46 protein-coding genes (2 of these 46 running past the window's edge) are annotated in these 56,930 nt (G+C 70.9%); 23 read left to right on the top strand and 23 right to left on the bottom strand.

Annotated features, from left to right (window positions below):
* A protein-coding gene (locus tag ACLVWQ_RS35090; RefSeq protein WP_414113285.1) for a glycosyltransferase family 4 protein crosses the window boundary here: on the top strand, positions 1-955 show its 3' portion. Its footprint begins 314 nt before the window's first position; only the last 955 of its 1,269 coding nucleotides appear in the window; its start codon lies off the left edge, out of view; it ends in the stop codon at positions 953-955.
* Positions 952-1,800 carry a hypothetical protein gene (locus ACLVWQ_RS35085; protein WP_414113284.1) on the top strand — a complete coding sequence of 283 codons (849 nt, stop codon included), beginning with the start codon at positions 952-954 and terminating at the stop codon, positions 1,798-1,800. The genes ACLVWQ_RS35090 and ACLVWQ_RS35085 overlap by 4 nt, the downstream gene beginning before the upstream one ends.
* Here ACLVWQ_RS35085 and ctaD read toward each other — a convergent pair.
* Positions 1,781-3,532 (bottom strand): cytochrome c oxidase subunit I, encoded by a 1,752-nt coding sequence (gene ctaD / locus ACLVWQ_RS35080; protein WP_414113283.1) that lies wholly within the window; start codon positions 3,530-3,532, stop codon positions 1,781-1,783. The two genes, ACLVWQ_RS35085 and ctaD, sit on opposite strands and share 20 nt — an antisense overlap.
* A gap of 433 nt (positions 3,533-3,965) precedes the next feature.
* On the opposite strand from ctaD, the gene ACLVWQ_RS35075 reads away from it, so the two are divergent.
* On the top strand, positions 3,966-4,181 hold the full coding sequence (locus ACLVWQ_RS35075; protein WP_414113282.1) for an I78 family peptidase inhibitor: 216 nt from the start codon (positions 3,966-3,968) through the stop codon (positions 4,179-4,181).
* Between the two features lie 167 nt (positions 4,182-4,348).
* Here ACLVWQ_RS35075 and ACLVWQ_RS35070 read toward each other — a convergent pair whose 3' ends face one another.
* Both ACLVWQ_RS35070 and ACLVWQ_RS35065 read right to left on the bottom strand, forming a co-directional pair.
* Positions 4,349-5,362 (bottom strand): phosphatase PAP2 family protein, encoded by a 1,014-nt coding sequence (locus ACLVWQ_RS35070; protein ID WP_414113281.1) that lies wholly within the window; start codon positions 5,360-5,362, stop codon positions 4,349-4,351.
* A gap of 237 nt (positions 5,363-5,599) precedes the next feature.
* Positions 5,600-6,769 carry a glycosyltransferase family 39 protein gene (locus ACLVWQ_RS35065; RefSeq protein ID WP_414113280.1) on the bottom strand — a complete coding sequence of 390 codons (1,170 nt, stop codon included), beginning with the start codon at positions 6,767-6,769 and terminating at the stop codon, positions 5,600-5,602.
* Between the two features lie 270 nt (positions 6,770-7,039).
* Here ACLVWQ_RS35065 and ACLVWQ_RS35060 point away from each other — a divergent pair, with 270 nt between their 5' ends.
* Positions 7,040-8,659: an MFS transporter gene (locus ACLVWQ_RS35060; RefSeq protein ID WP_414113279.1), complete on the top strand. Its 1,620-nt coding sequence runs from the start codon at positions 7,040-7,042 to the stop codon at positions 8,657-8,659.
* A 232-nt stretch (positions 8,660-8,891) separates the two neighbouring features.
* Positions 8,892-10,082, top strand: coding sequence for an acyl-CoA dehydrogenase family protein (locus ACLVWQ_RS35055; RefSeq protein ID WP_414113278.1), 1,191 nt, complete (start codon positions 8,892-8,894; stop codon positions 10,080-10,082).
* A gap of 12 nt (positions 10,083-10,094) precedes the next feature.
* On the opposite strand, the gene ACLVWQ_RS35050 is transcribed toward ACLVWQ_RS35055, so the two are convergent.
* Positions 10,095-10,538, bottom strand: a complete 444-nt coding sequence (locus tag ACLVWQ_RS35050) for a cell division protein SepF (protein ID WP_414113277.1) — start codon at positions 10,536-10,538, stop codon at positions 10,095-10,097.
* A 313-nt stretch (positions 10,539-10,851) separates the two neighbouring features.
* On the opposite strand from ACLVWQ_RS35050, the gene ACLVWQ_RS35045 reads away from it, so the two are divergent.
* The 7 genes from ACLVWQ_RS35045 (at position 10,852) to ACLVWQ_RS35015 (ending at position 19,653) form a co-directional block, all read left to right on the top strand.
* Positions 10,852-12,066, top strand: a complete 1,215-nt coding sequence (locus tag ACLVWQ_RS35045) for a DUF5685 family protein (RefSeq protein ID WP_414113276.1) — start codon at positions 10,852-10,854, stop codon at positions 12,064-12,066.
* A 557-nt stretch (positions 12,067-12,623) separates the two neighbouring features.
* Complete coding sequence (locus ACLVWQ_RS35040; RefSeq protein WP_414113275.1) at positions 12,624-14,414, top strand: FAD/NAD(P)-binding protein; 1,791 nt, start codon at positions 12,624-12,626, stop codon at positions 14,412-14,414.
* Positions 14,415-14,542: 128 nt separating this feature from the next.
* Positions 14,543-15,424 (top strand): amino acid ABC transporter permease, encoded by an 882-nt coding sequence (locus ACLVWQ_RS35035; protein WP_414113274.1) that lies wholly within the window; start codon positions 14,543-14,545, stop codon positions 15,422-15,424.
* 8 nt (positions 15,425-15,432) lie between these two features.
* Complete coding sequence (locus ACLVWQ_RS35030; protein WP_414113348.1) at positions 15,433-16,185, top strand: amino acid ABC transporter ATP-binding protein; 753 nt, start codon at positions 15,433-15,435, stop codon at positions 16,183-16,185.
* A 26-nt stretch (positions 16,186-16,211) separates the two neighbouring features.
* Complete coding sequence (locus ACLVWQ_RS35025) at positions 16,212-17,183, top strand: ABC transporter substrate-binding protein (RefSeq protein ID WP_414113273.1); 972 nt, start codon at positions 16,212-16,214, stop codon at positions 17,181-17,183.
* 99 nt (positions 17,184-17,282) lie between these two features.
* Positions 17,283-18,254, top strand: a complete 972-nt coding sequence (locus ACLVWQ_RS35020) for an LLM class flavin-dependent oxidoreductase (RefSeq protein WP_414113272.1) — start codon at positions 17,283-17,285, stop codon at positions 18,252-18,254.
* A 496-nt stretch (positions 18,255-18,750) separates the two neighbouring features.
* Complete coding sequence (locus tag ACLVWQ_RS35015; protein WP_414113271.1) at positions 18,751-19,653, top strand: S1 family peptidase; 903 nt, start codon at positions 18,751-18,753, stop codon at positions 19,651-19,653.
* A gap of 284 nt (positions 19,654-19,937) precedes the next feature.
* Here the strand turns inward: ACLVWQ_RS35015 and ACLVWQ_RS35010 are convergent, their stop codons facing one another.
* The gene (locus ACLVWQ_RS35010; protein ID WP_414113347.1) at positions 19,938-20,801 is read right to left on the bottom strand and encodes an alpha/beta fold hydrolase; all 864 of its coding nucleotides are present in this window, start codon (positions 20,799-20,801) and stop codon (positions 19,938-19,940) included.
* A gap of 107 nt (positions 20,802-20,908) precedes the next feature.
* Between ACLVWQ_RS35010 and ACLVWQ_RS35005 the strand changes: the two genes are divergently transcribed.
* Both ACLVWQ_RS35005 and ACLVWQ_RS35000 read left to right on the top strand, forming a co-directional pair.
* A complete protein-coding gene (locus tag ACLVWQ_RS35005; protein WP_414113270.1) occupies positions 20,909-21,955 on the top strand; it encodes a slipin family protein in 1,047 nt (348 codons plus the stop codon).
* Between the two features lie 286 nt (positions 21,956-22,241).
* Positions 22,242-23,324 carry a S1 family peptidase gene (locus ACLVWQ_RS35000; RefSeq protein WP_414113269.1) on the top strand — a complete coding sequence of 361 codons (1,083 nt, stop codon included), beginning with the start codon at positions 22,242-22,244 and terminating at the stop codon, positions 23,322-23,324.
* Positions 23,325-23,604: 280 nt separating this feature from the next.
* Here ACLVWQ_RS35000 and ACLVWQ_RS34995 read toward each other — a convergent pair whose 3' ends face one another.
* Entirely contained in the window at positions 23,605-24,624 is a 1,020-nt protein-coding gene (locus ACLVWQ_RS34995; RefSeq protein ID WP_414113268.1) for a DUF3533 domain-containing protein, read from the bottom strand.
* Between the two features lie 158 nt (positions 24,625-24,782).
* Here ACLVWQ_RS34995 and ACLVWQ_RS34990 point away from each other — a divergent pair, with 158 nt between their 5' ends.
* The 3 genes from ACLVWQ_RS34990 to ACLVWQ_RS34980 all read left to right on the top strand — a co-directional run bounded on the left by ACLVWQ_RS34990 (position 24,783) and on the right by ACLVWQ_RS34980 (position 30,427).
* The gene (locus ACLVWQ_RS34990; RefSeq protein WP_414113267.1) at positions 24,783-28,373 is read left to right on the top strand and encodes a DNA polymerase III subunit alpha; all 3,591 of its coding nucleotides are present in this window, start codon (positions 24,783-24,785) and stop codon (positions 28,371-28,373) included.
* Entirely contained in the window at positions 28,370-29,344 is a 975-nt protein-coding gene (locus tag ACLVWQ_RS34985; protein ID WP_414113266.1) for a DNA polymerase Y family protein, read from the top strand. The genes ACLVWQ_RS34990 and ACLVWQ_RS34985 overlap by 4 nt, the downstream gene beginning before the upstream one ends.
* Before the next feature lie 186 nt (positions 29,345-29,530).
* On the top strand, positions 29,531-30,427 hold the full coding sequence (locus tag ACLVWQ_RS34980; RefSeq protein ID WP_414113265.1) for an esterase/lipase family protein: 897 nt from the start codon (positions 29,531-29,533) through the stop codon (positions 30,425-30,427).
* Between the two features lie 29 nt (positions 30,428-30,456).
* On the opposite strand, the gene ACLVWQ_RS34975 is transcribed toward ACLVWQ_RS34980, so the two are convergent.
* The gene (locus ACLVWQ_RS34975; protein WP_414113264.1) at positions 30,457-31,518 is read right to left on the bottom strand and encodes a lytic polysaccharide monooxygenase; all 1,062 of its coding nucleotides are present in this window, start codon (positions 31,516-31,518) and stop codon (positions 30,457-30,459) included.
* A 332-nt stretch (positions 31,519-31,850) separates the two neighbouring features.
* Positions 31,851-32,321, bottom strand: coding sequence for a MarR family winged helix-turn-helix transcriptional regulator (locus ACLVWQ_RS34970; protein WP_414113263.1), 471 nt, complete (start codon positions 32,319-32,321; stop codon positions 31,851-31,853).
* 65 nt (positions 32,322-32,386) lie between these two features.
* Here ACLVWQ_RS34970 and ACLVWQ_RS34965 point away from each other — a divergent pair, with 65 nt between their 5' ends.
* Positions 32,387-32,755 carry a VOC family protein gene (locus tag ACLVWQ_RS34965; protein WP_414113262.1) on the top strand — a complete coding sequence of 123 codons (369 nt, stop codon included), beginning with the start codon at positions 32,387-32,389 and terminating at the stop codon, positions 32,753-32,755.
* An 18-nt stretch (positions 32,756-32,773) separates the two neighbouring features.
* Here the strand turns inward: ACLVWQ_RS34965 and ACLVWQ_RS34960 are convergent, their stop codons facing one another.
* Complete coding sequence (locus ACLVWQ_RS34960) at positions 32,774-32,908, bottom strand: hypothetical protein (RefSeq protein WP_414113261.1); 135 nt, start codon at positions 32,906-32,908, stop codon at positions 32,774-32,776.
* A gap of 190 nt (positions 32,909-33,098) precedes the next feature.
* On the opposite strand from ACLVWQ_RS34960, the gene ACLVWQ_RS34955 reads away from it, so the two are divergent.
* Positions 33,099-33,713, top strand: coding sequence for a class I SAM-dependent methyltransferase (locus tag ACLVWQ_RS34955; protein WP_414113260.1), 615 nt, complete (start codon positions 33,099-33,101; stop codon positions 33,711-33,713).
* Here ACLVWQ_RS34955 and ACLVWQ_RS34950 read toward each other — a convergent pair.
* Positions 33,710-34,255: a DUF402 domain-containing protein gene (locus ACLVWQ_RS34950; RefSeq protein ID WP_414113259.1), complete on the bottom strand. Its 546-nt coding sequence runs from the start codon at positions 34,253-34,255 to the stop codon at positions 33,710-33,712. The genes ACLVWQ_RS34955 and ACLVWQ_RS34950 overlap by 4 nt on opposite strands.
* Complete coding sequence (locus ACLVWQ_RS34945; RefSeq protein WP_414113258.1) at positions 34,236-35,156, bottom strand: N-acetyltransferase family protein; 921 nt, start codon at positions 35,154-35,156, stop codon at positions 34,236-34,238. Before ACLVWQ_RS34945 ends, ACLVWQ_RS34950 begins: the two co-directional genes overlap by 20 nt.
* Positions 35,157-35,251: 95 nt before the next feature.
* Between ACLVWQ_RS34945 and ACLVWQ_RS34940 the strand changes: the two genes are divergently transcribed.
* Complete coding sequence (locus tag ACLVWQ_RS34940) at positions 35,252-35,632, top strand: GntR family transcriptional regulator (RefSeq protein WP_414113257.1); 381 nt, start codon at positions 35,252-35,254, stop codon at positions 35,630-35,632.
* A 41-nt stretch (positions 35,633-35,673) separates the two neighbouring features.
* Here the strand turns inward: ACLVWQ_RS34940 and ACLVWQ_RS34935 are convergent, their stop codons facing one another.
* Positions 35,674-36,768 carry a DUF5925 domain-containing protein gene (locus ACLVWQ_RS34935; RefSeq protein WP_414113256.1) on the bottom strand — a complete coding sequence of 365 codons (1,095 nt, stop codon included), beginning with the start codon at positions 36,766-36,768 and terminating at the stop codon, positions 35,674-35,676.
* A gap of 202 nt (positions 36,769-36,970) precedes the next feature.
* On the opposite strand from ACLVWQ_RS34935, the gene ACLVWQ_RS34930 reads away from it, so the two are divergent.
* Positions 36,971-38,407, top strand: a complete 1,437-nt coding sequence (locus ACLVWQ_RS34930; RefSeq protein ID WP_414113346.1) for a GH39 family glycosyl hydrolase — start codon at positions 36,971-36,973, stop codon at positions 38,405-38,407.
* Positions 38,408-38,749: 342 nt separating this feature from the next.
* On the opposite strand, the gene ACLVWQ_RS34925 is transcribed toward ACLVWQ_RS34930, so the two are convergent.
* The 7 genes from ACLVWQ_RS34925 to ACLVWQ_RS34895 all read right to left on the bottom strand — a co-directional run bounded on the left by ACLVWQ_RS34925 (position 38,750) and on the right by ACLVWQ_RS34895 (position 48,694).
* On the bottom strand, positions 38,750-42,628 hold the full coding sequence (locus ACLVWQ_RS34925) for a lipopolysaccharide biosynthesis protein (RefSeq protein WP_414113255.1): 3,879 nt from the start codon (positions 42,626-42,628) through the stop codon (positions 38,750-38,752).
* Positions 42,621-43,430, bottom strand: a complete 810-nt coding sequence (locus ACLVWQ_RS34920; protein ID WP_414113254.1) for a polysaccharide deacetylase family protein — start codon at positions 43,428-43,430, stop codon at positions 42,621-42,623. The genes ACLVWQ_RS34925 and ACLVWQ_RS34920 overlap by 8 nt, the downstream gene beginning before the upstream one ends.
* Positions 43,427-44,422 (bottom strand): glycosyltransferase family 2 protein, encoded by a 996-nt coding sequence (locus ACLVWQ_RS34915; RefSeq protein ID WP_414113253.1) that lies wholly within the window; start codon positions 44,420-44,422, stop codon positions 43,427-43,429. The genes ACLVWQ_RS34920 and ACLVWQ_RS34915 overlap by 4 nt, the downstream gene beginning before the upstream one ends.
* The gene (locus tag ACLVWQ_RS34910) at positions 44,419-45,237 is read right to left on the bottom strand and encodes a glycosyltransferase family 2 protein (protein ID WP_414113252.1); all 819 of its coding nucleotides are present in this window, start codon (positions 45,235-45,237) and stop codon (positions 44,419-44,421) included. The genes ACLVWQ_RS34915 and ACLVWQ_RS34910 overlap by 4 nt, the downstream gene beginning before the upstream one ends.
* Before the next feature lie 366 nt (positions 45,238-45,603).
* The gene (locus ACLVWQ_RS34905) at positions 45,604-46,698 is read right to left on the bottom strand and encodes a GNAT family N-acetyltransferase (protein ID WP_414113345.1); all 1,095 of its coding nucleotides are present in this window, start codon (positions 46,696-46,698) and stop codon (positions 45,604-45,606) included.
* Between the two features lie 13 nt (positions 46,699-46,711).
* Positions 46,712-47,152 carry a hypothetical protein gene (locus tag ACLVWQ_RS34900; protein ID WP_414113251.1) on the bottom strand — a complete coding sequence of 147 codons (441 nt, stop codon included), beginning with the start codon at positions 47,150-47,152 and terminating at the stop codon, positions 46,712-46,714.
* Positions 47,153-47,485: 333 nt separating this feature from the next.
* The gene (locus tag ACLVWQ_RS34895; RefSeq protein ID WP_414113250.1) at positions 47,486-48,694 is read right to left on the bottom strand and encodes a S8 family peptidase; all 1,209 of its coding nucleotides are present in this window, start codon (positions 48,692-48,694) and stop codon (positions 47,486-47,488) included.
* Between the two features lie 316 nt (positions 48,695-49,010).
* On the opposite strand from ACLVWQ_RS34895, the gene ACLVWQ_RS34890 reads away from it, so the two are divergent.
* Positions 49,011-49,820, top strand: coding sequence for an SGNH/GDSL hydrolase family protein (locus tag ACLVWQ_RS34890; RefSeq protein WP_414113249.1), 810 nt, complete (start codon positions 49,011-49,013; stop codon positions 49,818-49,820).
* Here the strand turns inward: ACLVWQ_RS34890 and ACLVWQ_RS34885 are convergent, their stop codons facing one another.
* The 4 genes from ACLVWQ_RS34885 to ACLVWQ_RS34870 form a co-directional block, all read right to left on the bottom strand.
* Entirely contained in the window at positions 49,821-51,524 is a 1,704-nt protein-coding gene (locus ACLVWQ_RS34885) for a serine/threonine-protein kinase (RefSeq protein WP_414113248.1), read from the bottom strand.
* Between the two features lie 44 nt (positions 51,525-51,568).
* Complete coding sequence (locus ACLVWQ_RS34880; protein WP_414113344.1) at positions 51,569-53,080, bottom strand: sulfite exporter TauE/SafE family protein; 1,512 nt, start codon at positions 53,078-53,080, stop codon at positions 51,569-51,571.
* Positions 53,081-53,130: 50 nt separating this feature from the next.
* Complete coding sequence (locus tag ACLVWQ_RS34875; protein ID WP_414113247.1) at positions 53,131-54,768, bottom strand: tetratricopeptide repeat protein; 1,638 nt, start codon at positions 54,766-54,768, stop codon at positions 53,131-53,133.
* A 121-nt stretch (positions 54,769-54,889) separates the two neighbouring features.
* Positions 54,890-56,428 carry a DUF4331 domain-containing protein gene (locus ACLVWQ_RS34870; RefSeq protein ID WP_414113246.1) on the bottom strand — a complete coding sequence of 513 codons (1,539 nt, stop codon included), beginning with the start codon at positions 56,426-56,428 and terminating at the stop codon, positions 54,890-54,892.
* A gap of 233 nt (positions 56,429-56,661) precedes the next feature.
* On the opposite strand from ACLVWQ_RS34870, the gene ACLVWQ_RS34865 reads away from it, so the two are divergent.
* Positions 56,662-56,930 carry the beginning of a sigma-70 family RNA polymerase sigma factor gene (locus ACLVWQ_RS34865; protein ID WP_414113343.1) on the top strand. Its footprint extends 331 nt past the window's final position, so 269 of the gene's 600 nt are visible here — the first part of the coding sequence; its start codon is at positions 56,662-56,664; its stop codon lies beyond the right edge, outside the window.

The raw sequence follows: 56,930 nt of genomic DNA, 5'->3' as shown, positions 1-56,930 counted from the left end.
GACGGTCGACGCGGACGTCGTCGTGGGCACCCGTCCCGGTCTGAACGTGCATCTGGCCCGCGAGACCAGGCGCGGCCCGGTCCGGGTCGGCCAGGAGCACCTCACCCTGGACAGCCACTCGGTCGGGCTGCGCACGGAACTGCGCGGCGCCTACCCCCGGCTCGACGCGGTCACCACGACCACGGAGGCGGACGCCCGCGCCTACCGCACGAAGATGCGGCTGCCCGGTGTGCAGGTCGACGCCGTGCCCAACTCGGTGCCGGCGCCCGGTATAGAGCCGGCGGACGGCTCCGGCAAATGGGTCGTCGCGGCCGGCCGGCTCGCCCCGGTCAAGCGCTACGACCTGCTGATCAAGGCCTTCGACCTGGTGCGCGCCCAGCGGCCCGACTGGCGCCTGAGGATCTACGGCAGCGGGAAGCAGAAGGACAAGCTGCGGCACCTCATCGACGACCTCGGCCTCTACAACCACGTCCTGCTGATGGGATCGGCCAACCCCATCGAGCCGGAGTGGGCCAAGGGCTCCATCGCCGCCGTCACCTCCAGCCTGGAGTCCTTCGGCATGACCATCGTCGAGGCCATGCGCTGCGGCCTGCCCGTCGTCTCCACCGACTGCCCGCACGGCCCGGGGGAGATCATCGACAACGGCGTGGACGGACGCCTCGTACAGGTCGGGAACGTCCAGGCCATCGCGGACGGCCTGCTCGAACTCATCAACGACGACGCGCTGCGCCGGCAGATGGCGAGCGCGGCGCTCAAGGACTCCGAGCGCTTCGACCCGTCACGGATCGCCGAGCGCTACGAGTCGATCTTCAGCGGTCTCGCCTCGCGCGGCGGCGCCTCGGGGATCGGCCGGGTGCGCGGCTCGCTGCACCGCACCAGGGGAGCGCTGCTCGGTGGCGCGTATGCCGTTCGGGATGCCGGACTGTCCGTCTTCGGTAAGGAGCGTTCCGCATGATGACACTGGCTCCGACGCCCGCGCCCCAGCCCCTCGACGAGGAAGGCGCCGCACCGCTGCGAGCCGACTGCGTCGCCGACTCCGCGGGCGGGCTCACCTTCGACATGATCGAGCCGGCCGAGGCAGGCGAGACCCACCTCGTGCTGCGGCACCGCGACGGCGTCCAGGAGGTCCGGCTGCCGCTCGCCCCGGCCGCCGACGGCCGGCTGCGTGCCGCGCTGCCCAGCGGGGTCGAACTGCCCGAGGGCCGCTGGGACGCCTTCGTGCGGAGCGCCGACGGGGAGCCGCAGCGCCTGGCGCCCGGCCTCAACGACCTGCGCTCGCTCGTCGACCGGGCGCCGAGCGGAGCCCGCGGCCAGGTCGCCGTCCGCATCCCGTACGCGACCAAGCACGGCAACCTCTCCGTCCGCAGCTGGCTGCGCGCCCCGCACGCGGAGGCGGGCGAACTGCGTATAGGAGAGGGCGAACTGGGCGTCCAGGGCCAGGTGTACGGGGTCACGCTCACCCCGGACGCGTACGTCGAACTGGCGGGCCGCGTACCGGCGGGCCGCGCGGAGGCCGGGCCCGTGGTGCGGGCCGAGGTGCACCGGGACGAGGCGAGGTTCCGCTTCACCGTGGACTGCGCCGGACTGTCCGACGGGGTGTGGGACCTGTGGCTGCGCCCGGCGGGGGAGAGCGGGCCGCGGGTGCGGATCGCACGGCTGCTCGACGACATCGCCGACAAGAAGGCCATCTTCACGTACCCGAAGGTCACGCTGGAGACGGAGCAGGGGCCGCGGGTGGCCGGGCCGTACTACACGGGTGACAACGACCTGTCGGTGACCGTCACGGCGGTGGCTCGGTAGCGGGCCGGTGGTGACCCGGGCCCTCCTCCTGGCCGGACTGACCGGATGGACCGGACTCACCGGACTGACCGGAGGGGGGCAGGGGCGCCGCGACGGCCGCGAACCGCGGATGGTGCAGGTCGAACGCCGGTGACTCGGAGCGGATCCGGGGCAGCGTGGTGAAGTTGTGGCGGGGCGGCGGGCAGGAGGTCGCCCACTCCAGCGAGCGGCCGAAGCCCCAGGGGTCGTCGACGTCGACCCGCTCGCCGTACCGGGACGTCTTCCAGACGTTGTAGAGGAACGGCAGCGTCGACATGCCGAGCAGGAACGCGCCGATCGACGAGATCGTGTTGAGCGCGGTGAACCCGTCGGCCGCCAGGTAGTCCGCGTAGCGCCGCGGCATGCCCTCCGCGCCCAGCCAGTGCTGCACCAGGAACGTGGTGTGGAAGCCGACGAAGAGCGTCCAGAAGTGGAGCTTGCCGAGGCGTTCGTCGAGCATCTTGCCCGTGAACTTCGGCCACCAGAAGTAGAAGCCGCCGAAGGTCGCGAAGACGACGGTGCCGAACACCACGTAGTGGAAGTGCGCCACCACGAAGTACGTGTCCGTGACGTGGAAGTCCAGCGGCGGCGAGGCCAGGATCACTCCGGTCAGACCGCCGAACAGGAACGACACCAGGAAGCCCGTCGCCCAGAGCATCGGGGTCTCGAAGGACAGCGACCCCTTGAGCATCGTGCCGGTCCAGTTGAAGAACTTCACCCCCGTGGGCACCGCGATCAGGAACGACACGAACGAGAAGAACGGCAGCAGCACCGCGCCCGTCGCGAACATGTGGTGGGCCCACACGACGACGGACAGACCGGTGATGGCCATCGTGGCGCCGACCAGCGTCAGATAGCCGAAGATCGGCTTCCGGCTGAAGACCGGGATGATCTCCGTGATGATCCCGAAGAACGGCAGCGCGATGATGTAGACCTCGGGATGCCCGAAGAACCAGAAGAGGTGCTGCCACAGCAGCGCCCCGCCGTTGGCCGAGGCGAAGACCTGGGAGCCGAAGCGCCGGTCCGCCTCCAGGACCAGGAGCGCCGCCGCGAGCACCGGGAACGCCAGCAGGATCAGGATCGACGTGAACAGCGTGTTCCACGTGAAGATCGGCATCCGGAACATCGTCATGCCGGGCGCGCGCATCCCGATGATGGTCGTCAGGAAGTTCACCGCGCCGAGGATCGTGCCGAAGCCGGCCAGCGCCAGACCCATGATCCACATGTCGGCGCCGATCCCGGGGGAGCGCTCCATGCTGTTCAGCGGCGCGTACGCGAACCAGCCGAAGTTCGCGGGCCCCTCGGGCACCAGCAGCGACCCCAGCACGATCAGCCCGCCGAACAGGAACAGCCAGTACGACAGCATGTTCAGCCGGGGGAAGGCGACGTCGGGCGCCCCGATCTGCAGCGGCATGATCTCGTTGGCGAAACCGGCGAAGGTCGGTGTCGCGAAGAGCAGCAGCATGATCGTGCCGTGCATCGTGAACATCTGGTTGAACTGGTTGTTGTCCATGAGCTGCAGGCCGGGCCGGGCCAGCTCGGCCCGCATCAGCAGCGCCATCAGACCGCCGGCCAGGAAGAACGCGAACGACGTGATCAGGTAGAGGTGCCCGATCTTCTTGTGGTCGGTCGTGGTCAGCCAGTCCACGACCAGCCGCCCCGGCCGCCTCACCGGTGCGGGTCGTACCGCCGCCCGCGCGGTGTCCGTCCCCATCGCCGCCCCCTCGCTGTCGCGCCTGGGCCTCCTGAAGCTGACGCCATGATGCTCGCGGACACCGTGCTCCGACAGGGGGCGTACGCGGGTTCTGTGCTCGGCCCATGTTTTTCCTGTGGCGGGTCAACTTCCGTGAGCGGCCGAGGAATCGGAATGGAAAGGCACGGAAGAGGGTTCGGCGCCCTGATTTACACCCGGGTATTTCCGGCCGTGGCGGAGATAGTTCGAGGGGCTCCAGAATTACGTTCGAAGGAGGGCGTAACGCGTACGGAACCGCCCATACGTGTGACGGTCCACTGCGCGGCAGTTGATGTGAGGGCGGCCGAAACGAGTGTCGTTGTCCTGTGACAGAAGTGTGACCGGAGAGGTACCGGTGACTGATGGTGGCGGGCCCGGGGTTTCCCGTCCGCGGCGCGGCGCCTAACGTGGCGGCATGGCACCGATTCCCACTCCTCCCGCAGAGCCCTCCGACACTCCGGACGCGTACGTCGGACTGGAGGCGAGCGGCGCCGAGCGGCAGGCGCGTGAGCGCGGCTGGTCCGCCGTGCGGTCGCTGCCGCCGGGCGCCATCATCACCATGGAGTACCGCGTGGGGCGGCTGAACTTCGAGGTCACGGACGGCCGTGTGACGCGCTGCTGGAAGGGCTGACGCACGGCGGTCGAGGGCGGGTGCCGGTCCGTGGTGGCCGGTCGCGCAGCTCCCCGCGCCCCTGAGAGGTGTGGCTTGGCGCGCGGTTCCCCGAGCCTCTGAAGCGGGGCCGCGCCCCTGCTTTCAGAGGCCCGGCGGTGGCCGTCCGCGCCGCGTGCCGGGGTGGTTCAGCCGCCTGCCACCGGGCGGGGGGACGGCGTCGCGCGCGTCACCCGGTCCGTCTGCGGCGGCCGACGGCTGCCGGCCGGTGTCACCGGCGTGCGCTCCGAGCGGCTCAGATGCGGGCCCGGGGCCAGATGACCCGGCGTCCTGGGCGGCCGGGAGGCGGCCACCGGCTCGCGCACCACAGGCTCCTGCTCACCGGCCGGAGTGAGCGTCGCGGGGACCCCCACCGGGGCGGCCGGCGCCGGGACCGCGCCACGACGGCGGTCGCGCCAGGCGTCGCGCAGATCGAAGATGCCGGCCTCGGCACGGGCGATCAGCGGCTCGACCCACGGCAGCGCGAGCAGGATCAGCAGTCCCGCGGCCCAGCCGAGGACCACATCGCTCAGCCAGTGCGTACCGAGGTAGACGGTGGTCAGGCCGACACCGAGGGAGACCACGGCGGACAGCGCCGACAGCCAGCGGCGGGCCCACGGCGTCGAGGCCAGATAGGCGAGGATGCCCCAGGTCACCACGGCGTTGGCGGTGTGACCCGAAGGAAATATGTCGCCGCCCAGCCACATCTCGTTCGAGCCGACGCCGGTCGCGTAGTGCGGACCGAGCCGGCCCATGGCGATCTTGGCGGCGCCCACGGTGACGTTCAGCAGCAGGAGCGAGGCGCCCAGCGTGAGCAGCGGGCGCAGGGTGTGCTGCCGCCAGGAGCGCCAGCCCAGCCAGGCCGCGATCATCACGGCGGTGGGGCCCCGCTGGCCCAGCACCACGTAGTAGTCGAGGAACGCGTGGATCTCCGGCCACTGCTGGTACGGCCGGAAGAACATGACCTGCCAGTCGAGCCGGACCAGCCACGAAGTGATCACGACGGCCCACACGATGGCCGCGTAGAAGGCGAGCGTGGACGCGAAGAGGACCACTCGGTGCCGGCTCATCCTGGGCACGTCGATGTGGGCCGGTCGTTCCGGCTCACGGTCCAGCCGGGCGAAGACCCGGTCCAGACGAGTCAGCTTTCGTTCGGTACGCACTCAATCGACGTTACAGCGAGTGAGGTGTGTTCCAGGCCGAAGCACCCTCTTTGTGATGACGATGTGATGTGGGATTGCTCTCAGAAGGGGGTTTATTGCCGTCGATTATGGAATCCGTCGTCCGCTCTTCCTTCAATTCGATTGATCATTCCGGAGCGGAGTTTTATGGCGCTTTCAAATTCGTTCACCGAATGCTTGCACGCCATTCTCCCGGCGCTCATCGACCACCCTGTGTGATCACGGCGGCCCCGAGCCGTTCAGCCAGAACGCGCCGTACGCCGCCGACGCCGCGGCCACGACGCCCAGCACCCACGCCGACCTGGACGTTCGTGCCCTGGCGAGGGCCAGGGCGAGGGGCAGCAGAAGGGGGAAGGCGGGCATCAGAAGGCGTGGTTTCGAGCCGAAGTAGCTCGACGCGCACAGCGCGAGCGCCATGACCACCCCCGTGTACACCAGCAGCGGCACCGGCTGCCGCTGCCGCACGCCGACCACGTACAGCCGGAGCAGCAGGCCGACCCCGGCGATCAGGGCGAGCCCGGCCAGGGCCGACGGGAACGTGGTGAACTTGTCGGCGACGAACCGGGCGAACGCGTAACCGCCGTCGAAGCCGTTGCGCCAGCCCGCCTGGACGTCGAGGTAGCCCAGCGGACCGCCGCCCGTGCGACGGCCGACCCACAGGACGTAACCGGCGGCGCCCAGGGGCGCGACGAGCATCGCCAGGGCGCGCCGCCACCGGAGCGCGCCGTCCTTCGCCGGAGCGCTCCGCTCTCGTACGAAAGAGGCGAGGGCCGTCACCCACACGGCCGCAACGACCGCCGCGCCGACGGGGCGGGTCAGGCCGGCCAGCGAGGCGAGCAGCCCCGCGGTCAGCCAGCGATCGGTCAGCACCGCGTACAGCGACCAGGCCGCGAGCGCGGTGAACAGCGACTCGCTGTACGCCATCGACTGCACGATCCCGACGGGCAGGACGGCCCACACCAGTACGGCGCAGACACCGGCCCGCCGCCCGTACGCGTGGTCCGCGACCGCGAAGATCCCCCAGGCCGCCGCGAGCGAGGCGACCGTGCTCACCACCAGACCCGCGTCCGCGTACGACAGAGGGGACACCGCCGCCACCGCCCGCTCCAGCCAGGGCAGCAACGGGAAGAAGGCCAGGTTCGCGTGCACGTCGCCGTTCGGCAGGCGCACCTCGTAGCCGTAACCGAGCTCGGCCACCCGGGTGTACCAGAGGGAGTCCCAGCGGGCCGAGAGCAGCCGGCGCGCGCTCGTGCCCTCGGCGGCGCTCCACACCGCGAGCACCACGAGACCCAGCGCGCGCACCCCCGCGTACCCGAGCAGAGCGGGCGCGGCGCGGCGCCAGGACGGTCCCGGGCGGGGCGCTGCGACGGGCGTTTCGAGGTCGGTCACGGGCCCGATTATCGAGGGCGCCCGGAACCGTCCGTCCGGGCGGGGGCCGCCGGGAGTGTGCTCGGACACCCGGGGAGCGTGGCGCACGCCACACGCGTCACAGGAGAACGTGAGAGGCCCGCCACTCGGCGCCGTGGCGAACTCGCGTACTCTGTCGACTCACTCGCCTTTGTTGCGTGGGCCGGGACACCGCCTCCCGAGCCGCAGCCGCAGGGAGTCCCCACCCAGCGGATCCGCCGAACGGCGAGGGAACATCTGGGAGGTACGTACATGTCCGGGACGACCACGGCCGCCGCGCGTCGCCGTCGGGAGACCGGGGCCGGTGCAAACCGCTGGGTCGTCCTTGTGGTCCTGTGTGTCAGCCTGCTCCTGGTCGCCGTCGACGCCACCGTGCTCCACGTCGCCGTGCCCGCCGTCACCGAGGACCTCACGCCCGGCGCGATGGAGCTCCTCTGGATCGTCGACATCTACCCGCTGGTCTGCGCCTCGCTGCTGATCCTCTTCGGCACGCTGGGCGACCGGATCGGCCGCAGACGCGTCCTCCTCCTCGGCTACGCCCTCTTCGGTGTCGCGTCCGCGGCCGCGGCCCTCGCCGACAGCGCGCAGGTGCTGATCGCGGCCCGCGCCCTGCTCGGCGTCGGCGGCGCGATGATCATGCCCGCGACGCTGTCCATCCTGCGGCAGGTCTTTCCCGACCGGCGCGAGCGCGCCCTGGCGGTCGGCGTCTGGAGCGCCGTCGCCGCGGTGGGCGCGGCCGTCGGACCGCTGCTCGGCGGGTTCCTCCTCGAACACTTCTGGTGGGGTTCGGTCTTCCTCATCAACATCCCGCTGATGCTCGTCAGCCTCCCCGTCGGACGGCTCCTGCTGCCCGAGTCGACGGGCGAGCGTGACGGGCCGTGGGACGTCGTCGGCGCGCTGATGGCCGCGGCCGGGCTCTTCGGCGTCGTCTTCGGTGTGAAGCGGCTCGGCGGCGGAGAGGCCCCGCTGAGCGTCCTCACGCTGGTGTCGCTGCTGGCCGGGGCCGGGCTGCTGGTCTCCTTCGTCCGGCGGCAGCGGCGGCGCCGGCATCCGCTGGTCGATCTGACGATGTTCTCGCGGCCCGCCTTCAGTACGTCCGTCGGGTGCATCGTGCTGGCGATGCTCGCGCTGGTCGGGCTCGAACTGATCGCCGCGCAGTACCTCCAGCTCGTACTGGACTTCTCCCCGCTGGAGACCGGGCTGCGCCTGCTGCCGCTCACCGTCGCCGCGATGGCCGCGGGGCTGGTCGGGGCGAAGCTGCTGCACCGCTTCGGGCCGCGGGCCATGGTGTGCTCGGGGTTCTGTCTCACCGCCGCCGCGGTCGTCACGCTCACCGCGATGGGGACCGAGGACAACGCTCCGCTGCTGCTGACCGGGTTCATGATGCTCGGCTTCGGCCTGGAGGTGACGCTCTTCGGCGCGTACGAGTCGATGCTGAGCGAGGCGCCGCCGGAGCAGGCCGGCGGGGCGGCGGCGATCGGCGAGACGTCGTACCAGCTCGGGGCGGGGATCGGGATCGCGCTCCTCGGGAGTGTGATGAACGCGGCGTACGCGCCCGGACTCACGTCCGTTCCGGGGGTGCCGGCCGAGGATTCCGCGGCGGCGGGGCATTCGCTGGGCGAGGCGTACGAGGTCGCTGCGCGGCTCGGCGGGGGGTCGGGGGAGGCCCTGCGGGAGGCGGCTCGGCACGCGTTCGTGCACGGGCTGCATGTGACGTTGCTGGTGAGTACGGGGTTGTTGCTGCTGGGGGCGGTGATGGCGCTGCGGTTGCCTCGGGGGATGGAGTGCGAGGCGGCGGAGCCCTTGGGGGGTGTGCCGGGGCCTCGGGAGGCGGGGGTGGCGGCGCCGGTGCGGGTGGAGTCTGTTCGGTGACGGTTCGTCGTGGCTCGGGTCCCTGCCTTTCCCGCCCGCACCGCCCGTGACGGCCGATCGTCCCGTGCGGGTTTCCCGTGGGGCGTCCCGTCCGTCGGCGCCCGCGGGGCCGTGGGGACGGAGCGCCGCGTCCGTGGCCGGTGGAGCGACTGCTGGACGTGTGTCACGCGGCGTCGTAGCGTCGGGCACTGTCCCTGGTTATCACTGCTAGTTTTCTGGTCCGGAGGCCCGCATGTCCGCTCCCTCGAAGCTTCCCCCCTTCGATCCCGCCGATCCCCTCGGTGTCGACGACCTGCTGAGCGTGGAGGATCTGGACGTCCGGAGCACCGTGCGGGCCTGGGCGGCGGACCGGGTGCTGCCGTATGTCGCCGAGTGGTACGAGAAGGGCGAGCTGCCGGGGATCCGGGAGCTGGCGCGCGAGCTGGGCGGCCTCGGCGCCCTCGGGATGTCGCTCGACGGGTACGGGTGTGCCGGTGCCTCCGCCGTGCAGTACGGCCTCGCCTGTCTGGAGCTGGAAGCCGCCGACTCCGGGATCCGCTCGCTCGTCTCCGTGCAGGGCTCGCTCGCGATGTACGCCATCCACCGGTTCGGCAGCGAGGAGCAGAAGCAGGAGTGGCTGCCGCGGATGGCCTCGGGCGAGGTCATCGGCTGCTTCGGGCTGACCGAGCCCGACCACGGGTCCGACCCCGGCGCCATGCGGACCCGTGCCGAGCGGGACGGAGCGGACTGGGTCCTCACCGGGCGCAAGATGTGGATCACCAACGGGTCCGTGGCGGGCGTGGCCGTCGTGTGGGCCCGGACCGACGACGGGATCCGTGGGTTTGTCGTGCCCACCGACCGCCCCGGGTTCTCCGCGCCCGAGATCAAGCACAAGTGGTCGCTGCGGGCGTCGGTCACCAGCGAGCTGGTGCTCGACGAGGTGCGGCTGCCCGCCGACGCCGTCCTGCCCGAGGTCACCGGGCTCAAGGGCCCGCTCAGCTGTCTGTCGCACGCCCGGTACGGGATCGTGTGGGGCGCGATGGGCGCCGCGCGGTCGAGTTTCGAGGCGGCGGTGGAGTACGCGAAGACGCGTGAGCAGTTCGGGCGGCCCATCGGCGGATTCCAGCTCACCCAGGCCAAGCTCGCCGACATGGCGGTCGAACTGCACAAGGGGATCCTGCTGGCCCACCACCTGGGCCGGCGCATGGACGCGGGGCGGCTCCGCCCCGAGCAGGTCAGCTTCGGCAAGCTCAACAACGTACGAGAAGCCATCGACATCTGCCGCACCGCGCGGACGATCCTCGGCGCCAACGGGATCTCGCTCGAATACCCCGTGATGCGCCACGCGACGAACCTGGAGTCGGTGCTGACCTACGAAGGCACCGTCGAGATGCACCAGTTGGTACTGGGCAAGGCGCTCACCGGTCTCGACGCGTTCCGGTGAGCGGGCCTTGCCTCAGCTCTGGTTGAAGAAGCCGTCCGTGCGACGGGCGGCGGGCTCCCCGCTGACGATCTCCGTGTCGGCGGGGGTCAGCAGGAAGACCCGGTTCGACACGCGCTCGATCGAGCCGCGCAGGCCGAAGATCAGGCCGGCCGCGAAGTCGACGACGCGCTTGGCGTCGGCCGCCTCCATGGCCGTGAGGTTCATGATGACGGGAACCCCGTCACGGAAGAGCTCGCCGATGCCACGGGCGTCCCGGAAGCTGTCCGGGGTGACCGTGCCGATCCGGCGGCCCTTCTCCTCGGCCGCTTCCGACGCCACCTTGACCCGCGGGTCCGTGACCCAGGCCTCCCGGGATCCGGTCTCGGATCCTTCGGCGTAGTCGTCGTCGTAGTAACGCTCGTCATCGTTGTCGTCGACGAGGCCAAGCCAGGCACTCGCCTTGCGCACCGATCCCATGGACGCCTCCTCTCACAGCGGTCATTCTTCTTTCCGCATCCCCATGGTCGTCCATGATGCGGATGTCGCGCCAAGGGGATAGACGCCGCGCGGGGGTTTCGTGACGGTACTGGTGCACAGCGAATTCGTCGAGAGGCCGCCTACCCCAAGGGTCCTGCGGTACACCGCTGCTGACTGTGAGTGAAATATGATTCTTTCCGGCGGACGGGTGACGACTGGGACGTACGGGTGAACGCGGCGGCGACCGAGAGGGCGAACGCGGCGGCCGATACGATGCCGCAGCTCAACGTCGTACAGCGCACGGGGGACAGTCATGTTCGGAATCGTCAGGCCCTGCCAACACCGGCTGGGAGAAGATCTCAAGGCCCAGTGGATGGCCCATCTGTGCGGGCTGTGCCTCGCGCTGCGCGGGGACCACGGGCAGTTCGCACGCGTCGTCACGAACTACGACGGCTTGCTGATATCGGTTCTGACGGAGGCTCAGGCCGCACCGGGAGCAGAGGGGCGGCGCACGGCGGGGCCCTGTCCGCTCCGCGGGATGCGCAGCGCGTCGGTCGCCCAGGGTGAGGGAGCGCGGCTCGCCGCCGCCGTCTCGCTGGTGCTCGCCTCGGCGAAGATGCGCGATCACATGGCCGACGGGGACGGACTGCTGGCGCGCAAGCCGGTGGCGCTCGCCGCCCGCCGGGTCGCCACGAACTGGGGCAGAGCGGGCGCCCGGACCGGCTCCGACGTCGGATTCGACACCGCGGTGCTGGTCGACGCCGTGGACCGGCAGGTGGGCATCGAGACGCTCGCCGGGCTCGGCACGCCCCTGCTGACCGTCACCGAACCGACCGAGACCGCGACCGCCGCGGCCTTCGCGCACACCGCGGTCCTCGCCGGGCGGCCCGGCAACGCGGAACCGCTCGCCGAGGCCGGCCGGCTCTTCGGGCGCCTCGCCCACCTGCTGGACGCCGTGGAGGACCGGGAGGCCGACGCCGCCTCAGGGGCCTGGAATCCGCTGACCGCCACCGGGGCGACCCTGCCGGAGGCCCGGCGGCTCGCCGACGACGCGCTGCACGGCATCCGGCTCGCGCTGCGCGACGTGGAGTTCACGGACGCCAGGCTGGCGCACGTCCTGCTCGCGCACGAGCTGCGGAACTCGGTGGACCGGGTGTTCGGCACCACGTCCTGCTCGCACGGCACCGGCTCGCTCGGTACTCACTCGCACGGCGCCGAGCTGTACGGGCCGCCGCCGGGCAACCCGTACGCGCCGCCTGGGCCGGGCGGACCGCCGGCGCCGCCCGAGCCGCCGCGCCGCAACCGGCGTGGACTCCTCGCGGGGTGCGCCGTGTGGCTGGGCCTGGCCTGTACGTGCCAGGTGTGCTGCGGCGAGTACACCGACCCGTGGTCCGGGGAGCGCAAGCCGGCGTTCTGCCAGAGCTGCGGGGACTGCTGTGAGTGCTGTGACTGCTGCGGGCAGTGCGGCGACTGCTGTGGGAACTGCTGTGATGGGTGCGACGGATGTGGCTGCGACTGCAGCTGCTGAGGAGCGGGAGCGGAGCGCGAGGGGAGGGGTGCGCGTGTGAAGGCCTGGAGACAGGCGGGAGAACACGGAAGGCGCCCGCCGCGAAGGGCTCGGGCGCGCAGGGGGTCAGCTCAACAGGACGAGGACCACACTCGACCGAAGTCGATGTGGGAGCGCGTGACCAGCCACTGCCGCAAATGCATGCGCATAAGTGGAACAGGCATTCGGGAGCGCGTCAACTGGCCTGAGACGCCCCGCTCACAGTGTGGACAGCCTTGACAGGCGGGGGAAACACCCCCGTACTCTCGACGGACGGTCCTGCTGAGGGGCTCGGCCGTGCACGTCGTACGACGCCCCCGGGCGTCCGGCGTGAGCTGCGTGATCCGCGTGCCGTGTGCCGCGTGATCTGTGTGAAGGCGCCACCGTGTTCGACACGACGACGCATCACGGAGCTTCCGCATGTCCTCGCACACTCTCACCCAGGTGACCCCGCCGGCCGCACCGCAGGACGCGGCGTCCGCAGCGGCGCCCCCACGCGTCGTCGGGCGGCCCCGCGGGCGCACCGTCGGGGCCACCCGATGAGCGGGGTGCGCCCGTCCCTCGTGATCGTGGGAGCCGGGCCGCGGGGAACCGGGCTGCTGGAGCGGATCGCCGCCAACGCGCCCGAGCTGTACGCCGGTTCGGGCCTCGACGTGCATCTCGTCGACCCGTTCCCGCCGGGCGGCGGACGCATCTGGCGTACGGAACAGCCGCCGTTGCTCTGGATGAACTCGCAGGCCCAGGACGTCACCATGTTCACCGACGAGACGGTGGACATGGCCGGACCGGTCCGGCAGGGCCCCACCCTGCACGAGTGGGCCGGACTCGACGGACGTGTCTTCGCGGACCGGCGGCGGCAGGGCGACTATCTGGGCTGGGTGTACGAGCGGACCGTCGCCGCACTTCCTGACGGCATCCGGGTCCAGCACCACCCCCACCGCGCCGTCCGGGTCGGAGGGCCGCGCGCCGGGCGTCAGCAGGTGTGGCTGGCGGGCCGGACCCGCCCGCTCCTCGCCGACCTCGTCGTCCTCGCGCTCGGCCATCTCGACGCCGAACTCGACGAGGAACAGCTCCGGTTGGCGGAGTACGCCCGTGCTCACGGACTCGTCCACCTGCCGCCGGACTTCACCGCCGACAGCGACCTGTCCGCCCTCGAACCCGGTGCGCCGGTGCTCGTACGCGGCTTCGGGCTCGCCTTCGTCGACCTGATGGTCCTCCTCACCGAGGGGCGCGGCGGCCGCTACGAGACCGACGCCGACGGGGAGTTGGCCTACCGCGCGTCGGGGCGCGAGCCCGTGCTGCACGTCGGGTCGCGGCGCGGAGTCCCGTACCACTCGAAGATCGGCTACGACTGGACCGGTGAACGTCCGCCGCTGCCACGGTTCTTCGGGCCGGGCGAGGTGGACGCACTGCTGGCGCGCCCCGGTGGCTTCGACTTCCGGCGGGACGTGTGGCCGCTCGTCGAGAAGGAGCTGGGCTTCGCCCACTACCACCGGCTCTTCGCGGCGCACCCCGACCGCACGGCCATGGCGTGGCCGGACTTCGAGGAGCGGTACGCGAAGTACGCCGCCGTGGACAGCGCCGAGAGCCGGGCCCTGGTCGTCGCCGCCGTGCCGGACCCCGCCGACCGGCTGGACCTGGCGGCGCTCGACCATCCGCTGGACGGCGTGCGCCACCCTTCGTACGGCGCGTTCCAGGACAACCTGCGGGAGTACGTCGAGGGGGACCTGACCCGGCGTCATGATGCCGGGCAGAGCCAGGACCTGGCGGTCTTCCTCGGACTCCTCTCCGTCTACGGGCAGTTGGTGCGGCTCGGCGACATCGGGCCCTGGTGGCACGGCTTCTTCAGCTACCTCGCGTCGGGGCCGCCAGGACCGCGGCTGCGGCAGATGCTCGCCCTGTCACGGGCGGGAGTGCTGAACTTCCTGGGCGCCGGCATGACCGTGTCGGCCTCGGACGGAGTCTTCCGGGCCACGAGCGCCACCGTGCCCGGCGCGTTCGTCGAGGCCCGCGCGCTCGTCGAGGCCCGGCTGCCGCACCCCACCGTCGAGCGCACCCGGGACACCCTGCTGCGCGAGCTGTACGGGGAGGGGGCCGCCGCGACGCCCGAGGGTCTGCTCGCCGTGGACCCCGCCGACGGGCGTGTCCTGGACCGGTCGGGCGTCCCGCATCCGCGGCGTTTCGCGCTCGGCCCGTACACCGACGCCCGGGGGTCGGGCGCCTTCACCCGGCCGCGTACCGGAGGGCCCGCCTTCCGGCAGAACGACGCCACCGCGCGGGCCGCGCTGGCCTTCCTGCGCGACCTCTCCTGTCGCGCCACAGCCGCCTGACCGTCGCCGCGCGCCCCCGCCGCCGCACGCGCGCTTCCCGCATCCGCGGCCGCACCCACCGCGCACCCACCGCGCGTCCGGCGCCCGCACCGCACATCCGCCCCTCTCTTCTCCCGCCCGAGGACCCCATGTCACTCACCAGTGATCCACCCCTCGCCGAAGCGCCGGCCGAACCCGAGGACTACGGCGCGCTCAAGGTGGTGCCCGTGCGGCACCCCTGGCGCTGGGCCGCCGTGATCGTGACCGCCGTGCTGCTCGCCCAGTTCGTCCACGGACTTGCCACCAACCCCGGCTGGGAGTGGGAGGTGTTCGCCGAGTTCTTCACCGCCGAAGTGATCCTCAAAGCGGTCTGGGTAACCCTTCAACTCACCGTTTACGGAACGGCGTTGGGCTTCGCCCTGGGGATCGTGCTCGCCTTCATGCGGCTGTCCGACAGCCCGTTCCTGAAGGCAGTCTCCTTCGCCTACATCTGGGCGTTCCGGTCCATCCCGCTGATCGTGCAGCTGCTCTTCTGGTTCAACCTCGCCTATCTCTACAAGGAGTTGGAGTTCGGCATCCCGTTCGGGCCCGGCTTCTACAGCTTCGACACGATGGGCCTGGTCGGCGCGATGAGCGCGGCCGTCCTGGGCCTCGCCCTGCACCAGGCCGCGTACGCCGCGGAGATCGTGCGCGGCGGCGTACTGTCCGTCGACAGCGGGCAGTTGGAGGCGGCGGCCGCGCTCGGCATCCCCCGGCTGCGGCAGATCCGGCGGATCGTGCTGCCGCAGGCGATGCGCTCCATCCTGCCGAACGCCGCCAACGAGGTGATCTCCCTCTTCAAGGGCACCTCGATCGTCTCGGTCATGGCGATCGGCGAACTCTTCTACCAGGTCCAGGTCATCTACGGACGCAACGGCCGTGTCGTACCGCTGCTCATGGTCGCGACGGCCTGGTACATCCTCCTGACCACCGTGCTCTCCGTCCTCCAGCACTACGTGGAACGGCACTTCGCGAAGGGAAGCACCCGATGAGCGCGCTCATGGTCGACGTCAGGTCCGTCCACAAGAGCTTCGGTTCGCTGGAGGTGCTCAAGGGCGTCGACCTGGAGGTACGCACCGGCGAGGTCACCGTCGTCCTCGGCCCCTCGGGCTCAGGCAAGTCCACCCTGCTGCGCACCATCAACCACCTGGAGAAGGTCGACCAGGGCTGGATCAGTGTGGACGGCTCCCTGGTCGGCTACCGGCGCTCGGGCGACAAGCTCTACGAACTGCGTGAGCGCGAGATCCTCAGACAGCGCACCCGGATCGGGTTCGTCTTCCAGAACTTCAACCTCTTTCCGCACCTCACGGTGCTGGAGAACGTCGTCGAGGCCCCGGTGTCCGCGCTGAAACGGCCCCGCAAGGACGCCACCGCGGCCGCCCGCGGGCTGCTCGACAGGGTCGGGCTCGCCGACAAGACCGACGCCTACCCGAAGCAGCTGTCCGGCGGGCAGCAGCAGCGCGTGGCCATCGCGCGGGCGCTCGCCCTGGAGCCCAGACTGCTCCTCTTCGACGAACCGACGTCCGCGCTCGACCCCGAGCTGGTCGGCGAAGTCCTCGACGTCATCAAGGACTTGGCCCATCAGGGCACCACGATGATCGTCGTCACACACGAGATCGGCTTCGCCCGGGAGGTCGCCGACACCGTCGTCTTCATGGACGACGGCCGCGTCGTCGAGCGGGGTGCCCCCGGCGACGTACTCGACACACCACGGCACGAGCGCACCCGCGCCTTTCTCTCCAAGGTTCTCTGAGCCCCACGTCATTCAAGGAGTTCACCGTGATATCCCGACGCATCCTCGCCGCCTCCGTCGCCGCCCTCGTCGTCGCCCCGCTGCTCAGCGCCTGCGGCGGTGACAGCGACGCGGCGACCGGGACGGGCTCGGCGGGGACCAAGAAGGTCGGCGACGTCAACATCGGCCCGGACCAGAACCGGATCCGCGGCAAGAAGGCCGCCGAGATCGCCGCGCTCGTCCCGGCGGCGATCCGCGAGCGCGGCACGCTGAAACTCGGCCAGAGCGCCGAGGCGGCGCCACCGCTCGGCTTCTACGCGACCGACGACAAGACGAGAATCGGCTCCGAGATCGACCTCGCGACCCTCGTCGCCGACACCCTCGGCCTGAAGCTCGACAACGACGAGGTCTCCTGGGAGAACCTCTTCGTCGGCCTGGACAGCGGCAAGTTCGACGCCGTCTTCTCGAACGTCACGGTCACCGAGGAGCGCAAGGAGAAGTACGACTTCGCGACCTACCGCCTCGACAACATCGCGTTCGAGGCGAAGAAGGGCAGCGGCCTGAAGGTCGACAGCCCCGACGACGTCGCGGGCCGGACGATCGCCGTCGCCTCCGGCACCAACCAGGAGAAGATCCTCGTCGACTGGAGCAAGCAGAACGAGAAGGCGGGCCGCAAGGCCATCACCATCAAGTACTTCCAGAAGGACACGGACTACTACCTGGCGCTCCAGTCGGGCCGGATCGACGCCTATCTGGGCCCGAGCCCGTCCGCCGCCTACCACGTGGCCTCCGCGGGGCAGTCGGAGGTCGTCGGCACGCTCTCCGGCGCCGGGGACGACCTCCAGGGCAAGATCGCCGCGACCACGAAGAAGGGCAGCGGCCTGGTCGACGCGTACGCGGCCGCCGTCAATCACGTGATAGAGGACGGCAGTTACGCGCGCGTGCTCAAGCGGTGGGGCCTGTCGACCGAGGCCGTGCCGAAGTCGGAGATCAACCCGCCGGGCCTGCCGAAGATCTGACACCGGCCCGGCCCCGCTGATTCCACCGAGTCCACCTCTGAACCGAGTCCACCTAGTCCATCGAGTCCACCGAGTTCACCTCTGAAAGGTTCCCCACCCATGACTGCACCGCACGGCCGGGGGCTTCTGCACCTGGCCACAGCCATCGATCAGGAGGAGGCTCACGACGCATCGGTCCACGTCGAACTGGCGCGGCTCGCGGAGGGCGGCAAGTTCGACTTCGTGACCCTGGGCGACACCTTCACGCGACCCGGCCTCGACGCGCTCGCCGTGCTGGCGCAGGTCGCGCCCGCCACGACCCGCATCGGTCTGGTGCCGGCCGTCGTCGGCACGCACGGCGATCCGTTCCACGTACAGGCCGCCGTGACGACCCTCGACCGGGCGAGCCGAGGCCGGGCCGGCTGGTGTATCGACGTGTCGACGGCCGAGGGCGTGACCCGCCGCTCGGGCCGTCGGCACACCGGGCCCGCCGGATCGTGGGGCGACGCCTTTCCCGTGCACGACACCCTGCGGGAGCCCCGGCACGGCGCGGGGGCCGTGCACGGGAACGGCGTGGGGCACCCGGTGCGGGTCGTCGACGCCACGGACCGGCAGGCCCGCGCGACCGCGGCCCGGTACGCGGACGTGGCCCTGGTCCACGGCGTGAACCCGGCGCAAGTCGGCACGATACGGGCCGAGTTGCACGCCGGGGCGCTCACGCACGGCCGTGAGCCGGACGAGTTGTGTGTGCTGGCCGCCCTCACCGTCGACCTCGGCGACGGTGAGCGCGCGGCCGAGCGGGGTCACGGCGGGGGAGGCCCCCGGCAGAGCGCGCGAGGCCCGCTGTACCGCGGCGGCCCCGTCGACCTCGCCGAACTGATGGCCGGCTGGCACGAGACCGGTGCCGCCGACGGTTTCCACCTCATCCCCGTGGAACCCCGCCGAGACCTGGAGCGTCTCGTCAACGGTACGATCGCGCTGCTTCAGCACCGCGGGCTCTTCCGGACCTTCTATCCGGGCAGCACACTCCGCGAGCACCTGGGCCTGGCCCGGCCTGCCGACCGGCGGCGGGTGGCGGGGGGAATGTCCTGACTTCGTCACCCTCGTGAGCGAGGGGAATCCCTATGGCTCGCGCCGTGGGGATTCAGCCGGAGGGGCGAATTCCGGACACGCCCCGGCCGGTGGGCCGTAGACGGCGGCGCTCGATGCGCAGGGGCGCACGAGGGCGGACTCCGAGAGGCCCTCTGCTTCCGCCGCGCGCATTCGCGGCCCACTCCATCTGCCCATTCCCGTCGTGGGGGAATACCCTGAGCGCGGAGACCGCGGAGGGGGAATGCTAGCTGTTCCGGCGGCGCGCACGAAATTGGTACCTCGATGCCGGTGAGATCAACTCCTCCGAGGCGTGCGTAAGTTGAACGCCGTACGGCCGAAAGGCGCCCTTGCGTCCTTCGGGCGCACAGCCAAATACTCCCCCCAGCGCTTGTCAGGGGCACGGCGAATCCGGAACCCGGACTCTCTGTTTCTGGCGTGCGCCTCACGGGCCCCGACCCCACGCGGGCCCCCGACTTCCCTTTGGAGGGAACGAACAGTGAGGACCAAGCGCACCACCCCCCGTAGTGGCATAGCGAGACGGACCCGGCTGATCGCCGTGACCACCGGACTCGTGGCCGCGGCCGCGTTCACCGTCCCCGCGGCGAACGCGAGCGACGCATCGACGTTCAGCACGTCCCAGCTGAAGAGCGCCAACTCCTCGGTGCTCAAGGCCGATGTACCGGGTACGGCCTGGGCGACCGACGCGAAGACCGGCAAGGTCGTCGTCACGGTCGACAGCACCGTCTCCGACGCGGAGATCGCGAAGATCAAGCAGACGGCCGGCGCCAACGCCGGTGCTCTGGAGATCAAGCAGACCCCAGGGAAGATCAACAAGCTGATCAAGGGTGGCGACGCCATCTATGCGAGTAGCTGGCGCTGTTCGCTCGGCTTCAACGTCCGCAGCGGCAGCACGAACTACTTCGTGACCGCCGGTCACTGCACCGACGGCGCCGGCACCTGGTGGTCGAACTCCGGGCACACCACCACCCTCGGCACCACGGCCGGTTCCAGCTTCCCGACCAACGACTACGGACTGGTGCGCTACACCAACACCACGGTCGCCAAGGACGGCACCGCGGGCAGCACCGACATCACCAGCGCGGCCACCCCGAGCGTGGGCACCAACGTCATCCGTACGGGTTCCACCACCGGCACCCACACCGGACGGGTCACCGCTCTCAACGCGACCGTCAACTACGGCGGCGGCGACGTCGTCTACGGCATGATCCAGACCACGGTCTGCGCCGAGCCCGGCGACTCCGGCGGTCCGCTCTACGGCAGCAACGGTGTCGCCTACGGTCTGACCTCCGGCGGCAGCGGCAACTGCACCTCCGGCGGCACCACGTTCTTCCAGCCGGTCACCGAGGCCCTGAGCGCCTACGGCGTCAGCGTCTTCTGATCCGTCCGCTCGATCCGTCCGTTTGATCCGTTCGCTAGGCCTGTTCGCTCGGGCCGTCCGTCCGTCGGTCCGTGCGTCGATCGGTGCGCTGACCGGTCTTCCGGCCGGTGAGCGACCGCGCGGCAGCCGCGCGGTCTGATCTGCAGCCAGCAGCAGACGAGCCCCCGCACACCGTTCGCGGTGCGGGGGCTCGTCCCTGTGTCGTTTCACCTGCGACCTGCGACCTGCGACCTGCGACCTGCGACCTGCGACATGTGCTGTGTGCTGTGTGCTGTGTGCGGGGTTCAGCCGTCGGTCCGCGGTGTCGCGCACAGCCAGTCCAGTACGTCCGGCAGGGCCTCCAGCGCCGAGAAGTGGCCCCCTTCCGGCTCCAGGACGGGGCGGGCGCGGGGGATGTGCCGGGCCAGCCACTCGAAGTGGCCCACCGGGGAGAAGGTGTCCTCGGCGCCGTGCCACAGCAGCACAGGGCGGGTGATGCGCGCCGGGTCGAAGCCCCAGTGGCTCAGCAGCGCGAGGTTGTCGTCGAGCCAGCCGTACGCCGAAGTGCGCAGCGCCTCACGGTAGTTGCGCAACAGCATGTCGCTCACGGCCGGGGTGGAGACGATCCGCCGGTCGGAGTCGGTGAGGCCGTCCCGGATCGACGCGAGGAGCTGGGCCGGGTCCGCCCGGATCTCGGCGGCCCGTGAGGCCAGCCGGTCCGCGAAGTCCACGGGTTCGGTCAGCGCCCGCGTGAACTCCTCGACGTTGGACTCCGCCATCCCCTCGAACCAGTTCAGCCCCTCACTGGCGGGCGGCGCGAGGCTCGCCAGCGCGGCGGCCCGCCGTACCCGGGTCGGCAGCAGCGCCGCACAGGCCAGCGCGTGCGGGGCGCCGCCCGACCGGCCGAGCACCGCGAACCGGCCGAGCCCGAGGGCGTCGGCCAGCGCGGCCACGTCCCGGGCGGCCTGCGCCACCCGGCGGCCGGGGCCGCGGTCGGAGTCCCCGTACCCGGGGCGGTCGTACGCGATGAACCGCACCCCGGGCCGTGCCTCGATCATGGCGTGCGGCACCACTCCGTGGCGGCAGCCAGGTGTGCCGTGCAGCAGCACCACCGGCGTGCCGTCAGGGTCGCCCCACTCCTCGAACGCCAGCCGTCGTCCGTCCCGCATCCGTATCCCGCTCGGCACCTCTGCCCTCCATCTCCCCATCGCCCGCGCCCCGGAGTTACCGTCGAAGTACACACCTTGCGCGCCCGATACGGACCCTGGGGGTCGTCATGATCGAGGAGCTGGTGACGGCGGGAGTGACACTCGCGTCCGTCGGAGCGGTGTACGCGGCGGCCGCTGCCCGAGTCGTCAAACAATACGAGCGGGGAGTGGTGCTCCGGCTCGGAAGGCTGCGATCCGGGGTGCGCGGTCCGGGGTTCACCATGATCGTGCCCTTCGTGGACCGGCTCCAGAAGGTCAACATGCAGATCGTGACGATGCCGGTGCCCGGACAGGACGGCATCACGCGGGACAACGTCACGGTGCGCGTGGACGCTGTCATCTACTTCAAGGTGGTGTCCGCCGCCGACGCGGTCATCAAGGTCGAGGACTACCGGTTCGCGGTCTCGCAGATGGCGCAGACGTCACTGCGTTCGATCATCGGCAAGAGCGAGCTGGACGATCTGCTCTCCAACCGGGAGAAGCTGAACCAGGGCCTGGAGCTGATGATCGACAGCCCGGCCGTGGAGTGGGGTGTCTCCATCGACCGGGTCGAGATCAAGGACGTGTCGCTGCCGGAGACGATGAAGCGGTCCATGGCGCGTCAGGCGGAGGCCGACCGGGAGCGGCGGGCCCGGGTCATCAACGCGGACGCCGAACTGCAGGCCTCCAAGAAGCTGGCGGAGGCCGCCGGGGTGATGTCGGACCAGCCGGCCGCGCTCCAGCTGCGGCTGCTGCAGACCGTGGTGGCGGTCGCGGCCGAGAAGAACTCCACGCTCGTACTGCCCTTCCCGGTCGAGCTTCTGAGGTTCCTGGAGCGGGCGCAGCAGCCGTCGCCCCAGCCGTCGTCCCAGCCGCCGCCTCAGGCGGCGGCTTCCGCGTCCCCGGTAGCGGCCTCCGTGTCTCAGGGGCAACAGGAGCAACAGGAGCATCGGTCGTCGGTCGAGAACCAGCCGTCACTGGCCGGATCTCAACAGCCGTCGGTCCGGCCGCAGGAGCTGTCGGCGCAGACGCAGCAACTGCTGGCTCAGTGGCAGCAATCGGTGCAGGAGCAACTCCCGCCCGTCGAGGCACCGCTGGATCCGGACTTCCGAGGGTCGAATTCAGGACAGGACTAGACCTCACAGAATGACGTTGGTTACTCGCTCGTAGTATTTGCGATGGGGATCGACGCCGTGTGACAAGGGTCTTGTCAACGCGCGTCAACCATGCGGGGGCGCGCGTCGCTTGTGGCGCGCGCGTCCTGAAGTCGACCTTGTGTGCTCCCGTGCGGCCTAGGGATAGTGGGCGGCGTCCGTTGACATGGACGCGGCTTTTTTTACGAGTCGTCTCCCATGTCATGCCTTTTCGGTCGCGATGGTCCCCACAACCGCCGCGGTCCGACCCCCCACAGGAGGACACAAGTTGAAGCACCGACGTATACCCAAGCGGCGGGCCGCAGCGGCAGGTGCGGGCATCGCCGCACTCGTCGTGGGCGGAGTGACCTTGCAGAGTGCGAACGCGAGTGAGAACTCGTCCGCTCCCGAGGTCAAGACCCTCTCGGTCGCGGCGGCCGGAAAGCTCGCCTCGACGCTCGGCAAGGACCTCGGCGCGGACGCGGCGGGAACGTATTACGACGCGAAGGCCAAGAGCCTCGTCGTGAACGTCCTCGACCGGACCGCGGCCGACACCGTCGAGGCGGCCGGCGCCAAGGCCAGAATCGTCGAGAACTCCCTCGCCGAGCTGAAGAGCGCCCGTACGACGCTGAAGCAGGACGCGACGATCCCCGGCACCTCGTGGGCCCTGGACCCGTCGACCAACAAGGTCGTCGTCACCGCGGACCGTACGGTCACCGGTGCCGAGCTGACCAAGCTGTCCAAGGTCGTGGACGGGCTCGGTGGCACGACCGAACTCAAGCGGACGAAGGGGGAGTTCAAGACCTTCGTGGCCGGCGGTGACGCCATCACCGGTGCCGGCGGCCGCTGCTCGCTCGGCTTCAACGTGGTGAAGGGCGGCGAGCCGTTCTTCCTCACCGCCGGGCACTGCACCGAGGGGATCACCAACTGGTCCGACTCCTCGGGCACCGAGATCGGCGAGAACGCGGACTCCAGCTTCCCCGACAACGACTACGGCCTGGTGAAGTACACCGCGGACGTGGACCACCCGAGCGAGGTGAACCTCTACAACGGTTCCGCTCAGGAGATCTCGGGCGCGGCGGAGGCCACGGTCGGGATGGAGGTCTCGCGCAGCGGGTCCACCACGCAGGTCCACGACGGGACGGTCACCGGTCTTGACGCCACCGTGAACTACGGCAGCGGTGACATCGTCAACGGGCTCATCCAGACCGACGTCTGCGCGGAGCCGGGTGACAGTGGTGGTTCGCTGTTCTCGGGGAGCAGCGCGGTGGGACTCACGTCCGGTGGCAGCGGTGACTGCACCTCCGGTGGGGAGACGTTCTTCCAGCCGGTGACCGAGGCGTTGTCTGCGACGGGTACCGAGATCGGCTGATCGGTTTCGCCGCGGGTTGTTTTGTGAAGGCCCCGCTTCCGCTTTGTGCGGGGGCGGGGTCTTCGTGTTGTGGTGTGGCTGCGGGTGGGTGGGGGCTGGTCGCGCAGTTCCCCGCGCCCCTGGAAGATTGCGCCGTTCCCCGCGCCCCTGGGAGGGGGCTTTCGCGTGTTGGACAGCTGCGGGGTCGCTGTGGCTGGTCGCGCAGTTCCTCGCGCCCCTGGAAGATTGCGCCGTTCCCTGCGCCCCTGGAAGGCGAAGGCCGGGGGGTTTTCTGTGTTTCTCAGGGGTGTTTTCTGGTGCCCGCTGCCAGTGTGATCGCGGTTCCCAGGGCTGCCCAGGCTGTCAGTACCAGTAGGGCGGCGGTTACGTCGTTGGACTTGAAGTAGGCGATCGAGCGGGCCGCCCAGGTGCCGGCGCCCGGGGGCAGGGCGGGGCCGATCGCCTGCCAGAACGGGGGCAGCATCGGTGGCGGGAGGGCGCCGCCCGCGCTCGGATTGCCCAGGATCACCACCAGCAGTACGGCCACTCCGATGCCGACGATCCCGAAGAGGCACTGGAGCGCGAGGGTGGCGGCTCCCACCGCGAAGGTGATGAGCGCGCCGAGCCCCCAGAGCGCGGCCACGCTCCCCGGCAGGGCCCCCAGGACCGGTCCGACGACGACCGCCCCGCCGAGCCCGCCGACGATCGAGACCAGAGCCATGGCGGCGAGCCGGATCACCGCGCGCCGGAGGTTGGCCGGCCGGGCACCCGAGCTGATCGCCAGCGCCGACGCGCACAGATAGCCGCCCACGCACCAGCCGACGACCAGGTAGAAGGGGGTGAGCCCGTTGGCGTCCTGGGCGTCGGCCGGGACCACGTCGACGGTCCGTACCGTGCGCCCCTCGTCCTTCTCCACCTCGGTGATGAGCGTGACCAGGGCGTTGGACAGGCTCTTGCCGCCGCCGGAGGCGACCAGCAGGGTGTCCGTGGTGCCGCCCGGGTCGACCAGCAGGGCGCCGTCGAGGTCACGGTCCGTGATCCGTTCGCGCGCCGTCGCCTCGTCGGCGAGCGTCCGGGGATCCAGGGGCTCGCCGGGCAGCCGCTCCAGCCGGGCCACCGTCCGGTCGGCGCCGCCGCCCGGCGCGACCACGCCGAACGCCACGTCCGTCGGCTTCGGATGGTGCAGCGCGCCCACGTAGGAGGCGATGAAGAGCAGCTGCAGGGCGACCACGCCGATGACGAGCAGCGTGGCCCGCGGGGTGACCGCTTCCCTGACCTCGTCGAAGAAGGACTTGGGCGGGGCCTCCGCTGTCCGTGACATGCCCCCACGGTCTGGTTCCCGTGGTGTTTTCGCAGGTGGGAGGGGCCTGAACGGGTGTCGTACAGATGTTCGAGAATTGGTCTATGGTGGGGGTGAGGCAGTAGGGAACAAACGTTCGAGGGCTGGCATGGGAGCCCCTGGTGGGTGAGGAGGTGCGTGTGCCCGGCTTCGCGCATCTGCACACCGCTTCCGGGTTCTCCCTGCGGTACGGGGCCTCCCATCCGGAGCGTCTCGCCGAGCGCGCCTCCGAGCGGGACATGGACGCGCTGGCGCTCACCGACCGGGACACCCTCGCGGGCGCGGTCCGCTTCGCCAAGGCCTGCGCCGCGCAGGGGGTGCGCCCGCTGTTCGGGGTCGACCTCGCGGTCGGAGAGCCGGTACGGGGTGAGCGGCGCCGGACTCCCGTGCGGGGCGGTGCCTTCATCGACGAGTCGACACCCCGGGTGGCCTTCCTCGCCCGGGACGGCGCGAAGGGCTGGGCCGATCTCTGCAGAATCGTCACTGCGGCGCATGCGACGGGCGAGGGGCAGCCGCTGTTGTCCTGGGCGGAGAACCACGCCGAGGGGCTGACCGTACTGCTCGGACCGGCCTCCGACGTCGGCCGCGCGCTCGCCGCCGGCCGGCCCGACCGGGCCGTGAAACTGCTCGCGCCCTGGCGTGAGGTGTACGGCGACGCGCTGCGCCTCGAAGCGGTCTGGCACGGCCGCAAGGGCACAGGCCCCGGCTCGCTGCGACTGGCCGCCCGTACCGTCGGCTTTGCCGCCGAGCAGCGGGTGCGTCCGGTGCTCACCAACGCCGTCCGGTACGCCGACCCCGGCATGGGCCCGGTCGCCGACGTACTGGACGCCGCCCGCCGGCTGGTCCCCGTGGACCCCCGCAAGGAACTGGACAGCGGCGAGACCTGGCTCAAGGGCGCGGACGCCATGTTCGCCGCCGCCGAACGCGTCGTCGAGGCCGCCGGCTACCGCCGCGACACCGCGTACCGGCTGCTCGAACAGACCCGGGACACCGCCGCCGAGTGCCTGGTCGACCCGGAGGACGACCTCGGGATCGGTGCCGTGCACTTCCCCGAGCCGCACCTCGTCGGCGCGGGGCGCCGCACCGCGCAGCGCGTACTGGCCTCACGGGCGGCGGCGGGGATGGTGCGGCGCGGTTACGACCGGTCCTCCCAGGCGCGTGAGTACTGGGAGCGGATGCACCGCGAGCTGGACATCATCGACCACCACCACTTCGCCTCCTACTTCCTGACGGTCGCTCAAGTCGTGGACGACGTACGAGGGATGGGCATCCGGGTCGCCGCGCGTGGTTCCGGCGCGGGCTCGCTCGTCAACCACCTCCTCGGCATCGCGCACGCCGACCCCGTCGAACACGGACTGCTGATGGAGCGCTTCCTGTCCAAACGTCGCCCGGTGCTGCCCGACATCGACATCGACGTGGAGTCCGCACGCCGGCTGGAGGTCTACCGCGCGATCATCGGCCGGTTCGGCACCGAGCGCGTCGCGACCGTGGCGATGCCCGAGACGTACCGAGTACGGCACGCGGTACGCGATGTCGGCGCCGCGCTCTCCATGGACCCGGCCGACATCGACCGGATCGCCAAGTCCTTCCCGCACATCCGCGCCCGCGACGCCCGCGCGGCGCTGCGGGAACTGCCCGAACTCCGTTCCCTGGCAAGGGAGTCCCAGCGGGAGGGGGCGAAGTACGGGAGACTGTGGGAGCTGGTGGAGGCACTGGACGCCCTGCCGCGAGGAGTGGCCATGCACCCGTGCGGGGTCCTCCTCTCCGACGCCTCGCTCCTCGCCCGTACGCCGGTCGTGCCGACCAGCGGCGAGGGGTTCCCCATGTCGCAGTTCGACAAGGAGGACGTCGAGGACCTCGGGCTGCTCAAGCTCGACGTGCTGGGAGTGCGGATGCAGTCCGCGATGGCGCACGCGGTGGCCGAGGTGGAGCGGGCGACAGGGAGCCATGTCGACCTGGACGCCGCCACGGCCGGGGCGAGCGACCCGGCGACATATCGACTCGTCCGGTCCACGGAGACGCTGGGCTGCTTCCAGATCGAGTCGCCGGGCCAGCGGGACCTGGTCGGCAGGCTCCAGCCCGCGACCTTCCACGACCTCGTCGTCGACATCTCGCTCTTCCGCCCCGGACCGGTCGCGGCCGACATGGTCCGGCCGTTCATCGAGGCGCGGCACGGCCGGGCACCGGTCCGCTACCCGCACCCGGACCTGGAGGAGCCGCTGAGGAGCACGTACGGCGTCGTGGTCTTCCACGAGCAGATCATCGACATCGTCGACATCATGACCGGCTGCGGGCGCGACGAGGCGGACCGGGTGCGGCGCGGCCTCTCCGACCCCGAGGTGCAGGGGCGGATCCGCTTCTGGTTCGCGCAGCGCGCGGCCGAGCGGGGGTACGACGCGGAGACGGTCGCCCGGACCTGGGAGATCGTCGAGGCCTTCGGGTCGTACGGCTTCTGCAAGGCGCACGCGGTCGCCTTCGCCGTGCCGACCTACCAGTCGGCGTGGCTGAAGACGCATCACCCGGCCGCCTTCTACGCCGGGCTGCTCACACACGACCCCGGGATGTACCCGAAGCGGCTGCTGCTCGCGGACGCGCGACGGCGGGGGGTGCCGATCCTTCCGTTGGACGTGAACAGGTCGGCGGTCGCACACAGTATCGAACTGGTGTCTGAATCTAAGGGTTCCAAGGGTTCCGCGGGGGCCGGGGAGGCTTCCGGGAAGGTCTGGGGTGTTCGGCTCGCGCTCTCCGATGTGCACGGCATCAGCGAGGCCGAGGCGGTCCGGATCGCGAAGGGGCAGCCGTACGCCTCGTTGCTCGACTTCTGGGAACGGGCCCGGCCGAGCCGCCCGCTGGCCGGACGGCTCGCGCAGGTGGGCGCGTTGGACGCGTTCGGCGCCAACCGGCGTGATCTGCAACTGCACTTGACCGAGCTGCACCGCAGTGTGCGCGGCGGTCGCGGTGGCAGGGGCGGTGGAGGTGGTGGCGGCGGTGGAGGCGCCCAACTCCCGCTGGCCGGTGGGCGGGAGACGGCCTCGGCCGGACTGCCCGACCTCTCCTCGGCGGAGCGGCTCAGCGCCGAACTGGGCGTGCTCTCCATGGATGCCTCGCGCAATCTGATGGACGATCACCGGGAGTTCCTGGACGAGCTGGGTGTCGTCACGGCACGCCGGCTGCGGGCGGCCGGGCACGGTGAGACGGTCCTGGTCGCGGGGGCCAAGGCGGCCACCCAGACACCGCCGATCCGCTCCGGCAAGCGGGTCGTCTTCAGCACCCTGGACGACGGTACGGGCCTGGTCGACCTCGCCTTCTTCGACGACTCCCACGACGCGTGCGCGCACACCGTCTTCCACTCCTGGCTGCTGCTCGTGCGCGGGGTGGTGCAGCGGCGCGGTCCGCGCAGTCTCAGCGTGGTCGGGGCGGCCGCCTGGAACCTCGCGGACCTGGTGGAACTGCGGCGCACGGAAGGGCTGGACGGAGTGGCGCTGAGACTGGCCGAGCCACCGGCGGGACCTGAGGCGGGACCCGAGGCAGGACCCGAGGGAGAGCCTGGGCCCGAGGGAGGGTCTGGGCCCGAGGCCGGTTCCCGGGGTGCGGGAGATCCGACGGGCGGCCGTCGGATCCAGCTGCCCACGGGATACGAAATGCATCCATGGGCGGACCTGCGTCCGGCGGGCGAAGGGCCCGCGAGCGGAAAGAAGTTGTGGCATCAGAGCCCTGGGAGTGCGGGATGACCATCCTCTGTGTACGTTTCCAGCTGCCGCCGATGTACGAGGCCGCCCTGCCCGGACTCCTCAGCACCTTGGAGGAGTTCACCCCCGTCGTCGAGGCGCTGCCGCCCGACGGGGCGCTGGCGGATCTGCGGGGCGCCGAGCGGTACTTCCGGCGGGACGTCGTGGAACTGGCCTCGCTGATACGGGTACGGGCGCTCGCCTGGCACGGCGTCGACTGCGCGATCGGGGCCGGACCCGGCCCGATGTTCGCGCGGATGGCCCTGCGGGAAGCCGCCCCCGGAGAGACCAGGGTCGTCCCCGAAGACCCCGGTGCCCGCACGGAGTTCCTGGCGGAGCGGTCCGTGCGGGCGCTGCCCGGCGTCGGCACCGCCACCGCCCGCACCCTGTGCGAGTACGGCCTGGACAGCGTCGGCAAGGTGGCCGGCGCGCCGCTGTCCACGCTGCAACGGCTGACCGGTGCCCGTACCGGCCGCGAGCTGCACGAGATGGCGCGGGGCATCGACCGCGGCCGGGTCGTACCCAACGCCGTCTCCCGCTCACTCGCCGCCGAACAGCGCTTCCCGCGAGACGAGTTGGATCCCGCCGGGCATCGGCGCGCGCTGCTCTTCGCCGCGGGGGAGCTGGGTGCGCGGTTGCGCGCCCTGGAGAAGGTGTGCCGCACGCTCACCCTGACCGTCCGCTATGCCGACCGCTCGACGACGACTCGTAGCCGCACGCTTCCCGAGCCGACCGCCCATTCGTCGGCGCTCACCGATGCGGCGTACCGCATGTACGAGGCGCTCGGTCTGCAGCGGGCCCGGGTCCGTGGCATCGCTCTGCGTGCCGAGGGTCTGGACCCCGCCGAACAGGCCTCCTATCAGATGACCTTCGATCCGGTGGACGAGAAGGCGCGGCGGATCGAGGAGGTGGCGGATCGGGTGCGGGCGAAGTTCGGGGCGGGGGCGGTGACGTCGGGTGCGCTTGCGGCGTAGCCGCGTAAGCAGGGGGTGCCGTATGGGGTGGTGTCGCGTGGGGTGGTTAGCGCTGGAAGTTTTTACTGACGCGTAACTTCCCACGCTTGCTACTCGCCCGTAACTTGAAAGCGGAACAGCCTCCCGTGATCCGGATCACAGGGCGTATGCCTCGTCACTCCCTCTGAGCCGCAAGGAGATCACTCGATGCTGCCCTGGAAACACCTGCTCAGACCCCTGTCGGCGCTGCTGTTGGCCGCCGCCGTCACCGTTGTCCCCGCCGCCACCGCCAGTGCCGCCGCCACCGGCCGGGCGGCCGAAACCGCGGCCGGCGCCGGCGCGACCAGCAGTGGCTGGAACGACTACTCCTGCAAGCCGTCCGCCGCCCACCCGCGCCCCGTCGTCCTCGTCCACGGCACCTTCGGCAACTCCGTGGACAACTGGCTGGGCCTCGCGCCCTATCTGGTGAACCGCGGCTACTGCGTCTACGCCCTCGACTACGGGCAACTCCCCGGCGTACCGCTCTTCCACGGCCTCGGCCCCATCGACAAGTCGGCGGAGCAGCTGAAGACCTTCGTCGACAAGGTGCTCGCCGCCACCGGAGCCGCCAAGGCCGACATGGTCGGTCACTCGCAGGGCGGCATGATGCCCCGCCACTACCTGAAGTTCCTCGGCGGAGCCGCCAAGGTGAACGCCCTGGTCGGTATAGCCCCCGACAACCACGGCACCACCCTGAACGGCCTGGCCCAGCTGCTCCCGTACTTCCCCGGCGCGGAGGACCTGCTCTCCACGGCCACCCCGGGCCTCGCCGACCAGGTGGCCGGCTCCGCCTTCCTCACCAAGCTGAACGCGGGCGGCGACACCGTGCCGGGCGTCCGCTACACGGTCATCGCCACCAAGTACGACGAGGTCGTCACGCCGTACCGCTCGCAGTTCCTGAGCGGCCCGGACGTGCACAACGTCCTGATCCAGGACCTGTGCGCGCTCGACCTCTCCGAGCACGTGGCGATCGGGCTCATCGACCGGATCGCCTACCACGAGGTGGCCAACGCCCTGGACCCGTCCCGCGCCACCCCGACCACGTGCCTGTCGGTGGTCGGTTAGGGGCTGGGGCGCCGGCGCCCCAGCGGGGCCTAACGGTTGCCGGTCGCGCGGCGACGGACCGAGGCGAACAGCGCCGCGGCACCGATCGCCAACGCCGCCGCCCCACCGATCGCGATGTACGAGGTCGAGTCGGACCCGCCGGTCTCGGCGAGGTTCGCCGACTCCCCGGCGGGTTCGGCGTCGCTACCGGACCCGTCGGACCCGTCGGCCGCGTCGGCGGCTCCGGCCGTCTCCTCGGCTCCCGAGCCGGACTCGGTCTCCGCGCCCGCCCCCGACTCGGACTTCGGCGTCGTGCCGGCGGCGGTCGTCACCGACGCCTGGGTCTTCGCGTCGTCGTCACCGTGACCCCCGTGCTCCACGGACGACTTGTCGGCCCCGTCCGCGATCTCCTCGTCGGACGGCGCCGACGCGGCCGGGGCAGCGGCGGCCTCCGTGCCCCCGCTGCCCTCGGCGAAGACGACGTCCGAGCAGGTGTAGAAGGCCTCGGGGGAATCCGAGCGCTGCCAGATCGAATAGATCAGGTGACGGCCCGACTTGACCGGGACGACCCCGTTGAAGACGTAGGCGCCGTTCTCCAGCCGGGGGTCGGTGACCTGCGCGAACGGCTTCGACTCCAGGTCCGACCACTTCAGCGGCTTCGTCGGGTCGTACCCGTCCTTGGTGACGTACAGCTCGAACGAGCCCTTGTGCGGAGCGGTCGCCTTGTAGTGGAAGGTGCGGTTCCCGGAGGTCAACTGGCTCGACGGCCAGTCGTCGCGGGCCAGGTCGAGGCCCTTGTACTTGTCGTTGCCGGCGCTGCACAGCTTCCCGTCGGGGATGATCTCCTTCGACTTTCCGGCCGCGTTGGCGATGTTGACGCCGTTCCAGTCGTAGAGGGCTTGCGTGCCACTGGCCGCGATCGCCGCCTTGCAGGCAGCGGACTTCGGGCTCTCCGGGCCCTCCGCGAAGCAGGCCGCGACCCGGCTCACCGGGTCCGTCATCGAGCCGTGCGCGACGGCCGGGGCGGCGGCGAGCGCGGTCAGGGCGAGCGGGGCGACGCCGACCGCGGCGGCGGTGGCGAGGCGGGCGGTGGCCTTGCGGCGAGCGGGCATGGGGGAACTCCTCGAAAAACGGACCTGGCGTGACCTGGTCTGGCCTGGGGGTGCCTGTGATGCCTGGAGGCGATCAGCAAACTAGCCCCTGGAAACCGCGGAATCGCCTGCTGGGAGCGGGTGGAGGCGATCCTTATGGTGCCGTTAAGGGAGTACTGAGACTGCGCTCAGGTAGATCCGTCAGGCGGGGTCCCTACTTGCCATGAGCGACCACTATGAAGTCGCTTTCTCCTGCTTCCTGACAACAGCCGACTGCCCGGAGGCGGCATCCACACCGACCGTTTTCACGTTTCACGATGGGACGTACGGGAGGCAAGACCGTCGAAGCTGAGCTATGCGCCGGTGGTGCCGTCGTTGCCGTGGCGGAGGGCGTGGATCATGCTCTGGAGGATTCGGAACGCGTCTGACTGTTCGGTCTCCGTCATGCCGGTCAGCATTCTGACCTCGACGGACCTGACCGCCGCGGTCGCCTTCTCCAGGCTCTGTCGGCCGCTGGGGGTGAGCCGGGCGGGGAGGGCCTTTCCGACGGGTGCCTCGGTGGGTCTGGTGACGTAGCCGTCCCGTTCCAGGGTCTGGAGCAGTACGTTCATCGACTGCCGGGTCACGAACGCGCCCCGGGCCAGCTCGGAGTTCGACAAGCCCGGCCGTTGGGCGAGCAGTTCCAGGCAGGAGTAGTGCGTCACGGTCATTCCGAGCGGCCGCAGCACCTCCTCCATGGCCGTGCGAAGGACGCTCGACGCCTCTTTCAGCAGATAGCCCAGGGATGTCTTCAGGTCGACACCGTCGGCACCGTCTTGATTCATGTCAGTAGTCTGACATAGGTTGGTCTGTGTCAGAAAGCTGACACAGACCAAGAAGGAGCACCCTCATGCCCGTCACCGGTCCCGACTTCATCTCGCTGCAGGCGCGCGACCTCGACGCTTCGCAGGCGTTCTACGAGCAGTACCTCGGTCTCGTCCGCTCGCAGGCCGGACCCCCGCACGCCGTCGTCTTCGAGACGAAGCCGATCGCGTTCGCGCTCCGCGACATCGTGCCCGGAACCGACCTCGCGTCCGTCGCCCAGCCCGGCATCGGCGCCGCGATCTGGCTCCACGCGACCGACGTCCAGGCCATCCACGACGCTCTCGTCGCCGACGGTCACACCATCGTCTCCGCGCCGATCGACGGCCCCTTCGGCCGTACGTTCACCTTCGCCGACCCCGACGGCTACCGGATCACGCTCCACGACCGCGCCTGACCGGCCGAAACGCCGGGCTCACCCGTCCGGCCACCAGGTGCGACGGATGTCCTTGCGGACTTCCGGGCGCTCCGCCGGGAGCTCGTCGGCCTGTTCCCGCACACGACGGGACACCGACTTCTTCAAGGGCTTCTGCACGGTCGTACGGCGCATGGGGAGCCTCCCTTGCGGCTACCGGGTTCCGCGTTCTCGCGGAGGTAGACCATGTCCGGGAGGGTGACTCATCGGTGGTCGCTTGTCAGTGGCGACTGTCACATTTCATTCATGAGTCCGCATGCCGGACATCCCGCGCCGGTCCGGGTGGTGGCGGGGCGTTGTCAGTGGCGGGTGTCACTCTGGGCGCATGACGAGTGACAGGTTCGGTGAAGGGCGGTCCGGTGTCGACTGGGACGCCGAGTCCGCCACGTTCGACGACGAGCCCGACCACGGGTTGCGGGACCCCGTCGTGCGCGAGGCATGGGCGGCCAGGCTGCGCGGCTGGCTGCCCCGGGGCCCGGCCGACGTGCTCGACCTGGGCTGCGGCACGGGCAGCCTGTCGCTCCTCGCGTCCGAGGCCCGGCACCGGGTCACCGGGGTCGACCTCTCGCCCCGCATGGTCGGGCTGGCCCGCGCCAAGCTCGCCGGACGGGACGCCGCGTTCCTGGTCGGCGACGCGACCGCCCCGCCCGTGGGCGAGCAGCGCTTCGACGCCGTCCTCGTCCGCCATGTGCTGTGGACGCTGCCCGAGCCCGGCCGGGTCCTGCGGCACTGGCGCGGGCTGCTGCGTCCCGGCGGGCGGCTCGTCCTCGTGGAGGGCGTCTGGGGGACGGTGAGCCCGGTCGGCCTGTCCGCCGGCCGGCTGACCGCTCTGCTCGCGCCCCTCGCCGAGGACGTGCGCGTGGAGCGGCTGTCGGACGACCCGTCGTTGTGGGGCCGGGAGGTGACGGACGAGCGTTACGCGGTGATCGCGGACATCTAGGTCAGCAGTGCCTCGAAGTCGCCCTCGCGAGCGACGCGTTCGAGCTCGTCCAGGGCGGCCCTGGCGGCGGACGCGGCCCGCGGGTCCGCGCGCTCCAGGCCGCTCGCCGCGAACTCGTCCTCGTCCAGCCGCAGTACGGTCCTGCCGTCGGCGGAGCGCCACAGGTCCAGGTCGAGGTCCTCGCACACCAACTCGCCCGCGGCGACCGTGGCCGGGCGGGCGATGTCGCAGTACCAGCCCTTCAGCGTGCCCTCGGCGTCCCGGACCTCCTTCACCGAGTACCAGCGGTCGCGCCAGTAGTGCTCCGTGAAGACGTCGCCCGGTTCGAAGCGTACGAAGCCGAAGTCGCGGACGCCGGCTCCCGCCCAGGCCGCGCGGACGGTGACGTGCATACCGTCGTCGTGGAGCAGTTCGGCCGGATAGCGGATCTTCGTACGGCCCGCCTTGACCAGGACGACGTCCAGGGTCCTCGGGGCGTCGGACCTGCCCGACCTGTCCGACCGGTTCGACCGGTCCGAAGGCTCAGCCGAGTTCGCGGACATGCTGTACCTCCGTGGCGCAGATCTCGTAACCGAACCACTTGTTGATCGCCAGCATCGGTTCGTTGCCCGAGTCGTTTCCCGTGAACGCCTGGGTGAAGCCGGCGGCGCGGGCACGGTGCAGGGAGTCGTTCTTGGCCAGCTTCGCGAGACCCCGGCCGCGGTGGGCGCGGGCGGTGCCGGTCATCACGGTGCCGTAGCGGGCGCCGCCGTCGGTACGGGCGGCGCTGAACGCGGCGGGCCGGCCATCGACGACCGCGACCGAGGTCAGCTCGTGGCTCAGGAGCGGGTGGTGCCAGGTCTCCTTCAGCCAGGCCTCGTAGTCGGTGAACTCGTGGGCGATGTCACCCGGTTCGTCCCGGAGCGTCTCCGCGTCCAGCTCGAAGAGCGGGCGCGGGTCGTCCGCGAAGTCCGCGCCCGTACGCAGCTCGACGTCCGCGGGCGGTTCCGTGCGCGGCGGCAGGGGAGCGTGCGCCAGGTCGAGGCGGAGGAAGTGCGCGGAGCGGCTCGCGAGATAGCCGCGCCGCTCGGCGAAGGCACGGTTCGCGGGCTCGTCGAGGACCCAGGCGAAGAGCTTCGTCGCGGACACCCCGGCGAGCTGCTCCTCGGCGGTCCGTACGAGCGCGGATCCGGCGCCGCGGCCCTGGCGCTCCGGGTGCACGTACACGTTCAGGTAGGCCTGGCCCGGCTCCGGACTGTCGTACACGATGCCCGTCTGGGCCGTGCCGATCAGCTCGCCGTCCTCCTCGGCGACCAGCGGCCGGACATGGGCGTCGGGATGGGCGTACGCCACGTCGTGGAGGACGGACTCCGCGGTGGAGACCATGAAGGGGAGCGCCAGTTTCCGGATGTGGGCGAAGCCTTCGGCGTCCTCGGTGCGCAGGTCGCGAACGATCACAGTCATGGCATCGCACGCTACGCGCGGGGCGCGGCGGGGCGCCTCTCATTTATTCGGTGGGTTCTCGGTGGGTTCTCCGGCGGGTGCGGGACAATCGGCGGGTGACGTTGAAGATCGACATCGATGACGGCGCGGGGATCGCGCCCTACGAGCAGGTGCGCGCCCAGATCTCCGAGCAGGCGAGGGCCGGGGCGCTGCCCGTGGGATACCGGCTGCCGACCGTACGGGGGCTGGCGGAGGAGCTCGGCCTCGCCGCCAACACGGTCGCCAAGGCGTACCGGGCCCTCGAATCGGACGGGGTCATCGAGACGCGGGGGCGCAACGGAACGCTCGTCGCCGCCGCGGGCTCGGCGGCGGACCGGGAAGCCGCCTCGGCCGCGCAGGCGTACGCCGATCGCGTGCGGCGGCTCGGGCTGTCCGAGCCGGCCGCACTCGAAGCGGTCCGGGACGCGCTGCGGGCGGCGTACGGGGAGTCTGGCTGACCGCTGACCGCTGACCGCTGACCGCTGACCGCTGCAAGCTCCTACAAGTACAAGCCCGCGTCCGAACCCTCTCGTTGGTCCGGGACCGACGTCGGGCTGGTGCCCCGGCGCAGGGCGTACAGCTCGGCCAGGGTCGCGCCCTCGCGGCCCACGCCCTCCTCCGTGCCGAGCCAGGCCGTGGACTCCCGGCGGGTGAGGGGGCCGACCTCGATCCGGGCGAGGCAGCGGCCGGGGCGGACCACCGCGGGGTGCAGACGCTCCAGGTCCTCGTTGGTGGTGACGCCCACCAGGACGTTGCGGCCCTGGCCCAGCAGGCCGTCCGTGAGGTTCAGCAGCCGGGAGAGCGCCTGCCCCGCCGTGTGCTTGGCCTCACCGCGGATCAGCTCGTCGCAGTCCTCCAGGAGGAGCAGCCGCCAGCGACCCTTCCCCGTGCCGTCCTCCTCGCCGATGGCGATGTCCATCAGATAACCCACGTCGGAGAAGAGCCGCTCGGGGTCGAGGACACAGTCCACCTGGCACCAGTCCCGCCAGGAGCGCGCCAGCGTACGGAGCGCCGACGTCTTGCCCGTGCCCGGCGGACCGTGCAGCAACAGCAGCCGGCCCGCGATGTCCTCGGGTGTCGTCTTCATCAGGCCGTCCATGGCATCCGCCACCGGCGCCGTGTAGTTGGCGCGCACCTCCTCCCACGTACCCGCCGAGATCTGGCGGGTGGTGCGGTGCGGACCGCGGCGGGGCGACACGTACCAGAACCCCATGGTCACGTTCTCCGGCTGGGGTTCGGGCTCGTCGGCCGCGCCGTCCGTGGCCTGGCCGAGGATCTTCTCGGCGAGTTCCTCGCTGGTCGCGGTGACCGTCACGTCGGCGCCGCGGTTCCAGCGGGACACGAGCAGCGTCCAGCCCTCGCCCTCCGCGAGGGTGGCGCTGCGGTCGTCGTCGCGGGCGGACCGCAGCACGCGGGCGCCGGGCGGGAGGAGGGAGAACCCGGACCGTACGCGGTCGATGTTCGCCGCGTGCGAGTGCGGCTGCTCGCCCGTCGCGAAGCGGCCGAGGAACAGCGCGTCGACGACGTCCGACGGTGAGTCGCTGTCGTCGACGTTGAGCCGGATCGGCAGAGCGTCGTGTGGGTTGGCAGACATGCCGCCATGATCCGTCACACGGACGTCCGGTGCATCCGGTTTCCGCGTTGCGCTCCGAGTGTCTCCGAGTGTCTGGTTCTGTCACGGCTTCTTCCCCGTCGGCGGTCCCGCAGTTGTGCTCTGTGCCCCTTCCGTCCTGTTACAGGGCTGTGGAGTACGGAACCTGTTCCTCCGCCGAGGCCCACGGTTACTGTTGCCCATGATGGGACGTCATGGGTGGAATTCGGGGGCTCGGCGGTGGCGGCTCACCGCTCTGCTCGGAGTGGGCGTGGCCGCCCTGGCCCTGGTGCTGACCCTGATCCACACCCTGCCGGGGAACGCGGGAAGCGCGGCGGGCACGACCCGTGACGGTGACAAGGTGCACGGCACGCCGTCCGTTCCCCCGGCGGCGGAACCGGAGGTGGGCTGGGGGTTCACCCACACCCAGTTCAGCGCCGACGAGGGCAGCGCGGCGGCTACGGAGCGGGTGGCGAAGCGCCTCGGGGAGAGCGCCCCGCCGCAGATCCAGCACATCATGGGGTGGGGCGCGGACAACCCCGAGCCGGTCAAGGGGCGGTACGACTTCGAGGCCATGGACCGCCGGATCGACTTCGTCCGGGAGACCGGTGGCACTCCGGTGGTCACGCTGTGCTGCGCGCCGGACTGGATGAAGGGCGGCGAGCCCGGCGCCGACAGGACCGACTGGAGCCAGGCGGCCCTGGAGACGGCTCCGGACCGCGCCCACTTCAAGGACTACGCCGCGCTCGCCGCGACCGTCGCCAAGCGGTATCCGGACGTCCGTCACTTCGTCGTGTGGAACGAGTTCAAGGGCTTCTGGAACGACACCGAGGCCCGCTGGGACTACGAGGGCTACACCGCGCTCTACAACCTCGTCTACAAGGCGCTCAAGAAGGTCGACGAGGACATCGAGGTCGGTGGGCCCTATCTGGTGATGGACAGCCTCGACCCGCGCCAGCGGGAGGATGCCTCGCCGACGCTGAAGGGCAGTTGGGGCGCGATGGACCAGCGGGTTCTCGACGCGTTCGACTACTGGAACAAGAACAAGATAGGGGCGGACTTCGTCGTGGTCGACGGGGCGAGTTACACCCGGGACGACGACCTGCTGCCGGACGAGTTCGCGGCGACCGAGAAGTTCACGGCGGTGAGCCGGTGGGTCCGGCAGCGGACCGGGGGGTTGCCGCTGTGGTGGGCCGAGTACTACGTGGAGCCGGCGGACGGCAAGGATGTCCGGGACGGCTGGTCCGAGGGGCATCGGATCGCTGTGCACGCGGCTGGGTTGATCGCGATGGCTCGGGGGGGTACGACCTCCGCGTTCTATTGGAATCCGGAGGTGGAGAGTGCCGCCGGGGGTGGGGCCGGGGGTGGGTGTGCGGGGTGTCTTTGGACTCCGACCGATCGGGGGTCCGGGGGGAAGGCATTGCCGATGCTCGGGTTGCTTTCTCGGTTCGGGGAGGAGTTTCCGCCTGGGACGGAGTACGAGCCGGTCTCTGTCGCGGCCGACGACAAGGCCAATGTTCGGGTTCTTGCCGATGACAAGGTTGTTCTTGTGGTGAACACCCTTGATCGGGGGATCAGTGCGGAGGTTGATGGGGAGCGGTTCGCGATGAAGGCGTACGAGGTGAAGTGGCTCGGCCGGTAGGGGAGTCGGGTGGGGTGACTGGGCGTGTGGGGTGGCTGCGGGTGCGTCGTGGCTGGTCGCGCAGTTCCCCGCGCCCCTAAAAGATTGCGCAGTTCCCCGCGCCCCTGAAGGCGAAAGGCCGGCCGTTGCCCGCGGCCTTAAAGGCGAAAGGCTGGCCGTTCCCCGCGGCCTTAAAGGCGAAAGGCCGGCCGTTGCCCGCGGCCTTAAAGGCGAAAAGCTGGCCGTTGGCTGCGCCCTTAAAGGCGTAAGGCCGGCCGTTGCCCGCGCCCCTGGGAGCCGAAGGCGCGCCGTTCTCCGCGCGCCTAAAGATGAAAGATTGCGCCGTTCTCCTCTCCATGGTTGTTACGCCATCGTCAGGAATCTTTGGATCAGGGAGGCCAGGAGGACTGTCAGTAGGGGGAGGGAGAACCAGAAGGTGCTCTGGAGCCAGTGGAGTTGGCGGACGCTGGGGTGGGTGGCTACTCGGATTGCTTCGCGGGTCGTGAGCAGGATGATCAGGGCCGTGGCCGACAGGGCTCCTATGACCGACCAGGGGGTCCAGGTCACCTGGGGGCCGATCGGGCCGGGGTCGGCCTTCTCGACCTTGTCGGTGGGCTGTTCGCGCAGGGTGTAGATCGTCACGTCGTCGTTGGCGAAGGACTTGCGGAGCTCCTGCCGGGCGTCCAGGTTGTGGATCAGGCGGTACTCCCACGCCTTGGAGTAGCCGATGTCCAGCTGGAGGTAGGTCACCTGGCTGCGGTTGACCATGAGGTACGAGTTCGGGCCCGCGTCCCTGAGTGACTTGACCAGGCTCGACACCAGCACGGGGTCGGCGGGTGCGAGCGTCGGCACGTACTGGACCTTCTCCATGTCCCGGGCGCCCCACGGCATCGCCGGTGTCACGTTGTTCACCGTGTCGTCGCTCAGCCACAGCAGCCGTACGGTCGGCTCGTCGTGGGCGTACACGTACTCCATCGCGGCGACCTCGCCCGGCCTGATCCGCTCGAACGGCTCGTTGCCCCAGCGGGCCACCAGGAAGCCGCCCATCAGGACGAGGCCCGCCATCAGCGCGGCCAGCGGTGCGAGGCTCACCCGGTCCTTGTCCCGCTCCTTCGCGGTGACGCCGGTCCGCGGGAAGAGCGCGAGGCCGGCCAGCAGGGCCGCGCCCGGCAGGGCGAACATGAAGACCCGCAGCGCCATCTCGCCGCCGTACGACTGCATGCCGAAGCCGAGGAACGGGACGAAGGTGAGGACCAGCAGCGACCGTTCGCGGTACTTGTGGTCGCGGCGTCGCCACCAGCCCCAGCAGGCCAGCGCCAGCACACTCCCGGCCAGCGCCACGCGCGCGTAGAGCACGAGCTTGTGGGACGAACTGCCTTCGCCGATCCGGCCGGAGACGGACGAGGACACGTTGCCGCCGACCCCGCCGACCCCGCCGAACAGGTCGGCGAAGTGCCCCGACCAGTACGGCTCGGCCAGGAACCCGATCCACACGCTCACCACGACGGCGAACAGGATGGGCAGGCCCCGCAGTTCGGAGCGGCCGACCAGGACGAGGACCGCGAGGACGCCCAGCATCACGAACGGGGTCAGCTGGTGCGCCGGCACCGTCGCCATGAACAGGCCGATCAACACCATGAGCAGGACGGCCCGTTGGCGGCGGTCGGTCGGCTCGACCTCCAGCTCGCCGGGTCGCGCCTTCGTCCACAGCACCCGTGGCGCCCGGAACCACACCAGGAGGATCGCCACGAAGACGAGGTAGAGGAGGTAGGTGAAGCCCTGGGGGGAGAAGTAGTCCTGGCCCACCCAGCCGCTGAGCACGAAGATCCAGATGCCGGTCCACCGGGCCCGCCAGCTCGCCCGCATATGGCGTACGAGCAGGAACAGCGGTGCCAGATAGAGGAGTTGCATGACCGTCGGCCACCAACGGATGACCTCGGTGAGGTCGTCCACCCCGCAGGCTCTGGCGACGAACGCCGCCGCCGCGAAGAAGCCCGGCCAGCTCCAGCGCGCGTCGAGGTCGGGTACGGCCGTGCCGGTCCGGTCGATGTAGTCGATGAACCCGAGGTGCTGCCAGGCCGTCGCGAACCGCGGTTCGGTCTCGATCACGGCGGGCAGCGCGTGCAGCGACACCACGGTGGCCAGCAGGGTCACCAGGAGCAGGCCCTTGTGCTCACGGCCCAGCCACAGCAGCGAGGCGAACACCGTGACCAGCAGCCCGGCCCCGACCAGGGTCGGCGTCGGCAGTACCGAGATCAGGCCGAGGCCGCCCATCCGGTCCAGGTCGCGCTCCCCGAGCCCGGACACCGGCACCCAGTACAGGACGAGTGCGGCCGTCAGCAGACAGCCGAGCAGCACACCGGTCCTGGTCGGCCGCAGCCGCTCCCACCCGGAGACCGGAGGGGCCGCCGGGCGGGGGCCGTCCGGTGCCGCCTCCCGATCCGCGCCCGCCGCGCCCGCCGAGCCGGCCGCGCCGGGTGACTCGATCGGTGACTCGAACGGCGCGTCGACCTCGATCTCCGACGGGCTCACGGAGGTCTCCGAGCCCGGCTCCCGCTTCTCGACGGGCAGCCCCAGGTCCGTACGCGACCGGGGTAGTCGCAGTGGAGCCTGCGAGGCCCAGGTGGGCCGGCGCTCCTGCCGTGGTCCCGGAGGACGGCGTGGGGCGCCGAGCGAGGGCGTCCCGGTGGGCGGTGTCCCCGGACCGGGCCGTACGTCCGGACGCCGCTCCAGGTGGTCGAAGTCCAGCTGGACGGCGAGCGCCAGCGTGTCCGTGTCGAGGCGCTGCGCCCAGGCAGGCCCCTGCCCCGTCCGTGGCCTGCCCTGCTGCGACGCCGCCACCTCGCGGGCGCCCAGGTCCGCCAGGTCCCCGTCGGGCGCCGCGCCCCGCGGAACGTCCTCGGGCGCCGCGGTCCTGACGATCCGGTACAGCTTGGGAGCGGCGAGTGTCACGATCACCGCGAGGCTGGAGATCTCCGCCACGCCCGCGCCGGTCAAGCCCATGCGGGGCAGCAGGATCAGCGTGAGGCCGAGTACCAGCAGACACAACAGGCCCTGTAGCCAAGCCAGTCCGGCGGTCCGGCTCTGGGCGCGCAGCACCGCGAAGTACGTCTCCATGACGACCCGCAGCACCGCTCCGACCGCGAACCAGCGCAGCAGCGGCGTCGCCGCGTCCGCGTATCCCTGGCCGAACACGCCGAGGATCCAGGGCGCCCCGAAGAACAGCACCCCGGCCACCGGCAGCATGATCCGCGCCATCCGGCGCAGCGCCGCCCGGGTGTTCGTGGCGAGCCGCGCGGGGTCGTGCGAGCCCTCGACGGTCAGCGAGGCGCCCATGTTGATGGCGAGCAGGTTGACCGTGCCGCCGATGGTGGTGGTGATGTAGAAGTACGCGTTGTCGGCGGAGCTGACCTGCGAGGCGACGATCACCGGGACGAGGTAGACGACGGCGAGCGAGAACAGCGAGCCGGTGTAGTCGCCCGCGAGGAACCGTCCGATCTCCCGCGTGGTCGGCGGCTCGGCGCCGTCGGCGGTCGCCTTCACATGCCGGGGCACCAGACGCCGGAACACCAGCCAGCCCAGCGGCAGCACGGACACCGCGATGGCCGCGACCCACGACACGAAGACACCCATGGCCGGGATCGCCGTGGCGAACGCCACGAGCAGCGCCAGCTTCACCGCCGAGAACACGGTGTTGCCGACGGGCACCCACAGTGCGTTCCGCAGCCCGGTCAGCACCCCGTCCTGGAGTGTCAGCACCGACCAGGCCACGACGGACAGGACGAAGCAGACCCCGATGAGCGGGTCGTGCAGGAAGCGGTACGACGACCCCCACAGGCCGAGGGTCAGCAGGAAGACGCCGGCGGCCAGCGCCACGACCACCGAACTGGCCGCGTAGGTACGGAATATGAGCCGCCCGGTGCCGCGTCCGGCCACCGGGATGAACCGGGCCAGGGCGCCCGTCAGCGTCACCGCGGTGAGGCCCGCGAGGAGCTTCATCGCGGCGATCGCGGCGGAGCCCTGGCCGACCGCCGACTCGGAGTAGTAGCGGGCGGCGGCCAGCCAGAAGCCGAGTCCCAGGACGGCCGAGATGCCGGTGTTCAGCATCAGGGCGTAGGCGTTCCGGAACAGCTGGCTGCCTCCGGAGGACCTGCCGAGCCGGGGCAGGCGCAGGCGCCGCCCGGACCGCTCGGGTGGTTCGGGCGTGGGGGCGTCGGCCTCGGCCGTGGTCGTCTCAGACACGGGAGCGGATGGCCTTCCGGCGAAGCTGGCGTGCTCTGCGGACCATGGCGTACCCCTTCGTGAGGGCACGGTCCCCGGCGAAGGTACGGGTGATCGCGCGGCCCTCGACGACCCGCGCGAACTCCTCGATCCCGGTGCTGCGGCGCACGGTGACCCGCCGCAGCGCGTACGGTCCCTGGGGGCGCCGCGCGAGTGCGTTGCCCACGGCGAGCGACTGGGCGAAGCCCGCCTCGCGCACGCTCCGGCGCACCCGACGGCTGGAGTAGCCGTACGGGTACGCGAACGACGCGGGGCGCAGGCCCAGTTCGGCGGTGATGATCTCCCGGCACCGCCGCAGCTCGAACCGGAGCGTGTGGTCGTCCAGTTGGTCGAGCTGCGGATGGGTGTGGCTGTGCCCGCCGATCTCGACGCCGGCCGCCGCCAGCGCGCGCACCTGGTCCCAGTCGAGCATCGTGTCCGGGCCGCCCCCGGTGTCGTACTCCCCGCGCAGCCAGCCCGTCGACACGAACAGCGTGGCGGGGAAACCGAGTTCGGCGAGCACCGGCAGGGCGTGCCGGTGCACACCCTCGTAGCCGTCGTCGAAGGTGATCAGCACGGGCCGCTCGGGCAGCGGGACCGAGGCGCGCCAACTGGCCGCCAGATCGGCGGTGTCGAGCGGCGTGAAGCCCGAGTCGCTCAGGACGGCCATCTGCTCGGAGAACGCCTCGGGCGTCACGGACAGCGTGCGGGTGGCGTCGTTCGGCTCCGTGGCCACCGCGTGGTACATGAGGATCGGCACGCGTGGCTCGCGTGGTCCACTCATCGTTCGTCCCCCTCGGTCCGCACGACGGGGGCCACCGAGAACTCAGCGCCACCCCTGCGAGCCCGGACGCTCCCGAGTACGTACCCGCCCGCCGCCGTCAGCACGCCGGCGACGATGGCGGCGGCCCGGCCCGCGCCGCCGGGGCGGGCGAGCAGCGCGTCGCGCAGCCCGCGCGCGACTCCGGCGGGCAGTACCCGTGTGGCGTACCGGCGCTCCGACTCAAGTCCCTTGTCGGCGCCCACACTTCGGGCGACCAGGGCCTTCGACAGGCCTTCGGCGTAGGTGCGGGTGCGGAAGTACGCGAAGTGCTCGCGTACCGCGGGCACCCGGTGGTGGATCACCGCGCGGTCGTCGATCAGCAGGACGGCGTCCGGCCGGGCGTGGCTGAGGCGGATGCACAGCTCCGTCTCCTCGCAGCCCAGCGGGCGCCGGTCGCCGTCGCGCCCGATTCCGGTCGCGAAGCCGCCCGCGTCGTCGAAGGCCGTACGGCGGAACGAGGCGTTGCCGCCGAGCACGTTGCGCACCCGGACCCGGCCGGGCGGCAGGCCCTTGTACGTGCAGCCCACCACCCAGTCGAACTCCTCGGGGAACCAGGCCGGGCGGCGGCCCGAGGCCCAGACGGGCATCGTCCGGCCGCCGACGGCCATCACGCGAGGATCCTCGTACCCCTCGGCGAAGCGGCGCAGCCAGTCGCGCTCGGCCACCGCGTCGTCGTCGAGGAAGGCGATGACGTCGCCGTACGAGGCGGCGATGCCGGTGTTGCGGCCCGCGGACAGGCCACGGGGGCCCGCGTTGGCGAGCACCCGCACCCCCACCGTCTCCTTGTACTCCTTCGACAGCCGGTCCAGGAGCGCCTGGTTGTGGTCCACGACCAGGAGCGTCTCCAGGGCCGGCCGGGACTGCGCCCGCACCGAGCCGACCGCCGCGAGGATGTCCTCCCAGCGGTCCTCGGTGTAGACGCAGACGACCACGGAGATGTCCGGAGTGCTCAAGACGCTTCTCCCGGGCCGGAGTCGAGCACCACGGCGTGCGGACGGCTGCGCAGCGAACGCCGGTTGGAGCGTTCCTTGAGGATCACCTTGAGCACTCTCAGCCCGTCGCGCACGGCCCGCAGATTGCTCGCGCCGTGGATCCGCAGATACTCGTGGCTCGGTATCTCCTGGACCCTCAGGCCCGCCTTGACGACCCGTATGTTCATCAGGGTCTCCACCTCGAAGCCCGTGCAGTCGAGGTCGATCTTGTCCAGACAGTGCCGCCAGAACGCGTTGTATCCGTAGCAGAGATCGGTGTAGCGCGCGCCGAACTTGCGGTTGACGACCGTGCACAGCGCCCAGTTGCCGAGCTTGCGGATCGGTGTCATGTCGTCCGTGCCGCCGCCGTTGGCGAACCGCGAGCCCTTCGCGAAGTCCGCTCCGGACACCAGCGCGGAGACGTAGCTGACGATCTCGTGCCCGTCGGCCGAGCCGTCCGCGTCGACCATCACGATGATGTCGCCCGTGCATGCCTCGAACCCGGTGATCAGGGCGTCGCCCTTGCCCTTGCCGAGTTGCTTCACGACCTTGACGTCGGGCCACAGTTCGCGGGCCACCCGCACGGTGTCGTCGGTGGAATTGCCGTCGACGAGAACCACTTCGTGAATCCACCGCGGAAGAGTCTTGAAGACGTACGGAAGATTCGCCGCCTCGTTCATGGCGGGAATCACGATGCTCACCGGAGGCGCTATGGCCAGGTGAGTCGATATGGGCCGGTACTTGGTGACTGTGAGCGGATCTTGTTCCGAAACAGCCGGTCGCAGAAAAGAAGTCATGAGTCTGATCCCTCTCGTCCGGTGGACCGCCCGCCCCTGGGCGGTCCGGTTCTTTGTCCGGTTCGAAAGGGGGGTTTCTCACTGACGGCATGCCGAAATAGAGCTCCGTGCATGCCGGGTGAGCTGGCAAATCTGGCCGACCGGCTGGGCCGGCCTCGCGGCGGCACTCGGCACGAATACGGTCACCGAGCACGGCACCCCCCTACCGCGCCCCGCCCCGGGCCATCGTCGCGATCTTGAGCCCTCCCCTAGATCGCAGGTGCGCTGATGGTCCGATGCGGGTGAGATGTACGACGGTATTGATGATTGAGACGCTATGGCAAGGCCTGGAACCAGGCCTCACGTTTTTGTTGATATGGCTGTTACTCAACCGCCCGAACGGATTTTCCCCATCCGTTTGAGCAATTTATCGGCCGGTCCGAACAACTCCGGCCTCCCCAGCACCGTATTGCGCAACGCGCGGACGGGGGCGCGTCGCGCCCGGTGTCCGAGCGCCACGGGATGGCGGCGCGCAACCCACCCCTCGGACACGGAAAGATCCCGTGTCTTCAGGGAGTCCTTGTATTCTTTCTGACCCCGGCCGAGATCCAGATAGGCGATGCCGTCGGCGGCAGCCGCCTCGGCCATGCGCAAATGCAGGACGAGGCCGGGGGAGTATTTCGAGAACGCCGGGTCGTACGCGGGGAACCAGCACGCGAGCACGCGCTCGGAGCGCAGCCCGAAGTGCGCGGCGACCGGTCTGCCGTCCGCGTAGAGCACCGACAGGAGTCCGGCGAACGACTCCGAGCGGCTGTGGAAGAGCTGGTGGGTGAGCCGGGAGATCCAGTCGTGCGCGAAGCGGTCGCTGCGGCCGGTCCTGCGGTACTGCGCCGACTTCCACCGCATCAGCGTGCGCAGCACCTCGGGGTCGCGCTCGTCGTGCACGTACCGGACGTCCGCGTGGTCGCGGCCCAGCTTGCGCTCCTTGGCGAGCGTGGTCCGGGTGAACTTCGGGGACTGGACGCGGAGTTGGCTCAGATACGCCTCGTATCCCCGGTCGACGTCGATGACCGGGGAGGGGAAGGTGCCGGAGGCTCCCGCCTCGAACGGCGCCTGGCCCTCGGCCAGGTGGTCGAACTCCCACACGGCGAGCCCGCAGGCCCGCAGCAGTTCGTGGGCGTCCCAGGTGAAGCCGGGCCGGTGGACGAGGCCCTGGCAGTCCGAGACGCCGAGGCCGATGGCTCTGCCGACGCCGGCGGCGGTGGTCTGGAAGGGGAAGAAGGCGGCCGGTTCGCCGTTCTCCCTGACGACGGCGATCCGTACGCCGCGTCTGCAGCGGCCGACGGCGAGCGCGAACTCCGGTGACAGGAACGGGTTCGCGAGCTCGGGGGTGCCGTGCAGATGGGCCTTGGACTGGAAGTCCGTCCAGGCCGACCGGTCGGCGGAGGTCAGCTCGCCGGGGCGGTACACGCTGATGGCCACGTCGATGTCCACGTCAGGACGCCTGTCTTCTCGCCGTACGGCCGTGCAGCCGCCGTACCAGGACCAGCAGGAGAATGAGGGAACTGAGCGCCGCCACGGTCGCGATCGCGCCGGGCACCGACCAGCGGTGCACCGCGAGCATGCCCTGGGCGACCAGGAGGTTGACCGCCACCGCCGCCGACAGGGAGGCCAGGACGCGGCCGAACGGGTCCAGGCCGCGCAGGGCGGCCGCGACGGCGGTGCCGGGGGCGGCCAGGAGGAAGAAGAGCGCGAACGGGGCGCGCAGGGGGGAGCTGATGTCGGCGAGTGCGAGGACGGCGCCGACGCCGGCGACCGTGGTGGCCGCCCCCGCGAGGAGTGACAGCAGGTCCCTTCCCGGGTCCTGGCCTGAGCGTTCGTCATCGGTCGGGGTGGACGGGTCCGATGATGATGACTTGATACCTATGGTCTGCATTGGCGACTTTGCCCCCTGAAGCGCCGGATGCCGGGCTTCAATGTCGCGCAGCTGTGCGGGGGGAGTCAAGACGTGGTGTGGTCGATTTCCCCGTGGGGGGACCGGAGTTGAGCGTGGGGCGAGTCGGCTCGGGGTGGGTGGTCGGGTGCCGGTGGTCGAGGGCTGGTCGCGCAGTTCCCCGCGCCCCTGAAGGCCGGGCTGTTGCCCGGGGCCCTGGAGGGTGAACGGGAGCCCCCGCCGTGCGAGACCGAAGGATTGCGCAGTTCCCCGCGCCCCCAGAGGACGGCAGTCTCCCGCCACCCCGAACGGGGTGGCGGGTGACTGCCGGGTGGGTTACGGGACTATCTTCAGGAGGCGGTTGGGGGAGCCTGTGCCGGGGGTGGTCACCTTGTCGGGGGTGGAGCCGTTGACCAGGGCCGTGGCCACCTGGGCCGGGGTGGCCGAGGTGTGGCCGGCCAGGTAGACCGCGGCCGCGCCCGCGACGTGCGGCGTGGCCATCGACGTACCGGAGATCGTGTTGGTCGCGGTGTCGCTGGTGTTCCAGCCCGCCGTGATCGACGAGCCGGGGGCGAAGATGTCCAGGACCGAGCCGTAGTTCGAGTAGCTGGCCTTGGCGTCCGTGTTGGTGGTGGCGCCGACCGTGATCGCCGCGGCGACCCGGGCCGGGGAGTACGAGGAGGCGTTGGCGCTGCTGTTGCCCGCCGCGACCGCGTAGGTCACCCCGCTCGCGATGGAGTTGGACACCGCGCTGTCCAGGGTGGTGGAGGCGCCGCCGCCCAGCGACAGGTTCGCCACCGAGGGGCCGCTGTGGTTCGCGGTCACCCAGTTGATGCCGGCGATGACACCCGCGGTGGTGCCCGAGCCGTTGTTGTCGAGCACGCGGACCGCCACGATGTTCGCCTTCTTGGCGATGCCGTAGGTCGAGCCCGCGATGGTCGTGGCGACGTGCGTGCCGTGGCCGTTGCCGTCCGAGGCGACGGTGTCGCCGTCCACGGCGTCGTAGCCGTAGCTGGCCCGGCCGCTGATCTGGGAGTGCGTGATGCGGACGCCGGTGTCGATGACGTACGCCGTCACCCCGCTGCCCGCCGAGTCCGGGTAGGTGTACGTGCCGGAGAGCGGCAGGGACGTCTGGTCGGAGCGGTCCAGGCCCCAGGGGGCGTTGGACTGGGTGGTGTCGCTCGCCCGTACCGTCTGGTTCTGCTCGACCGTGGCCACCGACGGGTCGGCGGCGAGTCTGCGGGCCTCCGCGGCCGACAGGTTCGCGGAGTAGCCGTTCAGCGCGGCGCCGAACGTCTTCTCGACGGTGCCGCCGTACTCCTTGATCAGACTCCGGCCCTCGGCCGACGAGGCCTTGAAGTCCGCACCCTTCTCCAGCGTGACGATGTAGCTGTCCTTGACGGCGGTGGGGGAGTCCGCCGCGAGCACCCGGCCCTCGGCCGGTGCGGCCTGGGCGGGGAGCGCGGTCACGGCGCCGAGCAGGGCGGCGGTCACCACGGAGGTCGCCGCGGCGATCCGGATCTTCTTGCTACGCAGCTGAGCCATTACGAGGGATTCCTCCTCATGGGGGCGCACGCCCGGGTGAGGGCATGCGTCTGTGGGGGGTGCGCGGGCGATCGCACGCACGGCCGGGAGCGTTGCGTTCCGCTACCGGTTGAGACATCAGCGTGATCGGATCGGCGGCGCAGCTCAAGCAAATCGAGGGCTTGTCATATGTATGACATGAGCACGCAATCGAACGTGTGGTGAACACCTGTGGGAGATCCCGGTCGGTCCGGAAAAGTCTTGGCATGAACACTTCCTGTCAATGCGCGTAGCTGGTACGAAAGTTGCAGCAGAGATCGTGCTAAAGGGAGGTTCCATGAGACGTTCCCGACTTACGGCATACGTGACCTCGCTCCTGTTCGCCGCCGCCTTCGCCCTCACCGGGGCGACAGCGGCCCAGGCGTCCGAACAAGCCGCCGCCACGGGCTATGTGGCCCTTGGCGACTCCTACTCCTCCGGTGTCGGCGCCGGCAGCTACATCAGCTCCAGCGGTGACTGCAAGCGCAGCACGAAGGCCTACCCCTACCTCTGGGCGGCCGCGCATTCACCCTCGTCGTTCACCTTCGCCGCTTGCTCGGGTGCTCGTACGGGTGATGTTCTGGCGAACCAGCTGGGCTCGCTCGGCTCCGGCACCGGCCTCGTCTCCGTCTCGGTCGGCGGCAACGACGCGGGCTTCGCCGACGTCATGACGACCTGCATCCTGCAGTCCGAAAGCACGTGCGTGGCACGTGTCAACACGGCGAAGGCGTACGTCGACTCGACACTGCCCGCCAAACTCGACTCGGTGTACTCGGCGATCAGCGCCAAGGCTCCGGCGGCCCAGGTGGTCGTCATGGGCTACCCCCGCTTCTACAAGCTCAGCGGCACCTGCGTGACCGGTCTCTCCGAGACCGAGCGGGCCGCCATCAACAGCGCCGCCGACTACCTGGACAGCGCCCTCGCCAAGCGCGCCGCCGACCACGGCTTCGCCTTCGGAGACGTACGCACCACCTTCGCGAACCACGAGATCTGCTCGGGCAGCGCCTGGCTGAACAGCGTCAACTGGCTGAACATCGGAGAGTCCTACCACCCGACCGCAGCCGGCCAGTCGGGAGGCTACCTGCCCGTCTTCACCGCGGCGGCCTGATCACCGCCGCGGCCTGACCGCCCCGTTCGGGGACAGCGCCCGGGACGAAGCCGAATCGGAGGTCCCGCCCGTCGGGGCCTCCGTCTCGCAGGTGACCGAGAAGGGCACCGAGTTCGACGTGGTCCGCTCCGGGCTGCGGACCTCCACACCGATCTTGTTCTCGTACGTCCCCGACGCGTCGTACGTCGTCAGGACGACCGTGTTCTGCTTGGTCCGCCCGCCGCCCTGAGCGAACGACAGCGTCTTCCAGCCGGGGTCGGACACCTCACCGGTCTCCAGCACCCACCGGTACCGCACGTCCGCCGGTACGACGCCCACGGTGAAGGTCGCCGTGAAGGTGGGAGCGCCCGTCTCGGGCGGCGGGCAGGTGCCGGTGTAGTCGGTGTGCGAGCCCGAGACCGTCACCTTCACGGACTGGGCGGGCGCGGACGTCGACTGGCCGCCGCCGGTGGTCGAGCCGCCACCGCCGTTCGTGTCGCTCGTACCGCTCGTGCCCGGGTCCTCCGTCGTCGGGCCGCCGTCGGTGCCGCCCCCGCCGGTCGTCTGCTGGTCACCGCCGCCCGTCGAACCACCGCTCGTCGTACCGCCGTTGGAACGGTCCGCCCCGTCGCCCCCGTCGCCGCGGTTGACCAGGGCGTAGGTGAGGCCGGCCAGCGCGAGGGCCAGTGCCACCAGACCCGCGATCACCGCGATCGTCGCGCGCCGGGGACGGTCCTGCGGCGCGGTCGTGGTCGTCGCGGTCGGGGGCTGCCGCGCGTCCCGCGGCGGGGCGGCGGAGGGCGTGTAGGCGGGCACGGGGGCCGGCTCGGTCTCGGGCGGCCGCTGGGGGAACGCGGCGACCGTCGGCGTGTAGGGGGTGGTGCGCGCACGCGCCGTACCGCCGGCCGAGACGATCCGCAGATCCTGTTCCGCCTCGTCGGCCGACATGCGCCGCGCCGGGTCCTTGCGCAGCAGGCCCTCGATGACCGGGGTGAGCGGACCTGCCAGGCGCGGTGGCGGCAGCTCCTCGTCGACGACCGCGCGCAGGGTGCTGAGCGGGGTGTTCTGACGGAACGGCGAGTTGCCCTCGACGGCCGCGTAGAGCAGCACACCGAGCGACCACAGGTCGGACTCGGGCCCCGGCGTACGCCCGAGCGCGCGCTCCGGGGCGAGGAACTCCGGCGAGCCGATCACCTCACCCGTCATGGTGAGCGCCGAACTGCCCTCGACCGTGGCGATACCGAAGTCGGTGAGCACGACACGGCCGTCGTTCGACATCAGGACGTTGCCCGGCTTCACGTCCCGGTGCAGCACCCCCGCCTCGTGCGCGGCCCGCAGCGCGGCGAGCACCTCCGCGCCGATGTGGGCGGCGCGCTGCGGCGACAGCGGACCCTCGGCGTCCAGCACGTCGGACAGGGCGATCCCGCGGATCAGCTCCATCACGATCCAGGGGCGGCCGTCCTCCGTCGCCACGTCGTAGACCGTCACCACGTTGCGGTGCGAGACCCGCGCGGCCGCCCACGCCTCACGCTCCAGCCGGGCGTACATCCGCTCGACGTCGGGACCCGGCAGCCCGCCGGGGGCCCGCACCTCCTTGACGGCCACCTCGCGGTGCAGCACCTCGTCGCGGGCCCGCCACACCGTCCCCATCCCGCCCTCGCCCAGCGGCGAGAGAAGACGGTAGCGGTCCGCGATCACGCGTTCACTGCCCGGTGACTCGGACACGGGCGTCCCCCCATCGCATCCGCACGATCCTGAACAAAAGTAGCTCAACCGAGCGCGGTTGCCGCCCCCTTGAACACCAATCCGGCCCCGAGCGCCACCACGACGAACGCCGACCCCAGCGGTGTGCCCCGGCGGAGCAGCGCCGCGGTCCTGCTCCCCGACCACCGGGCGCCGTTCTCGATCGCCTTCGCGACCCTGCTGCCGACCTTGACCACGGCGAACCCGGCCGCCGTGAGGGTGAGCGCGAGCCCGACTCCGTACGCCAGCACGAGCAGCAGCCCGAACCAGGCCTTGCCGAGCGCTGCCGCGCCGACCAGCACGACGACGGCGGAGGGACTGGGGACGAGCCCGCCGGCGAAGCCGAGGAGGAGGGTGTCCTTGAGCTTGAGGGCAGGGCCGTGCGAGTGCGGGTGGGGATGCGAGTGGGGGTGCGGGTGGGGATGAGCGTGTCCGTCCCCGTGCCCATGCCCATGCTCATGCCCATGCCCATCCTCGTGACTGTGTGCGTGGCCGTCCCCGTGACTGTGCGCGTGACCGTCCCCGTGGGCATGGCTGTGATGGCTGTGCCCCTGTCCGCGCTGCTGCCAGGCCCGTCGTACGAGGGTCGCGCCCGCCACCGTGACGACGACGCCGCTCAGCACGCCCAGCCAGGCGATCACCGAGGGCGCGGCCGCCGAACCGGCGGTGACGAGGATGCCGAGGGCGACCACCCCGAGCGTGTGCGTGATGGTCACGGAGGCGGCGAGCGGCAGCACGTCACGCATCGTGGCGTCACCGCGCGCGGCGGCCGTGGCGGCCATGATGGTCTTGCCGTGGCCCGGAGCGAGGGCGTGCAGCGCGCCGAGCACCACGGAGATGCCCAGGGCGAGCGCCGCGAAGCTCAGCGTCAGATCGTGGCGGGACACCAGGTCGTCCAGGGCGCGGGTGAAGCGGTCGGCGCCACGCGGCAGCACGGACGAGGCGGGCGCGTCGGAGTTCTCCTCGACGAGCGCGGGACCACCGGGGCGCACGCGCAGCGAGGCGCTCGCCGTGTCCGCCGGTGACGACAGCAACTCCCCGGGATACGTGGTCAGTTCGTCCGAGATGGACTTCTCCGGTACGTCCGAGGCGGTGAGGGTCGTACGGTCGCCGCGCGCCGTGACCTCGCGCCAGCCCGGCCCGTCGTCCACCGACGCGTGGAAGTCCAGCGACAGCTCGCCGTCCGGCAGCGGAGCCGTCCAACGGCACTCCACCCGAAGGGTCTTGAGCCCCGCCTGCCCCGGCCGCACCCGGGCCCGGCTCCCACCCGCGGTCAGGGGCACGGCCTTCCCGCCCACGGTGACCCGGCTCCGGCCGGCCGCCGACTCGCACCGCTCCCGGGCCCAACCGGCCATGCCGGCCTTGTCGATGGCGGGCTGCGCCTGGGTCGCCGGGATCTCCGCGAGGTCCTCCACATGGAGGACCCGCAGCTTCCCGGGAGCGACGACCAGACCGTCGTACCGGTTGACGGTGAAGTTGCCCAGCGGATGCGCCGAGGCCGTCCCGGAGGGGATCAGCACCAGCGCGCAGGCGGCCATGAGCACGGCCGCGCAGGCGCCGAGGGCGCGACGGCGTACGGAGAGGGCGCTCACCGGGCACCGCCCGCCGCCGTCGCCTTCGACAGTTCCGTCAGCGTCTTCCGGGCCAGTTTCGCGCCCACCGGTGAGAAGCCCGGGTTGAGGTCGAGTGCCGCCGACAGACTGCCGCGGGCCTCCTTGTCGTGGCCCGTGGCGTGTTCGATCATGCCGCGGTGGTAGAGGAACGTCGCGTCGCGGTAGCCGGTGGCCGTGGCCCGGCGGGCGTACGCCAGGGCCTCGTCGTCACGGCCGTCGACGTGCAGCGCCCAGGCCAGCGCGTCCGCGGTGTGGACGGTGTGCCGGCGCGCCCACTCGGCGCGCGCGGCGCGCAGGGCCGCCGCGTGGTCACCGTGGTCCGCCGCGGCGAGGGCGGTGTCCAGGTCGGCGTTGACGCCGTTCGCGCGGGCCAGCGCCGTCCAGGCGTTCACCAGCGCGTACTGGTCACGGGCTTCGGCCCGGTCCGTCTCGCCGTCGCGGTCCTCGTACAGCTCGCCGAGCACGACCAGCGGGCCCGGCAGCGGGAAGCGCGCCACGACCTCCTCCATGCCGAGGATCGCGGCCGCCCGGTCACCGCTCGCCGCCTGGGCACGGGCCCGTCCCTCCAGCGCCGGCAGGTAGGTCCCGTCGGCCCGCAGCGCCCGCTCGTAGTACGTGAGTGCCTTCTTGTACTCGCCCTCGCGCCAGGAGAGCTGGCCCAGCGACGACGCCACGTACGCGATGTCGCCGGGCGCGGTGGCCCCGGCCAGCGCCTGCTCCAGGACCCGGCGCGCCGTGCGCACGTCACCGCGCAGCTCGTGCACGTAGGCGTACCGGGTGAAGACCGGTACGCCGGGGCGGCGGGAGTCGGCCTCGTCGGCGGCCTTCGACGCCTCCTTGTAGCGGCCGAGTTCGACCAGGGCGTCGATACGGACCGACAGCGCGCGCTCGTTGAAGGCGTTCTCGGCCAGGGCCTTCTCCGCGTACGTCAGCGCCTCGGGGAACCGGTGCCGGGCCGCGGCCAGCGCCGCCCGGCCGGCCAGCGCCGGGTCGTTGCCGGGGCTCAGCTCCAGCGAGCGTTCCAGCGCGCGCTGTGCCTGCGGATAGCGGGACGGGTCGCCGTTGGTGCGGGCCTGCTCGACATAGGCGATGCCCAGCGTGGCCCAGCCGCCGTGGTCCTTGGGCTGTGCCTTGAGATGGGTCTGCAGTGCGGAGATGCTCGACGCGAGGCTGCCGCCGGCCAGCAACTCGGGGGTGAGACCGGGCGCGGACGACACCGTGCTCGTACCGGAGTCGTCCTGGTGGCCCAGCACCACGGCCCCCGCGGTCATGGCGAGGGAGAGGGCGACGGCGCAGGCCGCGAGCTGCGACACCCGCGTCCGCCGGGATGCCCGCGGCTCCCCGGGGACGGGCTGCCCGGCCTCGGAGATGTCAGAGGTCTCAGCCGCCCGAGCGACCTCGGAGGTCTCGGACACATCAGCCGTATCAGCCGTATCAGCCGTATCAGCCGTATCGGCTGTGCCGGCCGTGTCGGGAGTCCGGGGTGCCTCGGGGGCCGTGGCGGCCTCCGCGGCCTCGTCGGTGAGATCCCTCTTCGGGTCCGTCCGATCCGTCCGTTCCGTCCGACCCCTCCGGTCCCTCTCCTGCGCGTCGTCGTCGCTACGCGGGGACATCGCCCTCTCCTCGATCGCCTTGGTGGAAACGGTGGTTCACGTTCACGTTCGCTTACCGGGCGGCGCGGCCCGTGCGCCGCGGGAACGGTTACGCACGGACCGCGCCTGTCAGGGGTGCGGGTCAGTAGGCCCGACGGCGGCTGCGCCACCACAGCAGACCCGTGCCGACGAGCAGGAAGCCCGCCGCGCCCGAGGCCGCCGAGACGACGATCAGCGTGGTGTCGTCCATACCGCCCGTGCCGGACGTGCCGGTGGGCTGCAGCGCGTCACCGAGCTGGTTGCGGACGTCGTTGGTGCCGGTCGTGCCCTTGGCCAGTGGTCCGCGCGAACCGGAGGTCGGCAGAGCGACGTACGGGAACGCCTTCTCGAACTTCTGGTCGTTCTTGTCGACCGCGTCGCCCAGGTCGTTCTTCGCGCCGACCAGTTCGCCCTCGACGACCTGCAGCGCGATGTCGAGCACGTCGTCGCTCAGCCGGCGGCCGTTCGGGAAGCCCGCGTTGTCGCCGTCCAGCACACCGAGGCGCTTCTCCTCGGCGGACGGCTTGATCGAGGTGTTGAGCCGCAGCATCTCCGAAGGACGCACGTGCGGCGGCTGGTTGAGACCCTCCACGCCCTTCAGGAACACGTCGACCAGGTCGTTGCGGGGCTCGTCCGGCGCGTCGATCTTGTAGATCGCCTCGATGAGCTTCGGCAGCTCGGGGTTGGTGACGTTCTTCAGGAAGTCGGCGTCGTTCCAGGGCGCGGACGCGTTGAACTTGTCCTTGTCCTTGATCGGGTTGACGACCTCGTTCACCAGCGGCATGCCCAGCCGCGACACCTGCCGGTACTCGCCGCTCGCGCTCCTGCGCTGCGTCGTCGACCAGATGCCCACGATCGGCTGGTCGGCCGACTCCTGGATCAGGTCGTTCGGGACCTGCAGGGCAATGGAGTTGACGTTGTACTCCTTCAACGTGTCATTGCCGACCTCGGACAGGTTCCCGCCGTACAGCAGGTCGAAGACGCGCAGGTCGAGGAAGAACGGATCGTCGGCCTGACCGGCGAACGTCGTCGCGCCGCCCGGGAGTTCGTGCACGGCCTCGGAGCGGAGCTTGGCGTAGTCCGGCATGGACGCCTTGCCGACGTTCGACGGCGCGACCGGTACGTCGTCCGCGTACTTCGTCTTCTTGACCAGGTGCTGGTCCTTGAGCTGCAGCAGGTCTATGTCGTACGTCTGCGTGATGTTCAGGTCCGGGTCGTCGAGGCTCTCCACCGGACCCGTGTTGTACAGGAAGGTCTTGTCGTTCTTGACGTGCGTCTTGAACGTGTAGCGGAAGACCAACTCGCCCTGCGCGTCACCGTTGTTGTCGATGTGCAGGTCGTACTGGGCGTCCTCGGCGAACGTGAAGAAGTTCGGTCCGCCGGCCGGTTCCTCGAACGGGATCCAGTTCGCGACGAGGGTCGTCGTGTCGGGCTTGTCGGGGCTCGCGAACGCGTACACGTCCGTGTTGTCGTACTGCGGCTGCCCCGAGATGAGCGGAGCCTCCCGGTGGCTGGAGGCGCTCGCGGTCCCGGGTGCGAGCGAGGCCACGCCGGCGGCGGCGAGCCCGCCGGTGGCCAGCGCACCGCAGACAAGGGTCGCGAGGCTCCTGCGTCCCACGAACCCACTGGTGAAAGGTGTCATGCCGTCCGTCCTCTGTCCCAAAGCTTCAGTCCCGGCGGTGCTGCGGGCGGCAGCGGCCTCTCGAGTGGTCCGCTCCCACGTTCTTCCGCGTCCGTTCCGCGTCGGGTCGGTGGTGCCTGATGCACGCCATTCGGAGCGGGGGAGGGAAAGGATTGGTTCGGGATTCACCCGCGTTTTCGAGCAGTTGATCCGTAACCCCATCCGAAGGCGTGCCTGCGCCGAATACGTGAGGACTGGACGGGCCGTTCACGGTCGGAGCGGGCCGTTCACGGTCGGAGAGGGGAGAACGGGTGGAGGCGGACGAACTTCTGGTGCTCGTGGCCGGAGGTGACCAGAAGGCCTTCGAGGAGCTGTACGGCCTGGTGTCCGGGCCGGTCTTCGGGCTGGTGCGCCGGGTGGTGCGGGATCCGGCGCAGTCGGAGGAGGTGGCGCAGGAGGTGCTCCTCGAACTCTGGCGCTCCGCGGGGCGCTACGACCCCGGCCGGGGCACCGCGCTGGCCTG

The sequence above is a fragment of the Streptomyces sp. CWNU-52B genome (assembly GCF_047444975.1).
Classification (GTDB): domain Bacteria; phylum Actinomycetota; class Actinomycetes; order Streptomycetales; family Streptomycetaceae; genus Streptomyces.
Note: the sequence above shows the minus strand (reverse complement) of the source record. Positions and strands in the feature narration are given on the sequence as shown.

Excerpts from the sequence above, each read along its gene's own strand:
- ACLVWQ_RS35085 (WP_414113284.1), top strand. The coding sequence starts at position 952 with ATGATGACACTGGCTCCGACGCCCGCGCCCCAGCCCCTCGACGAGGAA.
- ctaD (WP_414113283.1), bottom strand. The coding sequence starts at position 3,532 with ATGGGGACGGACACCGCGCGGGCGGCGGTACGACCCGCACCGGTGAGG.
- ACLVWQ_RS35075 (WP_414113282.1), top strand. The coding sequence starts at position 3,966 with ATGGCACCGATTCCCACTCCTCCCGCAGAGCCCTCCGACACTCCGGAC.
- ACLVWQ_RS35060 (WP_414113279.1), top strand. The coding sequence starts at position 7,040 with ATGTCCGGGACGACCACGGCCGCCGCGCGTCGCCGTCGGGAGACCGGG.
- ACLVWQ_RS35055 (WP_414113278.1), top strand. The coding sequence starts at position 8,892 with ATGTCCGCTCCCTCGAAGCTTCCCCCCTTCGATCCCGCCGATCCCCTC.
- ACLVWQ_RS35050 (WP_414113277.1), bottom strand. The coding sequence starts at position 10,538 with ATGGGATCGGTGCGCAAGGCGAGTGCCTGGCTTGGCCTCGTCGACGAC.
- ACLVWQ_RS35045 (WP_414113276.1), top strand. The coding sequence starts at position 10,852 with ATGTTCGGAATCGTCAGGCCCTGCCAACACCGGCTGGGAGAAGATCTC.
- ACLVWQ_RS35040 (WP_414113275.1), top strand. The coding sequence starts at position 12,624 with ATGAGCGGGGTGCGCCCGTCCCTCGTGATCGTGGGAGCCGGGCCGCGG.
- ACLVWQ_RS35035 (WP_414113274.1), top strand. The coding sequence starts at position 14,543 with ATGTCACTCACCAGTGATCCACCCCTCGCCGAAGCGCCGGCCGAACCC.
- ACLVWQ_RS35030 (WP_414113348.1), top strand. The coding sequence starts at position 15,433 with ATGGTCGACGTCAGGTCCGTCCACAAGAGCTTCGGTTCGCTGGAGGTG.
- ACLVWQ_RS35020 (WP_414113272.1), top strand. The coding sequence starts at position 17,283 with ATGACTGCACCGCACGGCCGGGGGCTTCTGCACCTGGCCACAGCCATC.
- ACLVWQ_RS35010 (WP_414113347.1), bottom strand. The coding sequence starts at position 20,801 with ATGCGGGACGGACGACGGCTGGCGTTCGAGGAGTGGGGCGACCCTGAC.
- ACLVWQ_RS35005 (WP_414113270.1), top strand. The coding sequence starts at position 20,909 with ATGATCGAGGAGCTGGTGACGGCGGGAGTGACACTCGCGTCCGTCGGA.
- ACLVWQ_RS34995 (WP_414113268.1), bottom strand. The coding sequence starts at position 24,624 with ATGTCACGGACAGCGGAGGCCCCGCCCAAGTCCTTCTTCGACGAGGTC.
- ACLVWQ_RS34985 (WP_414113266.1), top strand. The coding sequence starts at position 28,370 with ATGACCATCCTCTGTGTACGTTTCCAGCTGCCGCCGATGTACGAGGCC.
- ACLVWQ_RS34980 (WP_414113265.1), top strand. The coding sequence starts at position 29,531 with ATGCTGCCCTGGAAACACCTGCTCAGACCCCTGTCGGCGCTGCTGTTG.
- ACLVWQ_RS34975 (WP_414113264.1), bottom strand. The coding sequence starts at position 31,518 with ATGCCCGCTCGCCGCAAGGCCACCGCCCGCCTCGCCACCGCCGCCGCG.
- ACLVWQ_RS34970 (WP_414113263.1), bottom strand. The coding sequence starts at position 32,321 with ATGAATCAAGACGGTGCCGACGGTGTCGACCTGAAGACATCCCTGGGC.
- ACLVWQ_RS34965 (WP_414113262.1), top strand. The coding sequence starts at position 32,387 with ATGCCCGTCACCGGTCCCGACTTCATCTCGCTGCAGGCGCGCGACCTC.
- ACLVWQ_RS34960 (WP_414113261.1), bottom strand. The coding sequence starts at position 32,908 with ATGCGCCGTACGACCGTGCAGAAGCCCTTGAAGAAGTCGGTGTCCCGT.
- ACLVWQ_RS34955 (WP_414113260.1), top strand. The coding sequence starts at position 33,099 with ATGACGAGTGACAGGTTCGGTGAAGGGCGGTCCGGTGTCGACTGGGAC.
- ACLVWQ_RS34950 (WP_414113259.1), bottom strand. The coding sequence starts at position 34,255 with ATGTCCGCGAACTCGGCTGAGCCTTCGGACCGGTCGAACCGGTCGGAC.
- ACLVWQ_RS34945 (WP_414113258.1), bottom strand. The coding sequence starts at position 35,156 with ATGACTGTGATCGTTCGCGACCTGCGCACCGAGGACGCCGAAGGCTTC.
- ACLVWQ_RS34935 (WP_414113256.1), bottom strand. The coding sequence starts at position 36,768 with ATGTCTGCCAACCCACACGACGCTCTGCCGATCCGGCTCAACGTCGAC.
- ACLVWQ_RS34930 (WP_414113346.1), top strand. The coding sequence starts at position 36,971 with ATGGGACGTCATGGGTGGAATTCGGGGGCTCGGCGGTGGCGGCTCACC.
- ACLVWQ_RS34920 (WP_414113254.1), bottom strand. The coding sequence starts at position 43,430 with ATGAGTGGACCACGCGAGCCACGCGTGCCGATCCTCATGTACCACGCG.
- ACLVWQ_RS34910 (WP_414113252.1), bottom strand. The coding sequence starts at position 45,237 with ATGACTTCTTTTCTGCGACCGGCTGTTTCGGAACAAGATCCGCTCACA.
- ACLVWQ_RS34900 (WP_414113251.1), bottom strand. The coding sequence starts at position 47,152 with ATGCAGACCATAGGTATCAAGTCATCATCATCGGACCCGTCCACCCCG.
- ACLVWQ_RS34895 (WP_414113250.1), bottom strand. The coding sequence starts at position 48,694 with ATGGCTCAGCTGCGTAGCAAGAAGATCCGGATCGCCGCGGCGACCTCC.
- ACLVWQ_RS34890 (WP_414113249.1), top strand. The coding sequence starts at position 49,011 with ATGAGACGTTCCCGACTTACGGCATACGTGACCTCGCTCCTGTTCGCC.
- ACLVWQ_RS34880 (WP_414113344.1), bottom strand. The coding sequence starts at position 53,080 with ATGGCCGCCTGCGCGCTGGTGCTGATCCCCTCCGGGACGGCCTCGGCG.
- ACLVWQ_RS34875 (WP_414113247.1), bottom strand. The coding sequence starts at position 54,768 with ATGTCCCCGCGTAGCGACGACGACGCGCAGGAGAGGGACCGGAGGGGT.
- ACLVWQ_RS34870 (WP_414113246.1), bottom strand. The coding sequence starts at position 56,428 with ATGACACCTTTCACCAGTGGGTTCGTGGGACGCAGGAGCCTCGCGACC.